The sequence below is a fragment of the Nostoc sp. genome, from assembly GCF_036919575.1.
Classification (GTDB): domain Bacteria; phylum Cyanobacteriota; class Cyanobacteriia; order Cyanobacteriales; family Nostocaceae; genus Nostoc.
The window spans coordinates 1-56,776 of record NZ_JBALBY010000045.1 but is presented as its reverse complement, the minus strand read 5'-3'; the positions used below and the strand labels follow the sequence as shown (position 1 = coordinate 56,776).

57 protein-coding genes, 1 tRNA gene and 4 pseudogenes (1 of these 62 cut by a window edge) are annotated in these 56,776 nt (G+C 43.3%); 32 read left to right on the top strand and 30 right to left on the bottom strand.

Translation table 11 applies throughout. From position 1 onward, the window contains the following. On the bottom strand, positions 1-691 hold the 5' portion of the coding sequence (locus V7K27_RS13335) for a Uma2 family endonuclease (RefSeq protein WP_334947956.1). It extends 8 nt beyond the left edge of the window; only the first 691 of its 699 coding nucleotides appear in the window; the start codon lies at positions 689-691; the stop codon falls past the left edge of the window. A gap of 134 nt (positions 692-825) precedes the next feature. On the opposite strand from V7K27_RS13335, the gene V7K27_RS13330 reads away from it, so the two are divergent. After that, complete coding sequence (locus V7K27_RS13330) at positions 826-2,403, top strand: CPBP family intramembrane glutamic endopeptidase (protein ID WP_334947852.1); 1,578 nt, start codon at positions 826-828, stop codon at positions 2,401-2,403. A gap of 260 nt (positions 2,404-2,663) precedes the next feature. On the opposite strand, the gene V7K27_RS13325 is transcribed toward V7K27_RS13330, so the two are convergent. Next, positions 2,664-2,795, bottom strand: a complete 132-nt coding sequence (locus tag V7K27_RS13325) for a hypothetical protein (RefSeq protein ID WP_334947850.1) — start codon at positions 2,793-2,795, stop codon at positions 2,664-2,666. Positions 2,796-3,082: 287 nt separating this feature from the next. Here V7K27_RS13325 and V7K27_RS13320 point away from each other — a divergent pair, with 287 nt between their 5' ends. Continuing rightward, a complete protein-coding gene (locus V7K27_RS13320) occupies positions 3,083-3,358 on the top strand; it encodes a TM2 domain-containing protein (RefSeq protein WP_334947848.1) in 276 nt (91 codons plus the stop codon). Between the two features lie 20 nt (positions 3,359-3,378). Here V7K27_RS13320 and V7K27_RS13315 read toward each other — a convergent pair whose 3' ends face one another. Next, a complete protein-coding gene (locus V7K27_RS13315; protein ID WP_334947846.1) occupies positions 3,379-3,507 on the bottom strand; it encodes a hypothetical protein in 129 nt (42 codons plus the stop codon). 172 nt (positions 3,508-3,679) lie between these two features. On the opposite strand from V7K27_RS13315, the gene V7K27_RS13310 reads away from it, so the two are divergent. Together V7K27_RS13310 and V7K27_RS13305 are read left to right on the top strand one after the other, a co-directional pair. Further along, positions 3,680-3,865 (top strand): hypothetical protein, encoded by a 186-nt coding sequence (locus tag V7K27_RS13310; protein WP_334947844.1) that lies wholly within the window; start codon positions 3,680-3,682, stop codon positions 3,863-3,865. Between the two features lie 135 nt (positions 3,866-4,000). After that, positions 4,001-6,547 (top strand): heavy metal translocating P-type ATPase, encoded by a 2,547-nt coding sequence (locus V7K27_RS13305; RefSeq protein WP_334947842.1) that lies wholly within the window; start codon positions 4,001-4,003, stop codon positions 6,545-6,547. 75 nt (positions 6,548-6,622) lie between these two features. On the opposite strand, the gene V7K27_RS13300 is transcribed toward V7K27_RS13305, so the two are convergent. After that, the gene (locus tag V7K27_RS13300) at positions 6,623-6,841 is read right to left on the bottom strand and encodes a hypothetical protein (RefSeq protein ID WP_334947840.1); all 219 of its coding nucleotides are present in this window, start codon (positions 6,839-6,841) and stop codon (positions 6,623-6,625) included. A 639-nt stretch (positions 6,842-7,480) separates the two neighbouring features. Here V7K27_RS13300 and V7K27_RS13295 point away from each other — a divergent pair. Beyond that, positions 7,481-7,978 carry an FHA domain-containing protein gene (locus tag V7K27_RS13295; protein ID WP_334947838.1) on the top strand — a complete coding sequence of 166 codons (498 nt, stop codon included), beginning with the start codon at positions 7,481-7,483 and terminating at the stop codon, positions 7,976-7,978. Between the two features lie 75 nt (positions 7,979-8,053). Here the strand turns inward: V7K27_RS13295 and V7K27_RS13290 are convergent, their stop codons facing one another. After that, complete coding sequence (locus V7K27_RS13290; protein ID WP_334947836.1) at positions 8,054-8,401, bottom strand: hypothetical protein; 348 nt, start codon at positions 8,399-8,401, stop codon at positions 8,054-8,056. A gap of 684 nt (positions 8,402-9,085) precedes the next feature. On the opposite strand from V7K27_RS13290, the gene thyD reads away from it, so the two are divergent. Further along, complete coding sequence (gene thyD / locus V7K27_RS13285; RefSeq protein WP_334947834.1) at positions 9,086-10,006, top strand: thylakoid membrane protein ThyD; 921 nt, start codon at positions 9,086-9,088, stop codon at positions 10,004-10,006. Between the two features lie 87 nt (positions 10,007-10,093). Here thyD and V7K27_RS13280 read toward each other — a convergent pair whose 3' ends face one another. The 3 genes from V7K27_RS13280 to V7K27_RS13270 form a co-directional block, all read right to left on the bottom strand. After that, entirely contained in the window at positions 10,094-10,339 is a 246-nt protein-coding gene (locus tag V7K27_RS13280) for a hypothetical protein (RefSeq protein ID WP_334947832.1), read from the bottom strand. A gap of 159 nt (positions 10,340-10,498) precedes the next feature. Beyond that, entirely contained in the window at positions 10,499-10,921 is a 423-nt protein-coding gene (locus V7K27_RS13275) for a tetratricopeptide repeat protein (protein WP_334947830.1), read from the bottom strand. A gap of 78 nt (positions 10,922-10,999) precedes the next feature. Beyond that, complete coding sequence (locus tag V7K27_RS13270) at positions 11,000-11,356, bottom strand: iron-sulfur cluster assembly accessory protein (protein ID WP_292823481.1); 357 nt, start codon at positions 11,354-11,356, stop codon at positions 11,000-11,002. 328 nt (positions 11,357-11,684) lie between these two features. Between V7K27_RS13270 and V7K27_RS13265 the strand changes: the two genes are divergently transcribed. From V7K27_RS13265 to V7K27_RS13235, 7 genes are all read left to right on the top strand, one after another. Continuing rightward, the gene (locus V7K27_RS13265; RefSeq protein WP_334947828.1) at positions 11,685-13,331 is read left to right on the top strand and encodes a DUF6930 domain-containing protein; all 1,647 of its coding nucleotides are present in this window, start codon (positions 11,685-11,687) and stop codon (positions 13,329-13,331) included. A gap of 1,487 nt (positions 13,332-14,818) precedes the next feature. Next, on the top strand, positions 14,819-14,980 hold the full coding sequence (locus V7K27_RS13260) for a CopG family transcriptional regulator (protein ID WP_334947826.1): 162 nt from the start codon (positions 14,819-14,821) through the stop codon (positions 14,978-14,980). 426 nt (positions 14,981-15,406) lie between these two features. Further along, entirely contained in the window at positions 15,407-16,846 is a 1,440-nt protein-coding gene (gene zds / locus V7K27_RS13255) for a 9,9'-di-cis-zeta-carotene desaturase (protein WP_334947824.1), read from the top strand. 64 nt (positions 16,847-16,910) lie between these two features. Beyond that, on the top strand, positions 16,911-17,354 hold the full coding sequence (locus V7K27_RS13250) for an SRPBCC family protein (protein ID WP_334947822.1): 444 nt from the start codon (positions 16,911-16,913) through the stop codon (positions 17,352-17,354). Then, positions 17,338-17,520 carry a hypothetical protein gene (locus V7K27_RS13245; protein WP_334947821.1) on the top strand — a complete coding sequence of 61 codons (183 nt, stop codon included), beginning with the start codon at positions 17,338-17,340 and terminating at the stop codon, positions 17,518-17,520. Before V7K27_RS13250 ends, V7K27_RS13245 begins: the two co-directional genes overlap by 17 nt. After that, entirely contained in the window at positions 17,517-18,746 is a 1,230-nt protein-coding gene (cbiE, locus tag V7K27_RS13240; protein WP_334947819.1) for a precorrin-6y C5,15-methyltransferase (decarboxylating) subunit CbiE, read from the top strand. The genes V7K27_RS13245 and cbiE overlap by 4 nt, the downstream gene beginning before the upstream one ends. A 208-nt stretch (positions 18,747-18,954) precedes the next feature. After that, the gene (locus V7K27_RS13235) at positions 18,955-19,767 is read left to right on the top strand and encodes an SDR family NAD(P)-dependent oxidoreductase (RefSeq protein WP_334947817.1); all 813 of its coding nucleotides are present in this window, start codon (positions 18,955-18,957) and stop codon (positions 19,765-19,767) included. A 177-nt stretch (positions 19,768-19,944) separates the two neighbouring features. Here the strand turns inward: V7K27_RS13235 and V7K27_RS13230 are convergent, their stop codons facing one another. The 4 genes and pseudogenes from V7K27_RS13230 to cysH form a co-directional block, all read right to left on the bottom strand. Continuing rightward, positions 19,945-21,147, bottom strand: coding sequence for an AAA family ATPase (locus V7K27_RS13230; RefSeq protein ID WP_334947815.1), 1,203 nt, complete (start codon positions 21,145-21,147; stop codon positions 19,945-19,947). 479 nt (positions 21,148-21,626) lie between these two features. Further along, positions 21,627-21,794 (bottom strand): annotated as a pseudogene (locus tag V7K27_RS13225) (bifunctional ornithine acetyltransferase/N-acetylglutamate synthase); the annotation flags it as partial. A gap of 105 nt (positions 21,795-21,899) precedes the next feature. Continuing rightward, positions 21,900-22,064 (bottom strand): annotated as a pseudogene (locus V7K27_RS36480) (ABC transporter); the annotation flags it as partial. Positions 22,065-22,189: 125 nt separating this feature from the next. Next, positions 22,190-22,915 carry a phosphoadenosine phosphosulfate reductase gene (cysH, locus tag V7K27_RS13220; RefSeq protein WP_334947813.1) on the bottom strand — a complete coding sequence of 242 codons (726 nt, stop codon included), beginning with the start codon at positions 22,913-22,915 and terminating at the stop codon, positions 22,190-22,192. 1,114 nt (positions 22,916-24,029) lie between these two features. Between cysH and V7K27_RS13215 the strand changes: the two genes are divergently transcribed. Together V7K27_RS13215 and V7K27_RS13210 are read left to right on the top strand one after the other, a co-directional pair. Further along, positions 24,030-24,566 carry a methanogen output domain 1-containing protein gene (locus V7K27_RS13215; protein WP_334947954.1) on the top strand — a complete coding sequence of 179 codons (537 nt, stop codon included), beginning with the start codon at positions 24,030-24,032 and terminating at the stop codon, positions 24,564-24,566. Between the two features lie 157 nt (positions 24,567-24,723). After that, complete coding sequence (locus tag V7K27_RS13210; protein WP_334947811.1) at positions 24,724-26,058, top strand: ATP-binding protein; 1,335 nt, start codon at positions 24,724-24,726, stop codon at positions 26,056-26,058. Between the two features lie 92 nt (positions 26,059-26,150). Here the strand turns inward: V7K27_RS13210 and V7K27_RS13205 are convergent, their stop codons facing one another. Then, positions 26,151-27,740, bottom strand: a complete 1,590-nt coding sequence (locus V7K27_RS13205; protein WP_334947809.1) for a DHA2 family efflux MFS transporter permease subunit — start codon at positions 27,738-27,740, stop codon at positions 26,151-26,153. A 495-nt stretch (positions 27,741-28,235) separates the two neighbouring features. Between V7K27_RS13205 and V7K27_RS13200 the strand changes: the two genes are divergently transcribed. Then, a complete protein-coding gene (locus V7K27_RS13200; protein ID WP_334947808.1) occupies positions 28,236-28,847 on the top strand; it encodes a TetR/AcrR family transcriptional regulator in 612 nt (203 codons plus the stop codon). Here V7K27_RS13200 and V7K27_RS13195 read toward each other — a convergent pair. Beyond that, positions 28,807-29,118, bottom strand: coding sequence for a hypothetical protein (locus V7K27_RS13195; RefSeq protein WP_334947806.1), 312 nt, complete (start codon positions 29,116-29,118; stop codon positions 28,807-28,809). The two genes, V7K27_RS13200 and V7K27_RS13195, sit on opposite strands and share 41 nt — an antisense overlap. Positions 29,119-29,167: 49 nt before the next feature. After that, positions 29,168-29,521, bottom strand: coding sequence for a heterocyst frequency control protein PatD (gene patD / locus V7K27_RS13190; protein ID WP_334947804.1), 354 nt, complete (start codon positions 29,519-29,521; stop codon positions 29,168-29,170). Between the two features lie 284 nt (positions 29,522-29,805). On the opposite strand from patD, the gene V7K27_RS13185 reads away from it, so the two are divergent. After that, positions 29,806-32,076 carry a RelA/SpoT family protein gene (locus tag V7K27_RS13185; RefSeq protein ID WP_334947802.1) on the top strand — a complete coding sequence of 757 codons (2,271 nt, stop codon included), beginning with the start codon at positions 29,806-29,808 and terminating at the stop codon, positions 32,074-32,076. A gap of 87 nt (positions 32,077-32,163) precedes the next feature. Here V7K27_RS13185 and V7K27_RS13180 read toward each other — a convergent pair whose 3' ends face one another. Together V7K27_RS13180 and V7K27_RS13175 are read right to left on the bottom strand one after the other, a co-directional pair. Continuing rightward, entirely contained in the window at positions 32,164-32,394 is a 231-nt protein-coding gene (locus tag V7K27_RS13180; protein WP_334947800.1) for a hypothetical protein, read from the bottom strand. Between the two features lie 308 nt (positions 32,395-32,702). Beyond that, positions 32,703-32,924: a hypothetical protein gene (locus tag V7K27_RS13175; protein ID WP_334947798.1), complete on the bottom strand. Its 222-nt coding sequence runs from the start codon at positions 32,922-32,924 to the stop codon at positions 32,703-32,705. 74 nt (positions 32,925-32,998) lie between these two features. Here V7K27_RS13175 and V7K27_RS13170 point away from each other — a divergent pair, with 74 nt between their 5' ends. The 3 genes from V7K27_RS13170 (at position 32,999) to V7K27_RS13160 (ending at position 36,870) form a co-directional block, all read left to right on the top strand. Next, positions 32,999-33,328 carry a hypothetical protein gene (locus V7K27_RS13170; RefSeq protein ID WP_334741371.1) on the top strand — a complete coding sequence of 110 codons (330 nt, stop codon included), beginning with the start codon at positions 32,999-33,001 and terminating at the stop codon, positions 33,326-33,328. Between the two features lie 283 nt (positions 33,329-33,611). Further along, on the top strand, positions 33,612-34,160 hold the full coding sequence (locus V7K27_RS13165) for a GIY-YIG nuclease family protein (protein ID WP_334947796.1): 549 nt from the start codon (positions 33,612-33,614) through the stop codon (positions 34,158-34,160). Between the two features lie 1,081 nt (positions 34,161-35,241). Next, entirely contained in the window at positions 35,242-36,870 is a 1,629-nt protein-coding gene (locus V7K27_RS13160; protein WP_334947793.1) for an outer membrane protein assembly factor BamB family protein, read from the top strand. Positions 36,871-37,050: 180 nt separating this feature from the next. Here the strand turns inward: V7K27_RS13160 and V7K27_RS13155 are convergent, their stop codons facing one another. From V7K27_RS13155 to V7K27_RS13140, 4 genes are all read right to left on the bottom strand, one after another. After that, positions 37,051-37,347, bottom strand: coding sequence for a hypothetical protein (locus V7K27_RS13155; protein WP_334947791.1), 297 nt, complete (start codon positions 37,345-37,347; stop codon positions 37,051-37,053). A gap of 673 nt (positions 37,348-38,020) precedes the next feature. Continuing rightward, positions 38,021-39,811 (bottom strand): ABC transporter ATP-binding protein, encoded by a 1,791-nt coding sequence (locus V7K27_RS13150; RefSeq protein WP_334947789.1) that lies wholly within the window; start codon positions 39,809-39,811, stop codon positions 38,021-38,023. 14 nt (positions 39,812-39,825) lie between these two features. Next, the gene (locus tag V7K27_RS13145; protein ID WP_334947787.1) at positions 39,826-39,948 is read right to left on the bottom strand and encodes a hypothetical protein; all 123 of its coding nucleotides are present in this window, start codon (positions 39,946-39,948) and stop codon (positions 39,826-39,828) included. 146 nt (positions 39,949-40,094) lie between these two features. After that, on the bottom strand, positions 40,095-40,241 hold the full coding sequence (locus V7K27_RS13140; RefSeq protein ID WP_334947785.1) for a hypothetical protein: 147 nt from the start codon (positions 40,239-40,241) through the stop codon (positions 40,095-40,097). Positions 40,242-40,601: 360 nt separating this feature from the next. Between V7K27_RS13140 and V7K27_RS13135 the strand changes: the two genes are divergently transcribed. From V7K27_RS13135 to V7K27_RS13115, 5 genes are all read left to right on the top strand, one after another. Then, the gene (locus V7K27_RS13135) at positions 40,602-41,198 is read left to right on the top strand and encodes a sigma-70 family RNA polymerase sigma factor (protein ID WP_334947783.1); all 597 of its coding nucleotides are present in this window, start codon (positions 40,602-40,604) and stop codon (positions 41,196-41,198) included. After that, positions 41,195-41,542 carry a hypothetical protein gene (locus tag V7K27_RS13130; protein WP_334947781.1) on the top strand — a complete coding sequence of 116 codons (348 nt, stop codon included), beginning with the start codon at positions 41,195-41,197 and terminating at the stop codon, positions 41,540-41,542. Before V7K27_RS13135 ends, V7K27_RS13130 begins: the two co-directional genes overlap by 4 nt. Positions 41,543-41,554: 12 nt before the next feature. Beyond that, positions 41,555-42,037, top strand: coding sequence for a Spy/CpxP family protein refolding chaperone (locus V7K27_RS13125; RefSeq protein ID WP_334947779.1), 483 nt, complete (start codon positions 41,555-41,557; stop codon positions 42,035-42,037). Positions 42,038-42,041: 4 nt separating this feature from the next. Beyond that, positions 42,042-43,595 carry a DUF1800 domain-containing protein gene (locus V7K27_RS13120; protein WP_334947777.1) on the top strand — a complete coding sequence of 518 codons (1,554 nt, stop codon included), beginning with the start codon at positions 42,042-42,044 and terminating at the stop codon, positions 43,593-43,595. Between the two features lie 215 nt (positions 43,596-43,810). Next, entirely contained in the window at positions 43,811-45,043 is a 1,233-nt protein-coding gene (locus tag V7K27_RS13115; protein ID WP_334947776.1) for a DUF1501 domain-containing protein, read from the top strand. A 23-nt stretch (positions 45,044-45,066) separates the two neighbouring features. Here V7K27_RS13115 and V7K27_RS13110 read toward each other — a convergent pair whose 3' ends face one another. Both V7K27_RS13110 and V7K27_RS13105 read right to left on the bottom strand, forming a co-directional pair. Continuing rightward, positions 45,067-45,309 (bottom strand): zinc ribbon domain-containing protein, encoded by a 243-nt coding sequence (locus tag V7K27_RS13110; protein WP_442947615.1) that lies wholly within the window; start codon positions 45,307-45,309, stop codon positions 45,067-45,069. Between the two features lie 99 nt (positions 45,310-45,408). Beyond that, a complete protein-coding gene (locus V7K27_RS13105) occupies positions 45,409-47,202 on the bottom strand; it encodes an ABC transporter ATP-binding protein (RefSeq protein ID WP_334947774.1) in 1,794 nt (597 codons plus the stop codon). Positions 47,203-47,670: 468 nt separating this feature from the next. On the opposite strand from V7K27_RS13105, the pseudogene V7K27_RS36475 reads away from it, so the two are divergent. Together V7K27_RS36475 and V7K27_RS13100 are read left to right on the top strand one after the other, a co-directional pair. Beyond that, positions 47,671-47,805: pseudogene (locus V7K27_RS36475) on the top strand (pentapeptide repeat-containing protein); the annotation flags it as partial. Beyond that, the gene (locus tag V7K27_RS13100; protein WP_442947614.1) at positions 47,782-48,030 is read left to right on the top strand and encodes a pentapeptide repeat-containing protein; all 249 of its coding nucleotides are present in this window, start codon (positions 47,782-47,784) and stop codon (positions 48,028-48,030) included. The pseudogene V7K27_RS36475 and the gene V7K27_RS13100, both read left to right, overlap by 24 nt. An 88-nt stretch (positions 48,031-48,118) precedes the next feature. On the opposite strand, the gene V7K27_RS13095 is transcribed toward V7K27_RS13100, so the two are convergent. Next, a complete protein-coding gene (locus V7K27_RS13095; protein WP_334947772.1) occupies positions 48,119-48,331 on the bottom strand; it encodes a type II toxin-antitoxin system HicB family antitoxin in 213 nt (70 codons plus the stop codon). Beyond that, positions 48,315-48,581 carry a type II toxin-antitoxin system HicA family toxin gene (locus tag V7K27_RS13090; protein ID WP_334947770.1) on the bottom strand — a complete coding sequence of 89 codons (267 nt, stop codon included), beginning with the start codon at positions 48,579-48,581 and terminating at the stop codon, positions 48,315-48,317. Before V7K27_RS13090 ends, V7K27_RS13095 begins: the two co-directional genes overlap by 17 nt. A 188-nt stretch (positions 48,582-48,769) precedes the next feature. On the opposite strand from V7K27_RS13090, the gene V7K27_RS13085 reads away from it, so the two are divergent. The 4 genes from V7K27_RS13085 (at position 48,770) to V7K27_RS13070 (ending at position 51,200) form a co-directional block, all read left to right on the top strand. Continuing rightward, positions 48,770-49,030 (top strand): hypothetical protein, encoded by a 261-nt coding sequence (locus V7K27_RS13085; RefSeq protein ID WP_334947768.1) that lies wholly within the window; start codon positions 48,770-48,772, stop codon positions 49,028-49,030. Between the two features lie 102 nt (positions 49,031-49,132). Beyond that, complete coding sequence (locus V7K27_RS13080) at positions 49,133-49,903, top strand: pentapeptide repeat-containing protein (RefSeq protein ID WP_334947766.1); 771 nt, start codon at positions 49,133-49,135, stop codon at positions 49,901-49,903. A 57-nt stretch (positions 49,904-49,960) separates the two neighbouring features. After that, a complete protein-coding gene (locus V7K27_RS13075) occupies positions 49,961-50,584 on the top strand; it encodes a TenA family protein (RefSeq protein WP_334947764.1) in 624 nt (207 codons plus the stop codon). A 214-nt stretch (positions 50,585-50,798) separates the two neighbouring features. Continuing rightward, positions 50,799-51,200 carry a hypothetical protein gene (locus V7K27_RS13070; protein ID WP_334947762.1) on the top strand — a complete coding sequence of 134 codons (402 nt, stop codon included), beginning with the start codon at positions 50,799-50,801 and terminating at the stop codon, positions 51,198-51,200. Between the two features lie 180 nt (positions 51,201-51,380). Here V7K27_RS13070 and V7K27_RS13065 read toward each other — a convergent pair whose 3' ends face one another. From V7K27_RS13065 to V7K27_RS13045, 5 genes and pseudogenes are all read right to left on the bottom strand, one after another. Continuing rightward, positions 51,381-51,812 carry a DUF2358 domain-containing protein gene (locus V7K27_RS13065; protein ID WP_334947760.1) on the bottom strand — a complete coding sequence of 144 codons (432 nt, stop codon included), beginning with the start codon at positions 51,810-51,812 and terminating at the stop codon, positions 51,381-51,383. Between the two features lie 67 nt (positions 51,813-51,879). After that, positions 51,880-52,081 (bottom strand): annotated as a pseudogene (locus tag V7K27_RS13060) (family 10 glycosylhydrolase); the annotation flags it as partial. Positions 52,082-52,273: 192 nt separating this feature from the next. Beyond that, positions 52,274-52,347, bottom strand: a tRNA-Pro gene (locus V7K27_RS13055). Positions 52,348-52,397: 50 nt separating this feature from the next. Then, positions 52,398-52,763, bottom strand: a complete 366-nt coding sequence (locus tag V7K27_RS13050) for a DUF1818 family protein (protein ID WP_334947756.1) — start codon at positions 52,761-52,763, stop codon at positions 52,398-52,400. Positions 52,764-52,878: 115 nt separating this feature from the next. After that, the gene (locus tag V7K27_RS13045; protein WP_334947754.1) at positions 52,879-53,049 is read right to left on the bottom strand and encodes a hypothetical protein; all 171 of its coding nucleotides are present in this window, start codon (positions 53,047-53,049) and stop codon (positions 52,879-52,881) included. A gap of 144 nt (positions 53,050-53,193) precedes the next feature. Between V7K27_RS13045 and V7K27_RS13040 the strand changes: the two genes are divergently transcribed. Next, a complete protein-coding gene (locus V7K27_RS13040; protein WP_334947752.1) occupies positions 53,194-56,484 on the top strand; it encodes a COR domain-containing protein in 3,291 nt (1,096 codons plus the stop codon). Positions 56,485-56,776: the final 292 nt, after the last annotated feature.

Here is a 56,776-nt window from a genome sequence, read left to right as displayed (position 1 = left end):
AAGAATCTGGATCTATCCCCAACCTTCGCAATTCTTGTGCCAGCCTGTCGGCGCGTTGTTCCGCAGTGGTAGCGCGTTCTTCAGCAGCGATCGCCCGTTCTTCTGGTGTTAAATATCTGACTCCTTCTTTGTCATACCAATACAACCAATCCCGCGTAATTCCCTGATAGGTTCCCCGCTCATAACCAATTGCTAAACCTATCTCTGATAACCAAACTAGATTTCCTGGTTGCAATACATATTCACCATTTACAAACCGATAAACTTCTAAAGGTGGTTTTCTCCGGCGTTGGGGATTGTAGACAACATAATACAAAATCTCCATCTCAGCATACATTTTCTTTTTGGTGCTGTATTCACCACGCCGTTTATGAGAAACTACCTCCAGTGCCATAATTGGCATCACCTTTTCTTCCCACAACACATAACTTAAACGCAAGTTCTCATCAAAAACTCGCTCGACTCCTAAACTTAAAAATCCATCGGGGACAATCGGGGGTAGTTCAGGATCGTAATAAATACCCATATCAACCCCAAAAAACCAATCCATCCGGCTTGTCCATAACCAAGCAAGGATGGCTTTGAGCAAGCTGGGAATTAAATCTTGTAGTTCATTGTCCACGGGTGTATAGTCCGAATCGGGCAGATCCTCGGCGGAGGGTAAGCAGTGTAATGGGTTGTAATTTAACATGGTGGGTGCCGCAGCTACGTCCGTCGTAGACATCGCAAACTTATAATATTAATGATATCTATCCACCTCTGACTTTTTCTTGCGATAATTCCCAAGGGGGACGCGCTCTCCACTGGTTAGCAAAAGAGGGATAGATGACACTCAAGCGGTTGATTTTAATTTTTATACTGACACCTATAGCAGTTCTGTTGGCAGTTTCGGCTTTATTCAATAGTTGGCAAGAACCTCAGTTTCAAAGTCGCCTAGAACTCTACCAAACCAATATTGCTCTACAAGCCCAAGCTTGGCAATCAGAAGATAGCAACGATAACAATTTCCAGGCGATTCGAGAAGCTATACTTGGTGAACAACCCCTGGAGGGCGCCACAAAGCAATATCAGGAGGCGCGTGAATCAGTTGAAGCTAATTTGGATAAAGTTAACAACAAACTTGCACAATTACGCTCTCAACCTGAAATAACTCTCACGCCTCCAAAACCTCTACCGGACGTTCCTCAGACGACTAAAACCTCTCAACGGGGACAGCAGCAACAGTTACAGCAGTCTCTTAAGCAACTCCAAAAATTACTGGCGGAATTAAACCTGCGGCTGGGAATTTTACAAGCACAGCAAGGACAGACGGATACAGCCCTCAAGACTTGGAGGGAATTACAACAACGCTCAGATATTAATCCAGAATTTGGGGAAACTGCTGCTGTATTGAGTGGACTGTGGAGCAATCCTCCCCGTCTCCTCCCAAATCCTCAAGAGTTGATTCAAAAGAATTTGGAAGGTTGGTTTCGCTCTACTGCTTTGGTTAAGCTATACCAACTCCAGCAACGACAAGACGCTTTATCAGCAGTTAAAGCTGCACAACAAGAAGCTGCTACTCAAGCTGTAATCAAATTAGCAGTTATTGGCACTATTCCCACCTTAGCAGCGTTAATTGGTCTAATAGTGCTGATTTTGTTATTTGCTCAACGCTTGTTGAAAGGAAAAGCCTCGTTACTAGCTCAAAATGCTGATCTCCCTTGGTCAACACCTTGGGATGGTGAAACGATTTTGCAGGTTTTTGTCGTCGGCTTTTTCTTCATGGGACAAATTTTTGTACCCTTGGTGATATCGGCGCTACCCATCCCGCGTCCCGTTGCTGATGTGCGACTTCAGGCGTTTTCTGTCTTGGTTAGTTACTTACTGGTAGCATCCGGTGCGCTGTTAGTGCTGTATTTCTCTCTCAAGCGCTTTTTTCCCCTACCAGAATTTTGGTTTCGCTTCCGTTTTCAAGATAACTGGTTTTTGTGGGGACTGGGAGGTTATTGCACGGCTTTACCAATAGTTGTGGTGGTATCTTTGATTAATCAACAGCTATGGCAGGGACAGGGTGGTAGTAATCCCCTGTTACAATTAGCGCTGGAAAGTCGAGATGGTGTAGCACTTGGCATATTTTTCTTCACAGCAGCGATCGCAGCACCATTTTTTGAAGAAATTCTGTTTCGCGGTTTTTTGCTACCATCTCTAACTCGTTACTTACCCGTGTGGGGAGCAATTTTTGTTAGTAGTTTGTTGTTTGCGATCGCTCACCTCAGCTTGTCGGAAATTCTGCCACTGACCGCATTGGGGATTGTCTTAGGCGTCGTTTACACGCGATCGCGCAACCTCCTCGCTCCGATGCTTCTCCACAGCCTCTGGAATAGTGGTACATTATTAAGTTTGTTTACTTTAGGTAGTAATTAATACTAAAGTATTACTGTTGCCTAAAATAGAAATATCTGCTTTCATCTCCATAAGTAGGAACAATTTACTAGTTCTAATTGGTTGTAAGCATAAATACTCGCTGAAAACCAAATTAAGAAAATAGCAAAAGCAAATCAAAGAATGCTGTTAACATAGGCAACAAACTATCTAGTTAAGCATTTATTCTCATTCGGATGATTTTAGCTATTTTCGAGATGTTAGAAGATGCCTCTTGAGTTTCTACATTCCCACCAACCACACTACTGATCTCGTAATTGCTGCGATGGCGTTTCACGCCCGGTGGAAGCGATCGTAAAAAAATCCGGAAATAATACTGATGGACTTGTAAAAAGTGGTGTAGATAGCAGTTTTTGCTGATTATTGAGGTTCATTTTTCTCAAGATAAATGTCTTGCCTAAAAATCTGCAAAACTGCTGCACCAGGGTTTGCAATCATCAAATCACCAAAAGTCATTAAGGAACGCCAGATTTTCAGGCTATGCCGCAAGACATCTTAGCGTCCCCTCCCGAAGAGAAGCACGCTAATTTTGATTATTCGTCTTGGGGCTGACTTATACTGAAAAAATTGAAAATCCAGGGATTAAGTAAATACATTTGCTTAGGTTAATTCCAATAAAGAGTTTATTTTTATACCTTACTTATCAAGGAGCAGCATTTATATGGCAAATTTCAACCCCACTCACCCAACCAAACAACTTCTAGCTGGTTACTGTGGCATTATCCTGGGAGGATTTGGGGTTCATAAGTTTGTTTTAGGATACGCTTCAGAAGGCTTTATCATGTTGGTGATTTCTCTAGTCGGAGGTTCTTTCACCTACGGGATCGCCTTGTTAATAATGCTACTTGTAGGTTTAGTTGAAGGCATGATCTACTTGAATAAGTCCCCTGAAGAATTCGTAAATACCTACTTTGTGAATAAGCAGGGCTGGTTCTAGTACTTTGTCAACTTGACAGACTATAGCAGTCTGCTTTGATTTTTGAAATTATTTGCGTAGACAGGGAGTGGGGAGTGGGGAGTGGGGAGTGGGGAGTGGGTAAGAAGCATTTTCGGGGTGTACTGATTTTTTTTATAGGACTTACGCATAAGAGATCCCCCAACCCCCTTAAAAAGGGGGCTTTTGAGATCCCCCCTTTTTAAGGGGGGTTAGGGGGGAGTGCGCTTCGCGCACGCTACGCGAACGAGATTTCAGGTTTTGAGTGCGTAAGTCCTGTTTTAAATCAAATGCGAGTCGTATATTATATTTATTTCTATTGATATGCTCATTCTCAAACCTAAACAGCAACAGCTTACCTGGGTGATGTTCCTCTTATTGGGCTTCGGATATTTCAGTGTGATGTCTCATTTGGAAATCAACTATTTCTTAAAAAGCCTGATTGTGATCATGCCAATGCAAGTGGTAGCTATTATCTATGTGACTTATCTACGCTGGAGCCGTCATTGACCCACAGCAAAATACGATAAATTAATAATTTAAATATGGTTGACACTCAGTCGTAGTTCCATATTTCGTCTACGCTCGAATTAGAGACGCTTTTAGTCAGGCGTTGAATTTCTGTAGCGAATCCAAACACTTGCCATGCAACTTGTCCCGAAAACTAAGCTAGCCCCAGAACTTGACCCAATTCTAGAGAAAATTATTCTAGACGTTGGCGGCATGAAGTGTGCTGGGTGTGTGAACGCAGTAGAACGACAGCTAACCCAACATCCAGGAGTCAAGAGTGCCTGTGTGAACCTGGCCACAGAGGTAGCAGTCGTAGAGTCAGAAACTGGTGCGGTAGATGCAGATGCACTGGCACAGCGATTAACAGATGTTGGATTCCCGACTCAACAGAGAAAAGCTAGTGGCACTATAGCAGGCAAGATATCTACCTTACCAGATCCAGCAGAACGACAACGCCGAGAAATGCACTCTTCACTCAGGCAGTTAGCGATCGCTGCGGTATTACTACTATTATCTGGAAGTGGACATTTTGGTAATCTTGGTAGCTCAGTGTTGCCAGTACTAAATAACATTTGGTTTCACTGTGGACTAGCGACAGTGGCGCTATTAATTCCCGGTCGCCAGATTTTAGTAGATGGCTGGCTAGGCTGGCGGCGAAATGCGCCGAACATGAACACCCTAATCGGATTAGGAACGCTGACAGCCTACATTGCCAGTTTAGTCGCGCTGCTTTTTCCCAAAATGGGTTGGGAGTGCTTCTTTGACGAACCAGTAATGATGCTGGGGTTTATTCTTTTGGGAAGGACATTAGAGCAACAAGCTAGAGGTCGCGCCGCGTCCGCATTTAGGAAATTGCTAGCACTTCAGCCACTCAAAGCGCGATTGATTGCCAACCCAGAAAAAGCAGGAGTGGGATCTTCTAGTGTAGAGATTCCTGCGGAACAGGTGCGTGTTGGTGAATGGTTACAAGTGCTGCCAGGTGATAAAATCCCTGTCGATGGTGAATTGATGGTTGGTCAAACAACTGTCGATGAGTCAATGCTGACTGGGGAAGCAGTACCAGTAATCAAGCAACCGGGAGATATGGTGACAGGGGGGACGCTAAATCAGTCAGGAGCGATCGCTATTCAGGCAACCCGTATTGGAAGTGATACAACTCTAGCTCAAATTGTCGCTTTAGTAGAAGCCGCCCAAACTCGAAAAGCCCCGGTACAGAAATTAGCAGATACAGTAGCTGGTTACTTTACCTACGGTGTGCTGACAGCATCAGTCTTAACATTTGTCTTTTGGTACTTTTTCGGCACTCACATCTGGACTGATATCACCATGTCTGGTGGCATGGCAATGAGCAGCCACACTCCCCACTCCGTAGAGACGCGATTAATCGCGTCTCTACCCACTCCCCACTCCCCACTATTAATCAGCTTAAAACTAGCGATCGCAGTTATGGTAGTCGCCTGTCCCTGTGCTTTGGGACTTGCTACACCAACAGCCATTCTTGTCGGGACTGCTATGGGCGCAGAACGGGGTCTGTTAATCAAAGGCGGCGACGTTTTAGAAAAAGTACACCAGTTAGACACCGTAGTATTTGATAAAACTGGTACTCTGACCACAGGTAATCCCATTGTCACAGATTGCCTGTTAATTGAGGGAATGGGGAGTGGGGAGTGGGGAGTAGGGAGTAGGGAACCCCACTCTCTAATACAACTAGCAGCAGCTGTAGAAAGCGGTACTCACCACCCCCTAGCAAAAGCGATTCAGCAAGAAGCACAACGGCAACAGTTAGCTATTCCAGAGGCTGTGGACTTTCACACGGAACCAGGATTAGGGGTGTCTGCTGTGGTAGAAGGGACAGTTGTACTGTTGGGTAACTGGGACTGGTTGAATTGGCACGGCATTGCCATTAGTGAAACTGCACAACAAATAGCACAGGATTTAGCAACAGATGGTAAAACAGTTGTTTGCGTAGCAGTTGGGAGAACTTTAGCCGGATTAATTGCTGTTAGTGATACCCTCAGACCAGATGCTCGATCCACTGTAGACAAGTTGCGTCAGATGGGCTTACGGGTAATGTTGCTCAGTGGCGATCGCCCAGAAGCAGCTAGCGCGATCGCCAAACAACTAGGATTAGATAGCGCTGATGTAATAGCAGGTGTCCCCCCAGCCAAAAAAGCGGCTGCAATACAGTCTCTCCAGCTACGAGGGACAAAAGTAACTCCTGACTCCTCACTCCCCACTCCCCACTCCCCACTCCCCACTCCCCATTCTGTTGTAGCAATGGTAGGAGATGGAATCAACGATGCTCCAGCTTTATCCCAAGCAGATGTCGGAATTGCTTTACACTCCGGGACAGATGTGGCGATGGAAACTGCTGAAATTATTCTAATGCGCGATCGCTTAAACGATGTTGTCGAATCTATTCAGCTTAGTCGCGCCACCTTCAACAAAATCCGCCAAAATTTATTCTGGGCTTTTGCATATAATACAGTTGGCATTCCTTTAGCAGCCGGTGTTTTATTCCCTAGTCTGGGTTTTGTCCTTAACCCATCTGGTGCTGCTGCATTAATGGCTTTTAGCTCTGTTAGCGTCGTCACAAACTCAATATTATTACGAGTTGTGATGCCTAAAGCCCCCGTCATACCCCGCTTCCATTCCTCTCCCCCACAGGGAGAAAAGCTTTGATTCTTACTCCCCAACGCTAGTAGGGAAAGGGTTGGGGGTTAGGTTTGAGAGAAAGTTGCACACGGCGTAAACTAACTACAGCATTTCATTAATTCGTAGCAAATTAAATTTGGCAATACCCTGCAATGCCAATGCGTCAGCTAGTAATGCCAATGCGTTGGCTGACAATGCCAATGCGTCAGCTAGTAATGCCAATGCGTCGGCTGACAATGTTAATGCGTCAGCTGGCAATGCCAGTGCGTCAGCCGACAATGCCAATGCCTCAGCTGGTAATGCCAATGCGTCGGCTGACATTAAAAACGCTACGCTTTTATGCAAAACTTTACTAAGTCGCCCCGTCAAGTTTTACCAGTTCACAAAGCCTCTTGAGACACCTAGCAAAGCTATCATAGGAATACACGGGATCGGGAAACTCAGCTTTTTAAAGCTGGGAGGGAAGCGGCACGAGCGATTTTAATCGCCGTGGGTATTTTGAAACCATTATCGCCTTGGGGTTACTTAATTCGGTGTACTATTGTGTTGCACTTTCAACGGGACAATTACCGCTTCAAACTTTTCGCCCTGTACGCATAATGTTTTGCTCTTTTGAGCCTCCCTTACGGGGTTATGTTAGCTTCGACCTGTTATAAGAGCTTGAAAGGAAGAGCAACACTATTCCAGTGACCTTAGAACTGTTTAATCACAAGCGACAGAGCGGGGAACTAGCTACGCATTCCAGGGTGTCGTGACTCAAATAACGCTTACCCTTGACTACGCTCAGGGTGCAAAAGAGTCAGTATGGCTTGCTTGATTTCTCTTACAAGCCCAGTCCCTTTAGGGCTGGGTTACTGACAGCTACTGGAGTATAACGGCCATGTTCTACTCTTTCAAGGTATTATGCAATTTTAAAGCTTATTTAGATCAGCACCACAGCTTTCTTTATGGTGCGCGAAAATGGCAGGATACGATACTAAACAAATCTTGATAAATCACAGTTCCACCAATTTGTCAATGGCAGCAGAAACCAATGAAAACCATCTACTGATTATTGAAGACGATCAAGGTCGCAAAGAATTTTCTCTGGAGTACCCCGTCTACTCTATCGGTAGAGATCGCGAGTGTAATATCCGTTTGATGTCGCAGTTTGTCTCCCGCCGCCATGCCACATTAGTGAGATTGCCACGAGAGCATAATAGTCATAGCTACTATTACCGGATTGTAGATGGCGATGCTAAAGGTAAGCCTAGTTCCAACGGTTTGATGATTAATGGACGTAAGATACCAGCTCACGATCTAAAAAATGAAGACGAGATCGTTTTTGGACCTCAAGTACGTGCTATTTATTACCTTTTAAGAAACAATCAGCGTTTGGGACAAACGGATTCAAGTGAGTACGACATTACACTAATAAACCCAGGTATGGCCGAGGAATTAGAGGATGTGGGAGAGTGAATTATAACCACCAATAACAGTCTGATAATCCCACGGCTTCAAGTCGTGGGAGTGTGAACATAATCACTAAAGCTATTATCCTGCAAGACTTTCAATCAAATGCCAATGGCGACTATTTTCAATAGCCTGCTTGATGAATTCAAACATTTGTCGGCAATAATTATCTAGTTGGAGTGGTAGTTCTTCATTTTTAATCACAATACTCATTCGGGTTTCTATTTCAGTAGATTTTGATTTATCAATCAGTACTTCTACTGTGACTAATTTAGGAAAAGGAACATTGCCGGGAACCTCACGAGCGATAATGTACTCGCCCGTGTGGTATTGAATATCCAACTGAGATTCCTGTAGAAGTTCTACAAGTAACGGCAACAGATGGTCACTAGGAACAGAAACAATAAATGAACAGGTATAGCGAGCCATAATAGCCCCACGCCTTGCAACACTCCGTCCATCCTATAATACCGAAGCATCTAAACGTAAAGTGATTAGAAAAGCAAAGTTTTTGAGTTTTGAGATCAGGGATTACAGGATATACAGTCACATCTGTTCTATCGACAAGGAAAGTGCCGTAAGGTGACATACCTACACTGACTGAGTACAGTACAGTGTAGGCTTCTCAGGGACTCTTCATTGAAGACATTAACTGAGCTTTGTTTTGAATCCACGTCATGCCCTGCCGCAGATTTGAACAAGTACAAAAAAGTATGTTCTACCTTAGTACCGCTAGAATTTTACCCATTCACGGAGACGATACAAAAATATCTATTCTTGAATGGAACCCCATATTCTAGATTGTCTAGGTTCATTGTACAGCAAGCATTTTCGGCTTTGTCTGTACTTACCTATAATACCATATTTCTCTCAGGAAATATAATGAATATGGGTCATGGTTCGACATAGTAATTAATGTATTTTGGCATAGCCAAAATACATTAATTACTATATCTCTCCACTCCCGCGCATTCATGAGCCAGCGCTGTAGACGGGTTTCCCGTCGCTCTCGTCTGGCATCCCACACTCTCATTCGAGTGAGTGTGGGCTTCTGCTGATCTAGCTAAAAGTTTGATCAAAAACTTTACAATAAAAGTTTGGCTGAGATAGAAAATGAAAGTCGCAATTACTGGAGCAACAGGATTAGTTGGTAGTCGTTTGGTACAACGACTCCACGGGGAAGGTCATAAAATAGTAGTATTAACTCGGAACACCGCCTTTGCTCAAAAGGTTTTTCCATCTGAGGCTTACGCCAATCTAGAAATTGTTGGTTATACACCAAATGCATCTGGTTCTTGGCAAAATGCGATCGCTAGTTGTGATGGCGTAGTTAATTTGGCAGGAGAACCCATTGGTGAAGGACGCTGGACACCAGAACGCAAACAAGAAATCCTCAATAGCCGGAAGTTAGGTACACAAAAAATAGTTGAAGCAATAGCCAACGCTAATCCGAAACCAACTGTGTTAATTAACGCTTCGGCTATTGGCTACTACGGCACCAGTGAAACGGCTAGCTTTGATGAAACAAGTGTATCTGGTAACGATTTTCTCGCCCAAGTTTCCCAAGCCTGGGAAGCAGAAGCGACAAAGGTAAAAGATGCTGGTGTCCGGTTGGTAATTCTGCGTTTTGGGATTGTTCTGGGCAATGGTGGTGCTTTAGGTAAAATGATTTCACCTTTCAAACTCTTCGCTGGTGGCCCTATTGGCAGTGGCCGCCAGTGGTTCTCATGGATTCACGTAGACGATTTAGTTAACCTGATTCTGCAAGCTTTAACTAAACCGGAAATTGAAGGCGTATATAATGCCACTGCCCCTAACCCAGTCCGCATGGCAGATTTAAGCCAAACTTTGGGACGAGTGATGAATCGCCCTTCTTGGTTGCCCGTTCCTGGTTTTGCGATCGAAGCTCTTTTAGGAGACGGGGCTATAGTAGTTTTAGAAGGTCAGCAAGTCATCCCAAAACGCACCGTGGAAACAGGCTTTGAGTACAAATATCCTAATTTGCAATCAGCGTTAACGCAAATTCTTAGTTAAAAGGGAGTGGGGAGTGGGGGGATGAGGGGGATGAGGGGGATGAGGGAGAAATAAGCAATGCCCCATGCCCCTTGCCCAATTCTTTGACTATTGATTAGAGAGAAATTTTCTGGAAACCCAACTGATAATACCGCTAAGAATGGCACCGCCCATGAGGATGCCGATCGCTGGGTTAAACAAGGGTTGCCACAGTTTATGCCACAAATCCAAACCCAAGTTTACTCCCGCCGCATCTCCGATCGCAGCGATCGCTAACCAGCCAAAGCCAAACAAAACCAAAAAAACATCTGCCACTAAAGCCATGTTTAGCCAATTTAACAATTTCTCTTTCATGATTGGAGTGGGGAGTGGGGAGTGGGGAATGAGAAATGAGGAATAAGAAATGGGAAGTTGGTATAGGAAGAAACAAGGTAGACAACAGAGACTTATTCAATAATTTTTCCTTGTCCCTCTTGTCCCCACTCCCTACTCCCTACTCCCCACTCCCCATTCTCATCCTTCAAACAGCCAATTTTTGACTTTTGTCAAACTCTGCCAATCTGGTTTTCTAGTTAAACCGTCTTCAATACTATTTTTTATTTCATCACTCCATTCTTCATTGACAAACATTAACTGCTGTGCTACGTCAATGTGTTCCCGCAAACCTTTTTGACCTGTTTCCAGCATTGCTAAGGCGAGATTGACTCTCGCCTGGGGGTCTTGTGGATTTAACTTGACTGCCTTCTGTGCGGCTTTGTAAGCCAAGTTGGGTTTGTTATCGAGTAGATATAACCACGCCAAACAAATCCAAGCAGCACTAGTTTTCGGAGCGCGATCGCACACTTCTTTAAACACAGGGATTAAAGATTCTACTGATTCTCCAGCTTTATAGCGTTCTAAACCTGTATCAAACAGGGATTCAACTGTATTAGTCATTGGTCATTAGTCATTGGTCATTGGTCATTAGTCATTGGTCATTTGCAAAGGACAAAGGACAAATGACAAATGACAATATTACACCCCAAATGACTTGCCGCAACCACAAGTTTGGTTGGCATTGGGGTTTGTGAATTGAAAGCCACCGCCAATCATGGCATCGCTATAATCGAGCATTAAGCCGTAGAGATATAATAGACTCTTGCGATCGCTAACAATTTTGAAGCCATCATAGTCAAAAACTTCATCTTCAGGGGTGATCTTACTGGTGTCTTCAAAATCCATCATGTAAGACATCCCAGAACAGCCACCCTGACGGACTCCTACCCGTAAGCAGAAGTCTGTGCCTTGCCTGTCCCGGAGGGATTTTACCTGGTGCAATGCGGCTTCGCTCAACAGAATTCCGCGTTGTTGAGCCTGAATTGCTTGTGTCATCTGCTTTTTAAACTCCTTAATTAGTTTAAGCGTTACCCTAATCAGCTTGTTAATGCCTGTGGGTTGCTCGTTGAGTGTTTTTGTATTCATTCTAGCGGCTTAGATGTCGCTAGATGCCAAATTGTAAACACTCCGTCAAAAGCGGCCAAAAATTTTTATTCTAGAATTGAGAGACTTAGTGTGTTTATAGATTCGGTATTTTTGAAGTTCAAGTCTTGCGGCAGCCACAGAAGCAACCACCCTTCAGGTGCAGCCATCAAAACTTAATCCGAGGCTAGCTATCCCCCAAAGTTTACTTCCAAATTGCTTCTTTTGATTAACTTATTCTATGACAAGTTTTAATCGCTCTACCAGTCGTCGGTTGAAGAAATTAGCTCAGATTCCTTCTGTATGGGAGGGCGATCGCCGTCCGTTGTCATCACCAAACCAGCACTCAGCAGACTCAGAGGCAAAAGGAGAATGCATTCTTTGGGTAGATTACTCCCAAGGCATTGTCCGAGGAATGGACGTGGTAGCTTCAGATATCGGCCCAGAAGCAATAGTTCGCACCTTAATGCAAGCAATGGAGCATCCCCAAAGTCCGGCAAGACCTGCCAGACCCCAAAGAATTATAGTCAGAGATCGGGAGATCCAATTTTATCTGCGGGGGGTGCTGCAAGATTTGGATATTGCCATTGACTACGCACCAGAACTGCCTTTAATTGACGAACTGTTTCGCGGGTTCACCGACATCCTCGATAGTCAAACCCCCGACTTACCCCCACAGTATGCACAAATCTTGCCAGAGAAGGCATTTGCAATTTGGCAAGCAGCACCTTGGGAATTTTTGCAAGAACAGCAAATTTTGTCAATCGAGATTAATAACTGGGATGTTGGGACACTCTACGCCTCAATTATGGGAATGCTGGGAATGGAGTATGGGATTTTGTTTTATCGCTCAGAAGAGTCTTTAAAACAGTTTCGCGCCGCAGTTTTAACAGATGAAGAATCAACGGAGCATCTAGAAGAAGCGTTCCTCAAGCAAGATTGCCTGTTTCTGACTTTTGACAGTGCTGATGAAGATGAAGATGAAGACGAGGATGAAGAAAGTGATTTGGCGGATCTGCCATTATCGGAAATTGACCCCACTTTCGGTAATATCCACCCCTTAGAAGGACTGCGGTCTGTTTTGTATGAGGAGGAAGCAGTGGTAATGTTCGTTGCGATCGAAAGCCTGAGCCGCTTTATTCGCGATCACCGTCGCCAGCTTCATGAAGATATCTTCCCTAGCCTCAGCCGTCGCTATCGCATTTCTCTGCCGCAGTCGGAAGAATCAACTAAATCTTTGAGTGTGACAGTCTCTACCGTGCCGCAGTTAGCAGCAGAATTAGAGGAAATGGCAGGCTTTGATGTTGATGATCAGGAGATTGAGAACCCTGACTCACCATCTTTCCAACCATTGCAAGATGACTTGATACCAGAAGATTCCTTCCTCAGCTTAGGTGTGGTGTCGTGGGAAATGTTGGAGTCCCTCAAAAAGGGGATCAGCTACCATAATGCTGGTGAAATCAAACAAGTGGGTGACGGTTTGCCAGTGATTTTAATTCAAACTTCCCGACCCAAGGCTAAGATTGTAATTGAAAGAATTGAAGCAGCAGGCGCACTGAGAGCAATTTGCTTTAATCCAGGTGCCGATCCCTTCGATGGCGATCGCTACGATTTAGGTTTATTACAAACTCAAAATGGCGAATTATTCCTATTTGGTGAATTTTTAGATGAAGATCCGATTCATGTAGAAGCCCGAAAAAAATGGAATCAGCGCTGTAAAAATACTCAGGGCTACTGTGGCTTAATCATTGCTAAAGGACTAACGGGAGCTTCCCGTGGTAATCCTCAGTTACGAGATATGATGGCTTTGTTTGAAGCGCGATCGCTCTCACCTAAAGATTTAGGTATTGGCACTCTTCAACTAATGCCCCAACTGGAATTTGAGTAGTTGCACGAATTCGCGTAATTCTCAATCTCAAATTGTGGCTATGAGAAATTAAGTTGATGTGTATTTGATTCGCATATTGACTGCATTTATTGCTGAGTCCTGAGTTCTGTTAGCGGATAGCTAGGGTTTAGCCCGTCCTGAGTGAAGTAAAAAATACTCAGAATTTTTGTGTTCTTTTAATTCAGCACTCTTCATCCGCGAACCTCTCAGGGCGCGGCACTTTGTAATCCATATTCATGTATATGTAAATACTGGTAGGCGACCAATAATTAGAAGTTAACTTTACCTCAATTTCATGAAGTCCCTGTATTATCATAGTTTTTCATTCATTTTATTTGGATATTTATCAGTATAAATAACTACAGCTAAATAAAAATTTATCTACAGAGTTCGGTTTAATCAAATTTAGCTGATGTATTTAGATATCAGAAGCTTTTTTTCAGGCGTTTTTGAGTTGAGCATCTTGTTATGTATCAATATCGTTAAGCAAAAGTTCAGATGTATATCTTTTTCTTTGTAATTCTTTTATAAAGAAGGAAAATTAGCTTATTTAGTGTCTAAATGAAGATTATTTAAAGCGCATAAATAATAGCTATAATGGACAGACTACCGAAAAACATTAAAATATACAATTACTTTTATGATCATACTTAAGAAATAATAAATAGTTGTAACTCAAAACTTTCTTGGCAGTAATTTATCTCTTACTTCAAATCTGAGCAGAAGGTTTGCTGTCAAATTTTTAGCGACCTAATTGGCTAAAAATGATTGGTATAACGTCCAAATAGATGAATACGAACAATAAAAAAATCGCTGAGTTGAAAGCAAAGTACATCGCTAAAGAGAGGATAAAAAAAATGCCAATTTTCATTATATCTTTACAGGTAGTTGGTGGAAAAGCATGAAACAAAACTAAAATATTATGATCGACAACAGCAACTAACATCATATCTGCAATGGATATAGATGGATGTTTATTCTAGAGCGATCGCTTGTTTACCTACTTTCTAAGTGCTGATTCACGAGCTATACACATGACTCTAACCCGCCTGTAAGTCAGCATTTCAGCATCATAATGATTCTGAAGCTTTATTCTCTGGTTTTGTACCAGATGTCGTCTCCAAGCAGATTTGGCGAGCTTGGTGAAGAGAGAAGGTCAAATGCTTTCAATGGAGAATAATTTTGGAAATCTTAATTGAGTCAACAGTAGGTGTCTCAAATTTATTTATCAAACTTCATTGTCAGGGTTTACTCATGCTGTTAGTAGGGTTATCATCTTCAAAAGTAAGTCTGTACTATTTTACCGTCAAAGTAGTAACAAATAAAGTCTAGTTTTTTGATTTCTTTAGAAAATGATCAATCGTGGGACAAAATCAACATTTTTAATATTAATGGTATTACTTGTTTCGTGACACAAACTCTGATATTGTTATCGTCCTCCTCTTTAGTTAGATTCTTTCAATGAGTTAAAACATACAGCAAATAGCATGATAATGACAAATAAAAAATGGGCGGTTAAACGCATAACAGTAAATCTCGCAACACAGGAAGCAGAAAAACTAGAAAAATATTGTCAACAAACAGGTAGACCCGCAACCGACGTGATTCGTGAACTGATTAGAAGTTTGCCTGTCTCCGACGACAGCTAAAGATGTAAACAAATAAGATTACTTTCATGACTTATAAGGAAAATGCTGAAAACCCTTGATACTCAGGTACGACATCTCTGTATCTCGTACTTCTGCCAAGGGGAGGCGCTGCGCGAACAGGCAGGGGATGAAAGCTTTTTAAAGCCTTTAGGCTTAAGTCAAATTTAACGACAAACATGGTAGAACAACTCCAAAAAAATAGCTATGATACTTTTTTGAGTCCGCCGCAATGGACAAGAGTTTGTCTAGCTGATACAGACGCGTTTTTCTCGCGTCTGGTCATTTTTGGGGACTAAAAGCAGCGATCAAAGATGTTTTAGTATCGACATTGCCTAGCCTTAATATGCTGGTGGAGTCGATATCAAGTAGCAAATTCCGACACCAACCCAGTTACAATCTGTAAAGAAACTGAAAAGGAACAACGGAATGCGCGTTGCAATCGTAGGTGCGGGACTGGCTGGACTAGCAACCGCAGTAGATTTAGCTGATGCTGGTTGTGAAGTAGAGATTTTTGAGTCTCGTCCGTTTATCGGTGGTAAAGTTGGGAGCTGGGTTGATGGAGATGGCAACCATCTAGAAATGGGGTTGCATGTATTTTTCGGCTGCTACTACCAACTATTTGACTTGATGAAGAAAGTGGGGGTGTTAGAAAACTTACGCCTCAAGGAACATACCCACACTTTCATTAATAAAGGGGGGCGCACTGGTGGTTTAGATTTTCGCTTTTTTACGGGTGCGCCTTTCAATGGCTTAAAGGCATTTTTCACTACTTCTCAACTATCGTTGCAAGATAAATTGCAAAATGCGATCGCTTTGGGTACTAGTCCGATAGTTCGCGGATTGGTAGACTTTAACGGGGCGATGAAAACCATCCGCAAATTAGATAAAGTTAGCTTTGCCGACTGGTTCCGCAGTCACGGTGGGAGTAATGGCAGCATCAAGCGCTTATGGAACCCCATCGCCTACGCATTGGGATTTATTGATTGCGAAAATATGTCTGCCCGTTGTATGTTAACCATATTCCAGTTATTTGCAGTCAGAACTGAAGCTTCAGTTTTGCGAATGCTGAAAGGTTCTCCCGATGAGTATTTACACAAGCCCATTCTGGAATATCTGGAAGTTAGAGGCACCAAAGTTTACACGCGTCGGCAAGTGCGGGAAATTCAGTTTACTGAGTCAGACGCACAAACCCGCGTCACTGGTATAGTAGTTGCCCAAGGTGATAGCGTAGAAACTATCAGTGCTGATGCTTACGTTTTTGCCTGCGATGTTCCAGGAATTCAACGCATTATACCGCAGGAATGGCGTAAGTGGTCAGAATTTGACAATATTTACAAACTAGATGCTGTGCCAGTGGCTACAGTGCAGTTACGCTTCGATGGTTGGGTAACGGAATTGGATGATACTGAGGAACGTAAACAGCTAAATCATGCGGCTGGAATCGATAATTTACTTTACACAGCCGATGCTGACTTTTCTTGTTTTGCGGATTTGGCGTTGACTAGCCCTGCTGATTATTATCGCCCAGGACAGGGATCTTTGTTGCAGCTAGTGCTGACACCGGGAGATCCGTTTATTGCCCAAAGTAATGAAGCGATCGCGCAACATGTTCTTAAGCAAGTTCATGAACTGTTTCCCTCGTCGCGGGAGCTAAATATGACTTGGTACAGTGTAGTAAAACTTGCTCAGTCTCTCTACCGAGAAGCGCCAGGGATGGATGCGTACCGTCCCAACCAAAAAACACCAGTAGATAATTTCTTCCTTGCTGGGAGTTATACTCAGCAAGACTATATCGACAGCATGGAAGGAGCAACTATTTCTGGACGGCGGGCGGCTAAAGTGATTTTAGAGAGTTTGAAGAGATAACGAACCGCGAAGGCGCGTTCACGAAGTGTCTCGAAGAGAAGAACGCGAAGGAAGAAGAAGAGAGATGTCAGACTGGTTAGAGCATACTGTACAGGTAGAAGTAGAGGCTCCCATAGATTTAGTATGGAGCCTCTGGGCTGATTTGGAGCAAATGCCCCGGTGGATGAAGTGGATTGATTCGGTGAAAATTCCGCCAGATAATCCAGATATATCTCTTTGGAAATTAAGGACGGGTAGTTTAGAATTTACTTGGAAATCTCGAATTCTCAAAGTTATTCCCAACCAAATTATCCAATGGGAATCTGTTGATGGTTTGCCGAATCAGGGAGCGATTCGCTTTTACGATCGCAACGGTAGTAGCATTGTCAAAATGACCATTTCCTACGCCATCCCCGGCATTCTTGGAAAAATTATGGATAACTTATTTTTGGGACGAATAGTTGAATCGACGATTCAAGCTGATTTGGAAAGGTTTAAAGAATACGCGCTGAATGTTAAAGCTAATTGATTTTCTGGAAACAGAATTCAGGAGTCAGGAGTCAGGAGTCAGAATTCAGGAGTCAGAATTCAGGAGTCAGGAGTCAGGAGTCAGGAGTCAGAATTCAGAATTCAGGAGTCAGAATTCAGGAGTCAGGAGTCAGAATTCAGAATTCAGGAGTCAGAATTCAGGATGACAGAGAAATGGCTTTCGATCGTTGGTATTGGGGAAGATGGATTACAGGGGTTAAGTGCGATCGCTCGTTCTCTAGTCGATCAAGCTAGAGTAATTGTGGGAGGCGATCGCCATTTGGCAATGCTCCCTACAAATGACCAACGTGAAAAACTAGTCTGGACATCCCCCATTAGTGCCTCAGTTGAGGAAATCATTCAGCGTCGCGGTCAGTGGATTTGCGTACTTGCAAGCGGCGATCCGATGTGTTACGGCATTGGTGTTACCTTGATGCGGCGAATTCCTGTCTCGGAAATGACGATTATTCCCGCACCTTCAACCTTCAGCCTCGCTTGCGCCAGACTTGGATGGTCTTTAACTGAGGTGGAAACCTTGAGTTTGAATGGTCGTTCATCCTCCCTACTCCAGTCTTACATCTATCCGGGAGCGCGACTCCTGATTTTGAGCGAAGGGAAGGACACACCCGCCATTGTTGCCGAGATTTTGACAAATCGCAGCTATGGTGGCAGTACAATTACCGTACTGGAGCGCATGGGCGGTGCTGATGAAAGAATTGTGGAAGGTACGGCTGCATTGTGGGGTCAAACTGAAATTGCTGCTTTGAATGCGATCGCAGTTTATTGTATTGCTGATGTTGGGGTTGTGCCTTTACCAAAGTTACCAGGGCTACCAGATAACGCCTACCACCACGATGGACAATTAACTAAGCGGGAAGTTAGGGCAATCACTCTAGCAGCTTTAGCTCCCACACCGGGAGAATTATTGTGGGATGTTGGCGCGGGTTGCGGCTCAATTTCTATCGAATGGATGAGGAGTAATGCTCGGTGTCGGGCGATCGCGATCGAACAAAACTCATCTAGACTACTTTATATTGCCGATAATGCCGCCACTCTCGGTACTCCAAATCTGCAAATCATTCAAGGTAAAGCGCCCCATGTCCTGAAAGACTTGCCTACACCAGATGCTATTTTTATTGGTGGTGGAGTCACAGCAACAGGACTTTTTGATGTTTGCTGGGAGGCACTGCAACCGGGTGGGCGTTTGGTAGCAAATGTTGTGACGGTAGAAGGTGAGCAAACTTTATTTCAATGGCATGAAAAAGTCGGTGGTGATTTAATTCGTATTGCCATCCAACGGGCGGAACCTATTGGTAAATTTTTGGGCTGGCGAGCAATGGCACCTGTAACGCAATGGATAGTTGTAAAATCGGAAAAATTGAACCCACATTAGATTCCTCTGAGTCCTGATTTTTGCTCTTGTTTATATAGATACAGATTTTTATATTTGCGCCTAATATGCTGGATTGAAACATACTCATTTCAGGTGGATAGCATCATTTATTGTCCGCATAAAAATAGCTATAGCAAATATGAGAATATTGCTGTAGCTATTTTTATAAAAGTTAAATTAATTAACTCAAGTTCGCCATTTTTGTAACATGAATAAAACATCCGAAAGTCGGCAAAAAAGAACTGCTTTAATTACAGGAGCGGCTAGTGGGATAGGCTATCAATTAACCCAGATTTTTGCCCGTCATAATTATAATCTGGTGTTAGTGGATAAGAATGAACAAAAACTTACTGAAATCATCGATGAATTTCCGCAAAAGTTTGGCATTTTTGTGAAAATTTTTGCTAAGGATTTATCTATCCCAACATCCCCACAAGAAATTTTCACAGAACTACAGCAAGCATCCATCAAGATTGATGTGCTGGTTAACAATGCTGGCTTTGGTACTTATGGAGCATTTAGCGAAACAGACCTTACCCTTGAACTGAAAATGCTACAGGTAAATATGGTCAGCCTGACTCATTTAACTAAGTTATTTCTCAAGGATATGGTTGAGCAAAACTATGGAAAAATATTAAATGTGGCCTCAGCTGCGGCTTTTCAACCTGGGCCTCTAATGGCAGTTTATTTCGCTACTAAAGCCTATGTCTTATCATTTTCAGAAGCGATCGCTAATGAATTAGAAGGCACAGGTGTCAGCGTAACAGTTCTTTGTCCAGGGCCAACAGCATCGGAATTTCAACAAACTGCTGCAATGCAAGATTCAAAGATTGCTAACGTTAAGAGAATGATGGATACGAAAACTGTTGCTAGGATTGGTTATCAGGGCTTAATGACAAATAAAACCGTTGTCGTTCCTGGGATGAGAAATAAAATATTGACTGAAAGCGTCAGATTTACACCCAGAAATTTAGTCACAAAGGTCGTGAGAAGTATGCACGAACTCAAAAAAAATAGGTAGCCCGATATCTGAGTTTTCACTCTGATCTAGAAACCTCACTTTCATTCTGGTAGAATCTAGTAGGGTGCATTATAGACATTAGTCCTAACGCACCGAAAATCTGGGATTGTGCGTTAGCCTATGAAATAACACACCCTACAAAACTATCAGGGTTTGTGTGAAATGCTATTACCCAATTCAAATAAATAGTTGCGTAAACTCATACATTAAATCCACCCTGCCTTTACGTAACATGGCTGGATCTAATCTTTCGGTGGTGTTGCAAGTCATCAAAACAACTAACCGTTGCTGCATCTGAATACCAGAGTCATCAATTACACTCTGATACAAAGTACCATCCAGCAAACTGAGAATGTGTTCGGTTTTGTTATTGTATTGCGCTACCTCAGAAGCACGATTTTGCGCTAGATTATCAGCTTCGTTAATCACGATACAAATACGCTCTATGTAAGTCGGTGGGACAAAATTAGCGATCGCATCATGATCTAAAATAAAAATTACATACCCTAAAGGTACAAGAATTTCTTTTGCTACTGCCTGTGTCCAGACTGTTTTACCAGTACCCGGTTCCCCATGCACAACAACCGCTAACTGGTTTTGATTCAGAATCGCTTGCTGTACAGAATCAGTAAAATTTTGGATATCTGCGGGAAATGTGCGGATGGAAAATTGACTGTGAACTTTGCCTACACGACTTTGATATCCACTCAGCATCACAGCTAAGTCGTAAGTCGCTTTGTTAATTAGTGGCGCGAGATTTTTCGCCATTAAACTATATTGTCGTCGCCCGCGATCGTAGGGGTCAATTTGCAACCAAACGTCAGACTTTGACCAGTAAGCATAAACTGTATTGAGAACATCTAAGCGTTCCCAACTAACAAATTTATCTATAGGAAAATAAAAATCTCTTTCTGAGTAATACTGGGTAATAATGTCGGGACTACCCAACACATTTAAAACTCGAAGTACAGTAATTTCTTGCAGTCGGTTAAGAACATAATCAATAGGAATGCTACTACGACTGACAAATTGGACGATGGGTGTTTCCGTACTCAAAACATCTTTGTAGCGATGATCTGGTGATTGAGGATCTGGCGTGATGTAATTCCAAAACTTTTCAACTTCGTAGCGGGTATTATCAGATACAACATTTAATAAGTTAGCCCACCAAGCATAATTATTTCGTCCCAAAATATCAGCAACATTACTTGCTAAATTCAAACTTTTTTGACTTAATTCGCGGGAGTCATTATACAATAGTTGCCACAAAAACTCCCAGTCTAATTCTCGGTTAAACGGTCGCCAACCGCTAGCAAGCAAGCTTTGCCGACTATTATTTGTAGGAGTGCCTTCATTGCTTCTAAAATAGTCAAAATCCATATTTGTTAGTTATGCAGCGTTAGTCGAGTTATTTTGTGTGAAATAGGAGATTTTGAAAAAGTTTTCTCGTAATACAAACTAACTGCGTACAAATGGTAATTTTATTTCCACCGTGCTGTACTGGCTAGGAAGTCTTTTTAATCTAACTCATTCCCTGTGTAACATAGTATATTACATAGTTACTATCTGGGTCAACTTTTTTGACAAAGCAATTGCTAAGTGGGGGTTCAAACCTCGTTTCCAGCAAGAGGCTGGAAATGCTCTTCAATTGCGGCTCTGCCGCAAGTCTTGAGGCGGAGCCTCTAATAGGCATTCCCAGTCGGAGACTCTTAACGAGACAATAATGATACAAATAGGTTGGTAGGGGCACAGCATTGCTGTGCCCCTACGAGAAATCCCTATGTATCAGGGTTTGTCTGAAATGGTGTGAAGCACTGACTACGCGTAATTATCAATTACAAATTACGTTAATCAAGTGTAGCTAGTTTCGGAACTGTATCGGTGGTCATAATACCACGGGCTGCGGCATGAAAATCAGCAGCAGTCAATTTTTTCCCCAATCCTAATAAACCTGCCCGGATTTTTTCAATTGGGTAACGTCTGCCAATTACACCTGTAGAAGCGATCGCAATATTATGTGCACATATCTAAATTTAATTAAAATCTTGTGGGGTGGGCAACATGAGCGCCCTAATTATGCAAGTTAAATGTGAAATAGCTTATAATACTTTTTCTGTATTGGGAACACTAACGATAATAAAGCTGGTACGACCCTTTAAGTAAATTAGCGATCGCCTCTTGAACTAAATTCTCTGTTTGGCTGTCAATGTTACTGGTTGCTGCGTGCAAATCAAGATTCGCAGGTTTACCAAAACCGCACGGGCTATGCTGATTAACTGTTGTTGTCCTTTGCTTAGGAATGTAGCGTGTAACAGTCTTATCTAACCGCAGAGTAGGGGGAGATTCGGGGACAATTCTTCTTTTTTCTATTCCCCACTCCCCTACTTGCTACAGACGCGATTAATCGCGTCTCTACTCCCCCTTAAATATGAATTCCACATTCTGTTTTATCACTTCCCCGCCAACGTCCGGCGCGTTCGTCTTCGCCTTGGCCGACTTTGGTGGTGATGGGTTCGTCGCCAATGCTGGGATAACCTTTATCGTGTAGAGGGTTGTAGATGACTCCATGTTCAGCCACGTAAACCCAGCTATGTTGGCGTGTCCAAGTAGCTATGGGATTTACTTTCAGCCGACCTTTACCATCTAATTCAAATATGGGCATATTCCCACGGGTTACTGCTTGGTCACGGCGGCGTCCAGTTATCCAAGCGACGCTGTTGAGTTCGTCTAGACCTCGTAGCAGTGGTTCAATTTTTGTAATGTGGTGAAATTGGGCAATATCCTTGTCCCAGAGTTTTTCGCCGTACTTGGCTTCAAAGGCTTCGCGGGTGTCTAGGTCTGGAGTTTTGTAAGTTTGCAGATCCAGATTGTAGATTTGTTTGGCTTTGGCAACTAACTCTAGGCTTTCAGGGAAGTGGTGCAAGGTGTCGAGGAAGATCACAGGAACTGGATGCTTCAGTTCACTGTAAAGAATATGGGTAATTATCATGTCATCCACGTTAAAGGCGCTGGTTTGCACCAGTCCCGTTGGGATATTTTCTATAGACCATGCCAGTATCTCTTTGGGAGTGGCAGTTTCAAATTGCTCATTTAATTTCTCTAAGTCAAAAGCGATCGTTTGGTTTCTAGATGCCGTGGATACTGTCATGATAATCTTCTATTCAAATATTTTTACCTTGATTAATTTTGATCTTATCCCATAAAGGCGCGTATTCCGCTCGGATATAAGGTAATAATTTTGTTCGGAAATTACTACATTAGTGGGGAGAAAATAAGCAATACTCAGTAAAAAGAATTACATAAGTATAAAAGTCAGTGTTTACTAAGAAAGTTTACGGTAATTTAAGTTTTACAGGAATTTTATAGATATTTATACTGATCCTGATATGGTTAAGGAATTATTAACAAAAAGGATTTTACTTAAATGAAGAATTCAAAATTGCCCAATGCTTTAGGTGAATCTATCATTATGGGCGCTTTAATGATGTTGACCAGCGTTAGTATTATTACAATAATGAACTTTTTCTAAGATATATATTTCTAATTTTAGCAATAAGACTTTACAAAGTCCCGCTCAAAACTGAGTGGGACTTTTACTTTTCTGCTCCACATATATCGGTGTATATTAAACCTCTTCTGTGACTTTCGGCAGAGAATAATTCAAGACTTACGTATTGACAGGAATTTGACTATAGGACTAGTATTTGATTTTTGAAATGCACGTAGTGGACTGTCTAGGCTAAAATAGTGCATTACACGTAGACGTAGGTTGGGTGGAGCGGAGCGCAACCCAACATATATCAGGATGTTGGATATCAGGATGTTGGGTTACGCAAAGCCTCCACCCAACCTACAATTTTTTTTGCAACATTTTCCTAGACAGTCCACTACAAGACTACCGAGATTTTTTCAGAAATCAAATATGATTCCTATATTAGACATAGGAGTGAAAAAGAATGTAGACAGACGTAGGAATGCTAAGTCTCTACAAGGGTTCTAGATAACGCATATTTTTTACCAGATGTCTATTGTCCGATTTTGCAGGTATCCCGGCTGAATCCGCTCAAAGAGCTTGCCTCAACAAATAACTAAACTTAGTACCATTCCATTCTGGCGTTGTTGTTAGTTTTGTAGCCAGTTAGGGAAAACTATTATAGCTATACATGGTACTTAATTAAGAGATTTTGGGGTGTCCCTGACTTTCGCTTAACTAAGCGCCATTGATGCTTGTCCTATCTAAACATCCAGTAAATAACACCATCATGGTTCACATATCTTTGATCGACAACCAAATACAATCCTTAGAATTACCGATTGAGCGCGATCACTTTTTGCGTACAATGATTCGAGAATTGGCTGGAACCTTACAAGATGTCGTTGGGATTGAAGAGGCAGCTGGCTTTTTAAATGTGGTTGGCTATCGAACAGGTCAACATGTCAATCAGCAATACCAGAACGCTTTGCAACTGTCAAATCTTTCTCGGGAGCAGGTAACTGCCGTCCTCGTAGATTGGAAACGCCGGATTCAAGGCGACTTTTACGTGATTGAAGAAACTGATGAGAAGATCGTTTTAGGAAATCGCAAATGCCCCTTTGCAGAACAGGTAGAAGGGCGCGAAGCCATGTGTGTTATGACATCTAATATTTTTGGCGCGATCGCAGCCGACAATCTCGGCTACGCTAGAGTCGAGTTACAAGACACGATTGCTAAAGGCGCGCAGGAATGCAAAATCGTCATTTATCTCAAACCTAGCGAAGTATTAGACGAGTTTCCAGCACAGGAATACTTTAAAGCATAGTAACACCGTTAAGGGGGACATTTGCAGACTATAACCTTCTGACTGTAATATGTCCCGGCTGAAGTTAATTCCCCAAAGCATAGTTTAGCCTCTTTATTTTTACCCCGTCAGTGCTACGAGCAATGGTAAAGATCCCTGCTTCAATACCTGAAGATCGATGACACCTGATCAATTTTTAACGTTTGCCCAGACTTTACCAGAACCTCTGCTTCTTGTGACTAGCGGAGGTGAAATTTTGGCAGTCAATCAACCTGCTGCTAGACTCTTTAGCAAGACAAGTAAAGCACTCATGGGTCAACGTCTTACCGAGTTTGTCACTGATTCTTCAGAGAAGATCATCGACTATCTTCGAGTTTGCTCCCAAAGTCGCCAAATGATTTTGGGAACTTTAACCATCCACCAAGCTCAGGGAGAGGGAATTGCTTGTCGTAGTGAAGGAGCTGTGATCCAACCGCGATCGCCAGAAAGTCCAGCCATCAATTTACTGCGCTTAGAAAAGCGAACGAGTAATCAATTCGTTGTCCTTAACCAAAAAATTCAGGCGCTGAGTAAAGAAATTCAACAGCGCCAACACCTTCAGCTAGAACTCGCACAATCGAATGAAACCTTAAAACAAACTCTGATTAAACTGCAAAATGCCGTTGAAGCCGTTCAAACAGAAAAGATGTCTGGGCTAGGACAGTTAGTTGCAGGGATTGCCCATGAAATTAATAATCCGGTTAGCTTTATTCATGGAAATCTGACCTATGCGAGTGAATACTATGATTCATTACTGAAACTGATTCACCTCTATCAGCAAGAATACCCCAATCCGAGCCTAGTGATTCAGCAGGAAATTGAAGCCCTGGATCTTGATTTTATTCAAAAGGATATTAAAAAATTACTCCAGTCAATGCAGACAGGTTCCGAGCGGATTAGGGAGATTGTTAAATCTTTCCGAAACTTCTCTCGATTAGACGAAGCAACATTCAAAGCAGTTAATATTCATGAGGGTTTAGAGGCTGCATTGATGATTTTACAAAGTCGCCTCAACCCTAGCGGGCGGCATTCTGGTATTGAAGTGATTAAGGACTATGGAGAATTGCCTTGGGTTTCTTGTTCTCCTGGACAACTCAATCAAGTGTTTATGAATCTCCTGAATAATGCGATCGATGCTTTAGAAGAAGCTGAACAAGTGCGATGGTCTCCGACCGACCGTAGGTCATCGCCAGAATCAATGCAAAATTATCCTAGTCGGATCTGGATTTGCACGGAGAAACTAAATGATCACTACATTAGAATTCGCATCAAGGATAATGGTAGCGGAATCCCTACCCAGATTCATCATCAGATATTTAATCCCTTCTTTACTACTAAGCCAGTCGGCAAAGGGACAGGATTAGGATTATCGATTTGTTACCAAATCATCGAGAGCCATCATGGTCGAATTAATGTGATATCTGAGCAAGCTTGGGGAACTGAATTTAGTATTGAGTTACCCATTGTTTACTGATCAAAACTGTACCCTTGCTAAAACGTAATTACGAATTACGAATTACGAATTACGAATTACGCGTTCGCGTAGCGTCTCCAAGAGTTGCGGTACTAGTGACCGACTGGCGCTTTCACTCCTGCACCGCCTTTGCCCAGGAATAGTAACAAAGGTAATGAGCAAAGGAATCCTACCCCTACGACTCTAAAACAATCTGCGTAAGATAAAACGGCAGCTTGGGTATTTACTGTTTGACTAATTAAAGCTAGTGCTTGTTGTTGCGCTGTTGCCGCATCTATGCCTTGACCTTGGAGTGCCCCATTGAGCAAGTCGAGGCGCTGATTGGTTTCTGGGTCATAAGGGCTAAGTTTTGCTAATAGGATGGCTCGATGAAAAGCTTCTCGTCGATCAAGCAGAGTCGTAAGTAGGGCAATGCCGATACTCCCACCGAGTTGTCGGGTGAGATTGTAGAAACCAGATCCGGCAGAAATATCTTGCTTGGGTAGCGGGCCTAAAACTGCCAAACTCAAAGGGAGAAACATCAACACAGTAAAAGCCCCACGCCATACCAATGGCCAAAATAAATCATCTATGCCGGTTTGTGGGGTAATTGTTGCTAGTTGAAACATGACTCCAGATGAGCCGACAGCGCCCATTGCAATTAAAAATCGGGCATCAATTTTACTAGAGAGTTTGCCTAATAAAATCATCACGATCGCAGACGCTAAAGCCCCAGGCGCTAACAATAGTCCTGTCTGCGTTGCCGTAAAGTGCAGCACACTCTGAGCAAATATCGGCACAGCAAAGAGTGTACCATAAAGCCCCATACCCACCACTGCTGAGAGAACGCTTCCCGCAGCTAAAGAACGGTGACGCAAAACTCTTAAATCCACAGCCGGGTGATCTGTTTTCAGTTCTCGCCAAATAAACAACCCCAAACCGATAATACTAGCGATCGCCAACGTGGTGATGAAATTGGAGTCAAACCAGTCGTCTGTCTCTCCTTCCTCTAATAAAGTTTGCATACAGCCAACAGCAATCACCAAAAACCCAATCCCGAACCAATCGACGGCTTGGCTTTGTGTCTCTTTCTTATCTCTATCTTTGGGCAAAAATGCCAAGGACATCGCCACTGCAATGATCCCGAAGGGAATATTCACAAAGAAAATCCACCGCCAGCCCAAACCATCTACCAGGAATCCCCCTAATGTTGGGCCGATGGCTGGGCCAGCAATTACACCTACCCCAAAAACTGCCTGTGCGAAACCTTGTTCAGCCGGTGGAAAAGTCTCGAACAAAATCGCTTGTGCTTTAGCTAGCAACCCGCCACCACATAAACCTTGAAGAATTCGAGAAATAACTAGCATCGGTAGATTAAATGCCAACCCGCATAAAACCGAGGCCAGGGTAAAGCCAATTAACGAGAAGATGAAGTAGGTTTTGCGTCCAAAGTAATCTCCCAGCCATGCAGATAAGGGAATTAAGACGACATTTGCGATCGCATATCCAGTCACTACCCAACCTACTTCACTGACAGTTGCACCCAGGCTGGCTTGGATATCAGTCACGGCAACGTTAACAATACTGGTATCAATTACTTCTAATATTGCACCAAGGGAAGCCGTAAAAGCGATCGCCCACTTCAATGGCCCCTGCACATAACCAAATTGGTCAAAAGTCGAACGTTTAATGTTGGTAGCCATTGTTAGCACAAGTAATATTTGAGAGATATCAAGCGATCTGACTTTTCACGGTACTTGGAAAACCTCACTTCTATTTCTCTCTCCTACAAGGAGGAGCCACTGCGTTGGGCGGCTTTGCCGACTTGAAGCACGTGGCGTCAGAGACTTTGAATTTTCCCCCTTCCCGTGTCAGGGGGCTAGGGGGTTAGGTCAATCGTTAGCTTTTCCATACAACGTGAAAAGTTAGGTCAAGTAACACCTTGGTTGGCTACGCCTACGCCAAAGCTAAAGTTAAGTATTGTATATATACGCTACCGTAGCGTATCATATAAAAACGGTCAAGAGAGTCTTGAATAAAAAGTGGCAGAAATACTTATGCTAAAGATGGATGGTCACTGTTGCTGTTTTCGTGCATGGGAAATGAGTTCTCGACTGATTTATTCTCCATAGGCTGTGTTCTATGCCCAAAGATAGAAGCAAATTGTCAAAAAGATATTGCTTGGGGATGATATTTTTATGAATAAGCAAATCAACAGCCCCTCTGGACGGCCACGTAGCATCCACGCCGACCAAGCTATTCTGCAAGCGACTTTGGATTTGCTTGCAGAGGTAGGATATGAAAGTATGAGTATAGAAGCGATCGCTTCCCGTGCTGGAGTTGGTAAAACGACCATCTATCGGCGTTACACTTCCAAAGAAGAACTAGTTGCCGATGCTATAGAAAGTCTGAGAGATGATTTAGCGATCCCCGATACTGGCAGTTTTTGGGGAGACATGGATATCTTAATCAATAATGCCGCCAAAAAAATAGATAGTCCCCTTGGTCGTCAGACACTCGCCCTGATCATTAGTACAGCGTCTAGCAATCCTCAGTTTGCCGAGGTCTATTGGACAAAATATACCAAACTCCGACGTGAAGCCTTTGCTAAAATACTTCAGCGTGCCAAGTCTAGAAGTGAAATTCACAAGGATGCAGACGTAGACCTAATTATCGATCTTGTGAGCGGATCACTATATTATGCACTTATTTTTAAACCCACAACCGAGCCAGTAGAAGCGTACATGCGCCGCACAATGAATCTTCTCCTCAAAGGTATTGGGAGTGGGGAGTGGGGAGTGGGGAGTTAGGAGAGACGCGATTAATCGCGTCTGTACAGGAGTTAGGAGTTTGGAGAGACGCGATTAATCGCGTCTGTACAGGAGTTAGGAGTGGGGAGTTTGGAGAGACGCGATTAATCGCGTCTGTACAGGAGTTAGGAGTTAGGAGAGACGCGATTAATCGCGTCTGTACAGGAGTTAGGAGTTTGGAGTTATAAGAATTCTTCCCCCATTCCCTACTCCCTACTCCCCACTCCCCTTTACCGATTTGAAACTTGTTGCCAAAATAACTTTTCAGCATAGGTCATAAATGAGATGATGGAGTAATTAGAGAAAAAGGTAAATAATTGTTATTTTTCTCCTTCCGCTTCTGGTTGCAGAATAGCATCACAGTATTGAATGAGGATTGTCAAGCGATCGCTAATCGTCTGAAGTCTCGTTTGTGCAGTAGATGCTTGCCGCGCTCCTTGCAAAAACATCACATCTATTTCCAACAGGCGCAATTGCTTGCTCATCTCCGTTTGATAAGACTGCACTCGCAAGTCTTCATCAGCCAAAGGCACAATCTGTTGTCCGAAAAATTGCTGCAACGAGGCTACACGCTGTCGCAGTTCGGGTGCAACAATTTGCGTAGTTGTGGCATCAGAGCGTAATTGCTCTAGTAAAGTTACGAGTGTCAGATATTTCTCACGGTTTAAAGACATCCAGTGCTAGTTAAGATAGTATTAATGTCAAGTAATTTTTCTTCTACAATAAACTTTACTTCAGCGTTTATCAGCACTAAAAGCCTCAAGTCGTGATTTGAGGCTTTGTTTGCCATCAATGGATTTTGAAATTTATGATCCTTGAAACTAAAACTGGATGACTACATCGGCAATTGCAGAATCATCCTAACACTGTTTTTTCGAGCAACAGCATCTTTTCACGGCGATGCTGCTAGTTTTATTTATCTTTCACTTATCTACCGATCCTCTCTAAACCCAATTGTATGAGCAGCATAACAATAAATTCATCAGTTGATCTTGCCATTCCCGAATGGTTAAAAAAATGTTTGAAGGAGTCATCGACAAGTAGCGGCAAAGCGGAAGATGACCGAAGGCATAATGATGCAGTCTTAATTGGTCGCGCATTTGAATTTGCTTACCAACTGCATCAAGGTCAATACCGCAAATCTGGAGAACCATATATTGCTCATCCCATTGCTGTGGCTGACTTGCTGCGTGACTTGGGAGGTAGTGCTGCTATGATAGCAGCTGGATTTCTCCATGATGTCGTTGAAGATACAGAAGTTACAAGTGAAGAGATAGAACAGCGCTTTGGCCCAGAAGTACGGCAATTGGTCGAAGGTGTCACCAAGCTTTCTAAAATTAATTTCACCAGCAAAACCGAAAGCCAAGCCGAAAACTTCCGGCGGATGTTTTTGGCAATGGCGCAAGATATTCGAGTCATTGTGGTGAAATTGGCAGATCGTTTGCATAATATGCGAACTTTACAATATATGTCAGAGGCCAGCCGCCGCCGCAGTGCCCAAGAAACGCGAGATATCTTTGCACCTTTAGCCAATCGCTTGGGCATTTGGCGGATTAAATGGGAACTGGAAGATTTGGCTTTTAAATATTTGGAACCGGAAGCTTTCCGCCAAATGCAGGAGCATGTTTCCGAAAAACGGACGGCGCGAGAAGAGAAGTTGGCCAAAGCTACAGACATTTTGCGGGAACGTTTGCAGCAAGCCGGAATCCACTGCCAGGATCTTAGTGGTCGTCCCAAGCACCTTTATAGCATTTACCAAAAAATGCACCGACAGCAAAAGGAATTTCATGAAATTTACGATTTGGCAGCGCTACGGATTATTGTTCAAACTAATGAGGAATGTTATCGGGCGTTGGCGGTGGTTCATGATGCTTTTCGCCCAATTCCGGGGAGATTTAAGGACTATATTGGACTGCCAAAGCCTAACCGTTACCAGTCGTTGCATACTGGGGTAATTGGCCTAACTGGTCGTCCTTTAGAGGTGCAAATTCGGACAATCGAAATGCATCATATCGCCGAGTATGGGATTGCAGCTCATTGGAAGTACAAAGAAACAGGAGGTTCTAGTATTAGCCATTTGACAGCCACAGATGACAAGTTTACTTGGCTGCGGCAGCTGCTGGAATGGCAAACTGATCTTAAGGATGCCCAAGAATATCTTGATAGCGTCAAAGATAATTTATTTGAAGATGATGTCTATGTCTTCACCCCTAAGGGGGATGTTGTTCCTTTAAGTCCCGGTTCTACCACTATAGATTTTGCTTATCGCATTCATACGGAAGTGGGGAACCACTGTGCAGGGGCGCGGGTGAATGGGCGAATGGTGCCACTGTCAACGCGGCTGCAAAATGGCGATATTGTAGAGGTTTTGACCCAAAAGAACTGCCATCCGAGTTTGGATTGGTTGAACTTTGTCAGGACTTCGGCGGCGAAATATCGGATAAAACAATGGTACAAGCGATCGCGCCGGGAAGAAAATGTCGCCCGTGGACGGGAATTGTTAGAAAAGGAACTTGGTAAAACTGGTTTTGATAGTTTACTAAAGTCGGATGCGATGGAGACTGTCGCCGAAAAATGTAACTACCATAGCGTGGAAGATTTACTCGCTGGTTTGGGTTACGGTGAAGTTACCTTGAACCTAGTGTTAAATCGGTGGCGAGAAGTGGCGAAAGGACAACAACCAGTTTCCACTATGCCGCCATTTATCCCCAAAGAACCAAGTACATCAAAAGCTTTGCGAGATGCACCAGCAACTACTTCTCGCTCCACAGATTCGCCAATTGTTGGGGTGGAAGGTTTGGTGTATTATTTAGCTGGGTGTTGTACCCCGATTCCTGGCGAACCGATTATTGGTGTGGTGACGCGAGGTAGGGGGATTTCAATTCATCGCCAAGGCTGCCATAATCTGGAGAGTGTAGAGTATGAGCGCTTAGTACCAGTTAGGTGGAATCCAACCGCCGAAAATAGTGGTCGTCCGCACACTTATCCAGTTGATGTTCAAATTGAAGCCCTTGACCGCGTAGGGGTGCTAAAGGATATTTTGTCACGGTTGAGTGACCAAGGGATCAATGTCCGCCATGCCCAGGTGAAAACCTCTATTGGTCAACCGGCATTGATGGACTTAGGAATAGATATACGCGATCGCTCTCAACTAGAGCAAGTCTTCGTCCAAATTAAGAAAATGAGCGACATCTTGAATATCCGCCGCGTTGGTCAAATTGACGAGTAAGCGTCCTAATTGGTAGGGTGCGTTACACTGCGTTAACGCACCAATTTCGGATTGGTTGAACTCACATTCGGCACCCTCAGCTGTCAACTATTCAAGTTGTTGCCTAAGCGATGGTGTTAGAATCATTAGTCCTCTAACAACTTCTTCAGGAGTAGCCGTACCATTGATTACCTTTGGTACAATCGCCATAACTTCTAGAGCCAGGTTTGTGGGAATTCCCTTTGCTTCTAACCGCTTCAATTCTAAAATATCAATACCTGCTGCCAATCCATCCAAATACTCTTCTACACTTACTCCCAAGTTTTCAATCTCCAACATGAGTATAATCTCCTATTGTTTGTTCAACCTCTTAGCTATCAAAGCCTATCAGGAACATTTATCAATTCGCTGCACAGGTGATCAGAATAAAAGTTGACAACCATTTTATCCTCAAAAATCCCCACAAGAAAGCAAATCGAGAATATCGCTTAGGCACTGACAAGAGATAAATTATCCATCTTGTGGGGTGGGCAGGAAAGCCCGCCCTGAATATCGGACGGGTGTTCGCGTAGCGGCACGTAGTGCGGACACCCATCCCACAAGAGAATTTGGGATGTTTTTTTATTTGTCAGTCCCTTAATCAGCATTCATCCCCCACTTATTCGAGTCAGTGGGGGATGAATGCTGATTAAAAAAGCAAGCACAAGGCTAGAACCATTACCCACGCTCATATCCTTCTGAATGAGAAATAGATCAAATAGATCAAGCGATCGCGTGACAGAAGTCACACAATCCAATAGGCTGGTCTTAAAGTGGTGATTTTTAACAATGCTCATCTGCACAAAAAGGTAGGCTTCGTTGGCTAGCATTTTTTGCTCACCATGTGCAACATGCTACCTATCCTCTATCATCACTTAGTCGTTAATAACTACCTATACAGAAAATGCCCCTTAAAATCGTTCAGAACTTTGATGGCAGTTTTACTCTGGAAGCACAAGCTCAAGAAACTCTATTCAATTTATTGACAAGCGTTGCTTTCTTAAACCAAATTTGTCAACAGTTGCGGTGTGAGCAAGTGAAATTTACAGAATTACTTTTCCAACCAGTTCCTTACAGCTTAACTACCACTAAAGGAATGCCAGCAGAATTTGAAAAGTATCATGAATCTGATGAATATGCCATCGTTAACGTCCCACCAAATTTCATGTTTAGTGCTAAGATTTTTAAACCCAGTCGTCTTTGTGCAATTTACCAAAAATTGGGGAATGGATGAGAAAGAGTCAGAAGACATAATTGGTGAATTCAGAATACCCCAGCAGTCAAGTCAGGGCGAATAGTCGCGGAAATAATTTAATATCACGCGCGTTTAAAATCGTTTGTTCTAAACCTTGAATCTCCATCCAGTACTTCGGCAGAGCTACGTAACCATCGCACACAATTAATTCTGGATTCTGGCTCCTGAATTCTGAATTCTTCTTCGCTAATTTCCAAAATAATTTTTTCCTAATTAGCAATTCTCAATTCTGAAGGCAAATAGTAAGTTTAATATTTGATGTATGGCTTTTGAAACAAATCTTTCTTCTTTGGCATCCCTGGAATACATTCCTTACATTGACGATCGCGGTCAATTACCCGAACAATTTCAGGGTAAAATCGGGGTATATGCTATCTTTGACCAAGAAAAAGTACTTCAATTTGTCGGATACTCCCGTGATGTTTATCTCAGCCTCAAGCAGCATTTAGTTCGTCAACCGCAGCAATGCTATTGGGTCAAAATTCAAACTATTGAACGTCCTAGTCGCACAATTTTAGAAAATACTGAAAATGCTTGGATTGCTGAAAATGGCAGTGTGCCTTGGGGAAATGGGGATAACAAAGAAAAATGGACTCATCCCATTGATGTCAAAGCGATCATGACACCTGAAGAACAGGCAAAATATCAAAATCCAGCTAATGATGAATTAGCACAAATAAAAATTATTAAAAATGTGGCACGGAGAGTAGAAGCAGAAATTTCAACACAATTGCTAGAAGGGCGTGGTTTGCAAATGCAAATTCGCTTCAATCCTAAATTGAAAGAAGAAGGTTTACTAGATTTGAAATGAAGCTAGTTATGGGGAAATTTGTTCAGAGTCTGCTTAAGCGATACCGTAATTCATAGACTTACAAATTTAGCAAACGCCGATCGTTTCGCTGGCGCGACTAATGCTCACACAGGGGCGTGAGTTCAATTGCCCTTAAAACATATTCATGAGGTCATGAGCGGATTTACCACAGGTAACAGGATTATATAAAGCTTGTATAAACTTGATTATTGCTTGACAATAAATCTCTTCAGCTTAAATATAAAATTAACTTATGTACTTTTCAGCACAATCATATATCACAAATTTATTTTTGGTAGAAGAAGAAATTGCATTTTTGCCAATAACAAAACGAAATTTCATCAAGATATCGAATTTTAATAAGCGAACGAAATACATTTGTACAAAGGATAAAATTTAGCTTATCAAAGTTTAAAATGTATAAGATTTTACAGAAGTTTACATCTTAAAGATTGGGTAAAGAAGTTTACTTGACCTGGGAATAGTGATAAATATACAGGTGTGTTGACATATAGGTATGTTGACTAAGCAAAATAAAGTACTCAAAAAAACCATTTAAATAAGCTATTTTGCTCGAATTTTGGAAATTACAGCAGATTTCAAGAAAAGTGAAGTACACAACGATTCGTCCCAAAGTCATGTATAAACCCTGTTTTACTTCTGAAGTCTGCTGTATTACTGAATAAAATTCATCGGTAGCTTTTGAAAAACTAATGAAACAGTTGCGTAAGTTTTTCAGGGTGACTGTAAGTGAACGCGTGCTTTTGGTTAATAATAGCTTCCCTTTCTTTAGGAGTATTGCCTATTGCGTGTCATTGATAGCCCCTATTTACATAAAATATAGCGCAGACACTTGATTATTTTTGATGTTTTGCCGTTTATCGGAATGATAGTAGCGATCGCCTTATTACCATTTCACCCTCTAGTCATTAAATTTGTAAAAAGTGGATTAAAGCTCATAAGAGATGTTAATTGAAAGCCTAATTACTTACTTTTTCAAAACCTTCAGTAAGCTGAGATTTTTCACCAAAAGTGCGGTGAAGTTATAGCAAATTATTTTTAGTAGTAGCGGAGGACATTAGTGACTGTGATTAAAACTTATTCATCCTGTAAACAAGCGCTTGGAATTGTGACGGTGGCATTAGTCTTTATCATGCCAACAATTAGCAGTAGTGCTAAAGAAAGTCCGTGTAGATCCGATAATCAGTGGAGGTTGGGTGGTCAGAACCTAAACAATACTCGCTATCAAGCAGATGAGAAATACCTCAATCCAAAGAACGTAACACACTTGTCTCCCAAATGGGTTTTTAGTGCAAGTGGTGAACTCTCTGCTACACCAGCAGTTGTAGATAAAACTGTATATATACCAGACTGGGGCGGTAATTTTTTTAAGATTGATGCACAGACCGGTACACAGATTTGGGCAACTAGCATTGCCAGCTATATTAATGATCCAAGTATCCCAAAAGCTGTCTCGCGCACAAGTCCAGCAGTTAAGGGGAATAAAGTAATTATTGGTAGCCAGGAAGGTGCTTTCCTGATCGCAGTTAACAAAGATACTGGGAAGCTAATCTGGAAAACAAAACTTGACGAACACCCGTATGCTGTTATTACTCAATCACCGACCATTTATAGCAATCGTGTGTATGTTGGAGTTTCCTCTTTGGAGGAAACAGCGGCTAACGATCCGAAGTACCCATGCTGCACATTCCGTGGAAGCATGACGGCGGTAGATTTGAATACTGGAAAGCTTCTGTGGAAAACTTACACTGTACCGAAAAATTATGGTCAACCGGATGGCTATTCAGGTGGAGCAGTATGGGGTAGCACACCAGCAATCGATCCAAAGCGAAATTTGGTATATATAGGAACAGGTAATAATTACAATGTGCCTAAAACGGTAAAAAATTGTATTGCAAAACTCTCCTCACAGACAGTTCCTGATCAGTCGCAATGCCTCGATCGCAATAATTATATTGACGCGCTCATGGCACTTGATCTCGATACTGGCGCGATTAAGTGGGCAAATAAACTAGAGGGATACGATACCTGGACTGTTGCCTGCTACTTTGGCGGTGCCTCCAATTGCCCTGACCCCAAAGGACCAGATTATGATTTCGCTCAGGCACCAATGCTTTTCACTGTGAAAGATGCGGGAAAATCGCGTGATTTACTTGGTGCTGGTCAGAAGAGTGGTGTTTTTTGGGCGCTTGACCGAGATACTGGAAAAGTTGTCTGGAGCCGAATTGTTGGCCCTGGTGGTGCTGCTGGTGGAATACAGTGGGGTTCGGCTACGGATGGTCAACAAATTTATGTCGCGATTTCAAACTACGGATTTGAGAAGTACACATTAGAGCCTTCAGGTAAGACTATTAACGGTGGGTCATGGAGTGCGCTTGATGCAGCGACGGGCAAAATTATCTGGCAGACAGCAGATCCAGCAGGTGAAAGGGATATGGCTCCAATGACAGCAGCGAATGGAGTGGTGTATGCTGGCTCGATGGCATCAGCAGCCGATAAGAATAACATGTATGCATTAGATGCAAAGACTGGTAGGATTCTGTGGAATTTTAACAGTGGAGGATCAGTAGTTGCAGGTGCAGCAGTGGTTGATGGTACAGTTTACTGGGGTTCTGGGTACACCCGCCTCCCAGGCGGGTTTAAGTCTAATAATAAGTTTTACGCATTCACAGTCTCGAAGCATCGGTAATAGGTAATATCATGTGCGGTTAAACACTTGTCATTGCGAGCGTTGGCACAGCCTCTCGTAGAGAAGCGATCGCGGAGCGTCTGGTAGAGTTGCAATCCCAACACCCTTGCGAGATCCGCTTCACTGCACTTTGTTCCGTACCCTACGGGAAGGCTAAGTCCAACGCCAAGCTATGCATTTTTACTCCCAAGTAGACACATCTCGTAGCAAATTAGGAATTTCCCCTTGAGATAAAGGAAACTCCAGCAAGGTTTCTCTATGACCCAAATACCCAGATTCAGCAAACGACAAAAGCATTCGTGAAAGTGCTAACCAAACCTCCAATTCATATTCCCAATCACGATAACGCGAAGCTTTACCAGCAATTGAACGTAGCGCCCAAAAATATGAATTTCTCACCACAGAGCCACCTTTCTTAAACTCTGGCAAATCTTCGTGGTGGATAAAAAGCACTTTATTTTCTATTTTGGCTCTCATTCCCAAGCATTATCAATGGCGTTAACGCAGTATAGCGTACCTTACGATCTGGAGATTTACTTTAACGTGAGTTCGACAAATCTTATTTGACCTCTCAAGAGCAGCCCCTCGACCTTGGCGTCAGCCTGCCGTTAGGCAAGCCCAGAGGGGAGTAAAAAGCTTAATTTTTCGTTGCTCCTCCCTTTCCGTTTCGGAGAGGGAGGCTGTCCGGGAGAGGTTCATCGAACTCACGTTACTTTAGCACTTACGCATGAGTTAGGGAATAAAGCTACTGTGTACACACAAGTCGAATGTAGAGAGTAACTTTCGTCATTTATCTCGTATCTCATGTATCTCGTTCCCATGCAGAGCATGGGAATGCTTGATTAGAGGCTCTGCCTCCAGTCAGAAATTGAGTCGGAGACTCAATGAATGCATTCCCAGTCGGAGACTGGGAACGAGTAACGAGTAAACGAGTAAAGCCTCATCAAGGTAGGTTTTTAGGACTTGTGTGTACACCGTAGTGCTAAGGGATAAGTTCGACACTAGGAGAAGTGTAGGCGGAACCAGTGTTGTTACCTTGGGTGTTCATTGCTTATGTCGTTTTACTCAGGTGAACTTGTGCTGTGTTACTATCATCAACTAACGCTGTTGGCTACCGTCTGGCTACTCACACCAGCTAACTTTACCCCAGTCATCCTGGAACCATTGTGTCTGCTGCACCCAGTTGCAGGGCATAGAGGTTGGCATAAACGCCCTGCTGATTGACGAGTTCGGCGTGAGTACCCTGCTCTACAATTTGTCCCTGCTGAATTACTAATACTTGATCTGCCTGAGTAACTGTACTGAGGCGGTGAGCAATTACGAAACTGGTACGACCTTGCAGCAAGCGAGCGATCGCAGTTTGTACAAGCGCTTCTGTGCGGGTATCGATGCTGCTAGTAGCTTCATCCAGAATCAGAATTCGGGGGTTGATCAACACTGCACGAGCAATACTGATTAGTTGTCGCTGTCCCTGGCTCAGAGGTGCGCCCCGTTCACCCAATTGAGTTGTATAGCCCTGTGGCAATGAGGTAATGAACTCATGCACATTTGCCATCTGTGCAGCCGTTTCAATATCAGCTTGAGTAGTATAAGGAGAGCCAAAGGCAATGTTTTCGGCGACGGTGCCGCTAAACAAAATATTGTCTTGCAGGACGATGCCAATTTGACGCCGCAGACTTGCTTGAGTAACGCTACGCACATCAATACGATCAATTTTCACTGCACCGCTAGATACATCGTAGAAGCGCAAAATCAAGTTAATAATTGTACTTTTTCCCGAACCAGTCTGCCCGACTAACGCAACCATCTGCCCTGGATAGGCGTGCAAATTCACGCCTTTGAGAACTAGTTGATCTGGGTTGTAGCCAAACTTGACATTTTCAAATGTCACTTCACCCTGAATCGGCGGCATTTCTATTGCATCGGGTGCGTCTTTGAGTTCTGACGGTTCATCTAGTAATAGAAAGATTCGCTCTAATCCGGCAAATGCAGATTGAGCTTGGGTGTAAAACTGGCTGAGAATTTGGATCGGGCGGAAGAACTGCTGGACGTAAAGTAAAAAGGATGTCACCACACCCACTGTTGCAGATCCCGTGACTGCGAGATAGCCACCATAGGCTAGCACACCTGCGGTTGCTAGTGTGTTGAGAAAATCGATGGAGGGCAGAAAAGCTGAAGTAATTAGCACAGCCTCAACGTTGGCATCTCTATTGGCGGCGTTAAGAATGTCGAATTCTGCGATGTTCATTTGTACACGATTAAATGCTTGTGCTTCTCGCACGCTGCCAATATCTTCTTCTAACTTGGCGGAAAGCTGCCCAATGGTTAGTCGGGTGACGCGGAATCTGGCTCTTGCCCAACGTGCAAATAAGCTTGTGGTAAAAATCATCAGTGGCACAACCAGATTACTCAACAAACCGAGTTGCAGGTTGATTGAGAGCATCGCAATGATTATGCCGACTAAACTGAAAGTGTTGCCCAGCATTTGGGCGATCGTCAGTCCAAATGCTTGATTCACGGTATTGACATCATTCAGCAAGCGGCTCATTAAATCGCCTGCTTCGCTGCGATCGAAAAAGCTGAGTGGCAGACTTTGGATTTTAATAAAAATGTCTTGCCTCAGTTGAGCCAACAATCGCTGCATAATCCAGCCGACTCGAACAATTTGACCCCGGATTGCCAAAACACCAAGTCCATAGTTCAGCCCAAGTACCCCTAATAACAGCAGCAGTCCTTGCAAATTCCCTTGTGCAATTAGGTGATCAATCGACCAGCCGAGAAAGAATGGCCCAATTGCCTGGGTTATAGCACCAATTAATACCAATGTCAGGGCGATAGGAATTTCTTTGCGATAGAGTAGCAGGTATTGCAAAAAGCGCCGCAGGGTGGAAAGCTGCTGACTCCCCTGCTCAGATGCAACAACGGGAATAATGCCTCTCATAAAAATTTGGGATTTTAGATTTGGGATTTTGGTGAAGCAGCGCGGTCTTGGGGAGCCAGTGCGTTGGGGAGGCAGTGGGCCCTTGCGGTTTCCCACTCTTGTTGCAACTGCCGTCGGCGAGCCAAAGATTGTTGCATCTGGCGTAGTTTCCCCCATGAGCGACTGCTGAACTCGAAGAGATTAAAAGTCTTTATTACAATTTCCAGCTAGAGTAGTTTGCAGTTGAGTCCAATACAGACCTAACCCCAACCTGACTTTTTCCGTTAAGTCTCAAAAAGCTTGCTCATAAAGGATTCTGGATAAAGCACAGCATATACGGTAAGGAATTGAAATTCAGTGCTAAAGGTGATAAACAATGTTGGACTGGTGGGAGAAAAATTTGTGATTGGACTGCGATCGCAAATGCATTAGAAATATCTGGTTTTGCCATTTGTCATTCTGTTCAGTATGACAGAAGTTCAGTTTTTACCCGTGAGCAGTATATCAACTATTTTAGAGTTGTTGACTTGTTGACTTCCTTTCTATTCTCCCCCGAAGAGCGTAGCTGTCCTAGTCTGAGTATGCGGTCATTTAAGGCGATTCTTCCTAATTCAGAAATAACCTCAACGAAAATCGGCGGGAATCCCATCCCAACATTCTTGGGTGGGAGGAATAGCCACCCGCCGATTTAGTCATTGGTACTAATGACAAATGACAAATGACTAATGACAAATGACTAATATGAACCTTTTTCCCATTCATCCGGTCTAATAAATACAAGCAACGAAATGGATAGAGGAGAACGCCTCAGGTGTTAGTTGTGCCAGCCAAGGTTAATAAAGTAAATCAATCCATTGGCGAATCAGAAAGCGAATCTGATAGTTATCTAGTACAGCAGTGCCTGCGGGGTGATACCCAAAGTTACGGTCAGCTTTACCGACGCCATCAGCAAAGAGTCAGGTCAATCCTCTACAAACTATGCACTCCAGCCTGTCTCGACGATGTAGTGCAGGAAGTCTTCCTGCAAGCCTGGAAAGGATTGCCCAAGTTTCGCCAAACAGCAAAATTCTCCACCTGGCTGTACCGAATCGCTTGGAACGTGGCTTATGACCAGCGACAGGCAGATGTTCAAAGGCGAACTCAATTACAGATTTTGAGTGAAAAAACTCCTACCCAACAAGAAGCCCCTGAGTTAATGAATATGCATTATCAAGACCTTGTGCAACGGGGACTAGCAAACCTCAGTTTTGAGCATCGGACGATCTTGGTTTTGCATGATTTGGAAGAAGTACCTCAAAAAGAGGTAGCAAAAATCCTGGACATTCCCCTGGGAACAGTCAAGTCACGCCTATTCCATGCTCGTGCTGCCATGCGTCAATTTCTCCAAAACCAAGGAGTACAGCTATGACTCAGTTGCCCAATGATGATGCTGACCTAATTAATTTTCTCTGCCAACATTGTCCAGAAGTTCCGCCAGCCTCGCCGGATTTAGAACCACAAATTTTACAACAGGTAAAAACTTGGCCTCAGCCACCCTTACGTCACTATTCAAGGCTGAGGTTAGTTCTGCCTGCTCTTGCTGCTGGATTAGTAGCTGCGATAGTTGGCTACCGTGCCTTGATACCTGCTCAACCGAGTCCGGCTGAACTTGCCAGATTGGAAACTTTTATTGAAAGCAATTGGCAAGCTACAGCCACTAACGAACATCTGGAAAGTGATGTATGGCATTTTACAGACTTAGATACTGAATAGGAGATCGCTTTGATGTTAATACGTCGTGTTTCCATTTTGGGGGTGACGATGCTTGCCCTTAGTAGCACTATTGCTCTGGCCAAGCCAACTTTAGTTTCACGCCAAGTCATTGCCCAAAGCCCCACAAGTGTACCTCGGACAAATGGTGGTAAATCAGGGGGATGGCTCAAGGATTTGAATTTGACATCCCAGCAACTGCAACAGATTAAGCAAATTCATAATCAATCTAAACCGCAGATAACCCAAAAATCACAGGTGATACGTCAAGGGCAACAGGAATTACATGAACTGATAGCAGGGACAGCTACTAAAGAGCAAGTGCGTGATAAATATAACCAAATCAAGCTTGTACAGCAGCAACTTGCTGATGTTCAGTTTGAAAATACGCTTGCGATTCGGGAAATCTTGAACCCAGACCAACGGCAGAAATTTGCCGATCGCATGTATAAGAAAAATCTTCGCCCCAATCCTCCACCCGCAGCACAACACAATTAACTCTATGACTGTGAAGCCTAAATATTGGGTGTTGTTGCTGTTTATCTTACTGGGGGGAATTGACCCTAGTCATGCAGCCTCCATACCTGTTGAACCAAAAGTATTACATATAATTAATCGCCTCAGCTTTGGCCCTCGCCCTGGAGATGTGCAAAGAGTGGAATCTATGGGTGTAGAGCGATACATTCAAGAGCAACTCTCACCCGATTCCATTCCCGAACCGCAAAGTCTCACCAGCCAACTAAAGCAGCTAGATACTCTCCACTTGAATCCAGTAGAACTCTTAGAATATGGCAGAACTAATCTCCCAGGACAAAAACCCAGCCTTGAAGAAATAAAAACTGCCAACAAGCGGGCTAAACAGGTGCTAGATCAGGCAGTCCAGGCGCGGTTATTAGAGGCAACTAGCAGTCCTCGACAACTCCAGGAAGTGATGGTGGACTTTTGGTATAACCATTTTAATGTGGATGCTGCTAAAGGACGCGATCGCCTCTGGGTGGGAGCTTATGAACAAGAGGCGATTCGGCCTTACGCTTTGGGTCGCTTTCGTGATCTGTTGGGGGCAACAGCTCATCATCCAGCTATGCAGTATTATCTAGACAACTTCCAAAATCGGGCTGACAGCCGCCCCGATGCTCAGGGTAATGTCCGAGGTTTGAATGAAAACTATGCTCGTGAACTGATGGAGTTACACACTCTCGGCGTAGATGGAGGTTATACTCAGCAAGATGTAATTGCTCTGGCGCGGATTTTGAGTGGTTGGGGTTTCAGTCGTCCCGGTCAGCAGACAGATAATAATTTCGGGTTTTATTTTAACCCGAAGCGTCATGATTTTAGCGATAAAGTTTTCCTGGGACACACAATTAAAGGCGGTGGTAAAACCGAAGGGGAGGAAGCTCTAGATATTTTGGCTCGGAGTCCGGCGACTGCACGTCACATCAGCTATCAGATAGCTCAATATTTTGTCAGCGATCGCCCCCCCAATTCTCTGGTAAACCATCTCACACAACGTTATCTTGCCACTGATGGTAATATTCGTGAGGTTCTCAACACCCTATTGCACAGCCGGGAATTCTGGGATGCAAAAAACTTTAATGCCAAGTTTAAAACACCACTTCAATACGCGATCTCGGCGGTGCGAGCCACAGGTATCGAAGTGAATAACACAAGACCAATTTCCAATCTGCTGCAACAGTTGGCAATGCCTCTATACCGTTGCCAAACTCCAGACGGTTACAAAAATACCGCAGATGTGTGGTTAAATCCTGATGCGATGAACCGCCGTCTCAGCTTTGCGACAGCGATCGCCAATGGAAATTTACCCTTATCAACCATGCCAACAAATATGGAAGCGGGGGAGAGTCCACTGGGACAAGGCAAAATCGGCACTGAGCAAATACCTTTACAAAAGTCTCCCAGAATTCCTGTAGATGCTTGGCAACTAACCAATACATTGGGCAATTCTTTTTCAGTGAAAACGCAGAAGGCGATCGCTTCTAGTGACTCTCAAATCCGTAGTGCTTTAATCTTGGGCAGTCCAGAATTTATGCGTCGTTAGTTGTCAGTTACAAAACTCAACTCATAACTCAATATATAGCGTTTTCTTTTCCTAATCAATACTTAGGTACATCATAGCCCCCTCTCGAAGAGCGGGGAGGGGGTTGGGGGTGGGGTTCTTGTCAGCTATAGCAACTGAGATACAATATGCCCTCTTAGCGCAGATAACTTGTATTCTACCCAATTGAAAACAGTCATAATTAAGTACTTTTAAAGATGAAAAGACGTAATTTTCTCATCCAAAGTGGAATTTTTTCAGCTGCCGCAATCACAGCCATAGGTAGCAATGCTATTGTAGCAAGATCCGCTATCCCTAACAGCGATCGCCAGCGCTTGATTGTAATCTTCCTCCGGGGAGCGGTAGACGGTTTAAACGTTGTAGTTCCTTACTCAGAAACAGCTTACTATCAAGCCCGACCGCAAATTGCTATTCCCCAACCAGGGAAGGAAGGGGGAGTCTTAGATTTAGATGGGCGCTTTGGGTTGCATCCAGCATTAGCTCCTCTGATGCCCTTCTGGCAGCAGAGTAGTCTGGCATTTGTTCATGCTTGTGGTTCCCCCGATCCCACTCGTTCTCACTTTGATGCTCAACAATATATGGAAAACGCTACTCCTGGTGACAAACATACTCAGGATGGTTGGATGAATCGTTTACTAGGGGTAATTTCTCAAAAAACACCTATCCAAGCAGTCAGTGTCGGAGAAACAACACCCTGGATTTTTTCTGGTCGGATGCCTATAGCTAACATCGCATCAGGGAGAAATGCCAGCAGACCTCTGCCAATAGATCGTCCTCAATTAGCAGCAGCATTTGACCAACTTTATAGCGGTAATGATGCCCTAAGTCAGACCTATCACCAAGGACGGATGGCGCATCAGGCGATCCTGAATGACCTGGATAGTGAAATGAATTTGGCAAATAATGGTGCGCCTTTACCTGATGGCTTCGCCAGCGATGCCCAACGATTGGCGCAACTAATGGTCAAAGATCCCAGAATTGAGTTAGGGTTTATGGCTTTGGGGGGTTGGGATACCCATGTCAATCAAGGTAGCACTCAAGGACAATTAGCTAGGAACTTAAAAAAATTGGGTTCAGGTTTGGCAACTTTGGTCAACGGTTTGGGGAGCGTTTACCAGAATACGACAATTGTAGTGATGTCCGAGTTTGGTCGTACAGTCAAACAAAATGATAACGGTGGTACTGACCACGGTCATGGGAATGTTATGTGGGTTTTGGGCGGTAAAATTCGCGGTGGTAAAGTTTACGGTGAATGGCCTGGTCTATCTACAGCCCAACTCTACCAAGGTAGGGACTTGGCTATTACCACTGATTTTCGGGATGTTATCTCTGCCGTGTTGTTAGATCATCTGCATCTCAACGAAGCAAAATTGAATCAAGTGTTGCCAAATTACGCCTCTACTCAGAAAGTAGCATTAATTGTCAAGTGAACTAGCTACACTGTACCGTCAGGTCAGTGTAGGCTTCCCAATTCATTGGAGACTGCCTCAGACTTCATGGATTTTTTACGTCCTGAAGACTTTGGTCTTACATCCCCTCCAAGGGCAGAAGCGCTAGTTCCTAACGCCCATAATCGCAATCCTTCATTTCTAATATTTATTGCAGCATTGATATCTCTATCATGCTGTTTGTTGCAGTGAGGACAATCTATAAGCCTTACACCCAATGAATCATAACCGTGTTGCAGCATTGGGATTGGTAGTAGAGTATCACTACAAAGTTGAGAAGATGGGAAGAAGCGACCAATTTCTTGATAGGTGTGGTAAGATGTGAGCCTTCTTGCTGTTACAGGTAATTATCCTAATTTGAGATCATTTTTTTGCTTCGGCTTTACCTGAGATTCCAAAATCACGCCGTAGAGTGGGCTGGTTTGCATTAATTCCTCGTGAGTGCCTTGTGCCACCAATCGTCCTTTATCCATGAGAAAAATGCGATCGGCATTCCTGACGGTGCTAATGCGTTGAGCGACTACAAAGGTTGTACAAGCTTTTTGGCGCATTAAGTCATCTAGTTTGGCTTGAATTTGGGCAGCAGTTTTGGCATCCACAGCCGAGGTACTATCGTCCAAAATCAGAATGCTGTAATCAGTTAATAAGGTACGAGCGATCGCAATTCGTTGTTTTTGTCCACCAGACAAGCCCACGCCCCGTTCACCCACAATTGTCTCGTAGCCATCGGGTAGACTGCTAATAAAATCATGCATTTGTGCGGTTTTTGCAACCTCAATCACCTGCTTTAGGGTTGCATCGGGTTTTGCATAGGCAATATTTTCGCGGATTGTGCCGGAGAAAAGGGTGGTTTCTTGAAATACAATGCCAATATGCGATCGCAGGCTTTTTAGTGTGAAACTTGTTACATCTCGCCCGTCAATGCGAACCGCTCCCCCTGTAACATCGTAAAAGCGGGGAATTAAGTTCATAATTGTGCTTTTTCCCGAACCAGTCATCCCTAAAACGGCGATTAGTTCGTTGGGTTTCGTTTCAAAGGAAACTTCTTTGAGAGTTTCGGTTGTCGCTCCTGGATAACGAAAGGAAACATTTTCAAAGGTAATTCTACCACCGCAAGTGTCAAATGGGACAGCACCGGGGCGATCGCGAATTTCTACCTCCGCATCTACAACTTCGTAGACTCGTTCGGCGGAAGCAGCTGATTGAGCGATCGCGGGTGCTGCAAATCCAATCAACAAAATCGGTTGGAGAATCAACGCTAGGTAGGAGTTAAACGCCACCAGTTCGCCAATGGAGAATCTCCGCCCAATCACCTGCGCTCCCCCGTATGCGAAAACTGCCAGTGTTACCAAATTACTCAGCAAAAAGATCAACGGGAAGGTATTACGGATGGCGCTAATGGTCTTCATGTTTGCCTTGATTAGGGCATCATTCATGGTCGTGTAACGCGACCTTTCGGTTGACTCTCGCACAAAGGCTTTAACTACCCGGATTCCTAGCAAGTTCTCTTGTAATACAGCATTCAGGTCGCTCAGTTGCTCTTGTACTTGCCGAAAAAGTTTATCATTTTTGGTGATGAATCGCGCCATCACCCATCCGGCCAGGGGTATTACTGTTAGTGTAATCAGCGCTAATTCCCAGTTCATCACCAGCAAAATCACCGAAACACTCACCAATGTCACAATTCCACCAATTACCTGAATTAAGCTGGTACCAACAAAGGTACGAATCTGCTCAATGTCGCTGGTGACACGGGTTAGTAGTTGGGAAGTCTGCGACTGGTCATGATAACTGAAACTGAGATTTTGAATCTGGCTGAAAATTTTGTTACGCAGATCATAGGCTACACCCTGAGATACTGCTTCTGCTAAATAGCTTTGTCCAAAGTTGAATATACCACGAGCGATCGCGGCGACTACCATCCAACCGGCGCTATATAGCACAACTTGGAGGTTTTGTTTGATGATGCCCTGATCAATTCCCCAGCGAAATAGTTGCGGGGTAATTGCGTTGGCGATCGTCAACAGCAACAGGCTGGCTAAGGCTCCCAGCGAAGTCCATCGGTAAGTACCCAAACTTTTAAGCACGCGCCCGGTTGACTGTATCGACGAAGTTTCCTGGAGTTCTGGTTGCTGAACCAATGGTATTTACCCCTGTATCTTTGAAAAATTATCTCGTATTTTGATTGTAATAATTGTAAAAAACCAATTGGCCAAGCAGGGGAAGTGAATCAGATCGGGATTTTTCTGCAATGGTATAAGCGATCGCATTTGATAATAGTCTAACTCAGGTCGCCAAATTGACTAAAGTCGTTAAAATCGCCATTCCAAGTAGTAATTGATTCGGGAGTTAGGGTATGGATGCTGAGGAGTTGTTGAGAAGGTATGCTGCTGGGGAGAGAAATTTTGCTGGAATTGAATTGCGTAATACTGTAAATTCGACCGATCTCTTCCCCAATCTGGAAGGTGCTGACTTGAGAAAGATCAATTTGAGAGGAGCTAGTGTTCTGTCAAATTCATTTTGACGGGTTGGTAGTCTCGCTCACGACGCGAGCAAGATGCTCGCACTACCCATCAATTTAAGCTTGACAGACTACTAGCCTCCATCGTGTCAATTTTAGTGGAGCTAATCTCAGTGGTGCTGACTTCAGTGGTGCTGACTTGTTGTTTGCTAAATTGATTGGTACCAACTTGAGTAAGGCTATTCTGGCTTGTGCTAATTTGAGAAATGCCCAATTGGGAGTTGCTGATCTGACTACAGCTTGTCTGGAGAGTGCTAACCTGACTCGGGCTTCTCTGAGGGGTGCTAATTTGTTCCAAGCCGACTTGAGTATGGCTCTGTTGATCGAGACGAACTTTGCTAGCGCTATTAATTTCAATATTTCCTATGAAAATACGGATGGGGCTTTCTTCTGGAAAACTATACTGCCCGACGGAACTGTAGAGGTTGGTCCCAGGTACAATAGCTGAAACATCAATAGGTTCAGAAGCCGCGACAACCGAAGCGGTTTTATGAGCTAAAATACCAAGGTTTGTTTAGACTTGACTTGTGTATCAATTAAATATACATCAAACGCGGTCTAGGTTCAGGAATTGGACGCCCTAAATCCTTAGCCGTTTCTATCCATTCCTGCATAACTAATTCTACATTATGCAGGGCTTCTTGATAAGTATCGCCATCAGCAGCACAGCCTAATAACTCTGGCACTTCAGCAATAAAGGCTTGATCTAATTCACTCCAGTAAAGAATAATTTCATAGCGAAACATCATTTTTAGTTCCTAACTTATACTTGAGAATCACTGCGCGAACTTGTTTAATTTGATAGCTTTTGGCTTTTCCTTTTTTTTGTTGCAGGTTCAATATTTCCTCAACATCGGCTTTGATAAAAATACGATGATCGCCACGAATCCGTTCATCAAAGCCTAGTCTATATAAAAGTTGCCACAGTTGGGCAAAAGGGATGTCTGTATCAGAAGTCCCAGAGAGAATTTTTTTTAAGATTTTGTCTTGCTGAGTCACGTTTTTTTGACTATCTTAATGTTTGTTTTGACTATTGTGGAGGCGTAAAATCGTGGCGAATTGAGGGTTGCAATTTAAACGTATATGCACGCAGAGAATTCGCTACGAATTAATGAGATTTTGTACCTAGGCTCTAAAGGCAACACTATGCCTATCAAGGGTTAACCTCAGTATAAATAATTAGCAGTTTGACAGCAGTTATTCTAACATTCACCCTGAGCTTATTTGCAAAATTGAGTTTATCTTCTCCAAACCAGAAGACTGGAGAAGTGAACTTGCACAACCAGCAAGTGTTTATCAAAAAATTGGGTTTAAAACCCCGTGCTTCACGCAATGCTTTAAGTTTTGTGGCAATGAGTCTTTATCCCCGTTACAAAAGTACAGACGCGATTAATCGCGTCTCTACGACTTCCGACTTCCGACTTCCGACTTCTTTAAAAGTGATATAGGCAACTACAGAGGGTAAATTGTTAAGATTGCTCATATCATAGGCTGAAGTATAAATCCGTCTCAGTCAATGTTTAATATTGAGTAAGAAATATTACACGAATATGAAAAATCAAATTCTCGGCGCAGCCGCATTTTTAACCACAATTATTTTGACAACAACCGTACAAGCCGCAAATTCTGAACATATTAAACAGTTATTGGCAACCAAACAATGTCAAAACTGTGATTTGACTAGTGCAGGTTTAGTGATGGCTGACTTATCTGGAGCCAATTTGAGCGGTGCTAATCTCACAAATGCTAACCTCAGCCGTGCAAACTTGAGCGGCGCAGATTTGCGGGGTGCAAACTTGAGTGGCGCGAGTTTATTTGGTGTTAACCTGAGCGAAGCTAAATTTGGTGGAGCAAATTTGACGGGTGCTGATTTGAGAAATACTTATTTAGCAAATGCAGAACTGACTGGTGCTAACCTGAATAGTGCTAACTTCGAGGGTGCAGTTGGTATACCATCACAAATTGCTTCACCAGAAGAATTTTATGCTTGGGGTGTAGCAGAAGGGCAAAAAGGCAACCAACAACAAGCAATTAGTTATTTTAATCAAGCGATCGCTATTAAACCAGAATATGCGGGTGCTTTTTTAGCTCGTGGTGTCGCCCGTTACCAAATACTAGATAGACAAGGTGCATTCCAAGATGCTCAACTTGCTCAAAAATTGTTTACATCTCAAAACAACAGCCTGGGAACGCAAACAGCCCAAGCTTTTATTAAAGAACTGCAAACACCCGTAAATGAGAAAGTAAGTGCTGGTAGCCCCAGTTTCGTTGAATTTTTGGGAAGTCTTGGCTCAGTTTTGCTCCAGTTCTTCCCTTTTTGAGAGGGAGATTTGAAACAACAGAGGGATAATATATAGATGACAAATGACAAATGACAAATGACTTTATCTAACAAATTATGGGCAGCAAATCAAGACTTAGCCCAAGCTTGCCTAGAGCATCCTTTCGTTCAAGGCATTGGTGATGGTACTCTTGAGCAGGTGAAATTTGCTTACTACGTAGGGCAAGATGCTTTTTTCTTAGAAGCTTTTGCCCGTGCGTATAGTATCGCCGCAGCTAAAGCACCAGATTGGTTAGGTTTCACCACATTTCATAACTTAGCTAGTGGAGTTTTAGAAGAACTGCGGCTGCATACTGGCTATGCTTCTCAATGGGGAGTCAATTTGCATTCTGTGGAACCTGGCGATGCCACTCGCCGCTATACTGACTTTTTGTTAGCAACTGCTTGGGGTGGAGATGTGGGTTTAACTGCGGCGGCGATGTCTCCTTGTATGCGTTTGTATTCTTTTTTGGGAGAACAGTTGGCTGATAACGGTATTCCTAATCATCAATATGCAGACTGGATTCGTACTTACAGCAGCGCAGACTTTCAACTACCAACACAACAATTAGAAAGTTTAGTTGACAATTATGCCACTACCAATCCTGTTGTGCATTCAACCTATCGTTATGCGATGTTTTGTGAGCGCGACTTTTTTCAGGCTGCGTGGATTTTGCAGTAGTAAATAGACCACGCAGTAGGGGCACAGCAATGCTCATTGGTGTCAACTTAACGTGAAAGCCAGCCTAGAACCAGTAGACAGGGAGTAGGGAGTGGGGAGTGGGGAGACGTAGGTTGGGTGGAGCGGAGCGCAACCCAACTGATTATCAGGATGTTGGGTTACGCAAAGCCTCCACCCAACCTACAATTTTTTTGCAACTGATATAATAAATGCGTTGGCAAAGCCCGCCGTAGGCATCGCCGATATAACAAATGCGATCGCCGATATAACAAATGCGATCGCCGATATAACAAATGCGATCGCTGATCTAACAAATGCGATCGCTGATCTAACAAATGCGATCGCTGATGTAGCAAATGCGATCGCTGATCTAACAAATGCGATCGCTGATCTAACAAATGCGATCGCTGATCTAACAAATGCGATCGCCGATCTAACAAATGCGATCGCTGATCTAACAAATGCGATCGCCGATCTAACAAATGCGATCGCCGATCTAACAAATGCGATCGCTGATCTAACAAATGCGATCGCTGATGTAGCAAATGCATTGGCGAAGCCCGCCGTAGGCATCGCCGAAATAACAAATGTGAGTGCTGATGTCACAAATGCGTAGGCGTAGCCAGCACTTTGCCATATTCGGCATGAATTAAGACATATTTTATTATCTAATTAAGTGAGTTGGCGCGAAAAAACCAAGTATATTACGAAATGTAAATAGGCTTAAAGCCCTTACTAATGACCAATGACAAAGGACAAATGACAGCCTTCACCAGTTAGCTTTAATTGCGCCGACCTACTTAGCTATCTCTCCCCTTTGCCAAAACTGCTTTAAAATCTCGCCAGGTTTGCGATCCCAGGTGTCGATATGCTCGTATATCAAATTATTTGGGTTGAGTTTATAAGTTGAATAGCCATTAAAAAGCAAACCTGCTTTCCAGGGAACACGCAACACTCCCCGCACCGTCCACTTTGCTAAAATAGTGTCTTCGGCTGACTGATAAACCTCATGGACATCAAAGTAAATTTGGGTAAAAAATAGCCGAGCGTGAAATCGCAAAGTCCAAAATATAATGCGATAATTAAATTTGTATTTGAATGAATTCACTGGGTCTTTAAAATAGATATCCTGTGTATAAATATCATAGGAAATATCTTTTTCAAACAGTGTCGGTAAATCTTGATTGAGAGTTTTAATTATCCGTTCCACTGGCAATTTAAATTCCACGCGCCTTTTCCCTTAAATCTGCGGGTGAATCATCTCAACTATTATCAACTATTCCCTGCCTCAGTCATGTAGGTGACTCTTGCAAATATTCCTGGAATGCCCAATCATAAATATTAGGTGCGATCGCTACTAGCAAGTTAGGATTCACCGGTTTCACCTCCCGGTAGAGATGCGCCAAGAAGTCAGTAAGAATATCTGCACGCCACTGTAACCATTGTCTAGTCCTTGGGGTTATCTGGCGGATTATAATCAAATTGCTGGCAATAACGGATGATATAGGACTCGTATTTGATTTTTGAAAAAAATCAGTACACCCCGAAAAGGCTTCTTCCCCACTCCCCACTCCCCACTCCCCACTCCCTCTCTACGCAAATAATTATGGGTAATGCAGGGAAGCGATAGACCTAATTGAAAAACCTGCCAATCTTTTGAAAAGAATAGCAGGCATGGCTTATCATCAATCGGAGCGGCGGGATTCGAACCCACGACCTCCACTACCCCAAAGTGGCGCGCTACCAAGCTGCGCTACGCCCCGGTCAGAATTATTATCATACATCAAAACTCTAGGATAATCAAGAGCTAAATTTAAAAAACCTTAAGCATCCCAGTAGCTTGCAGTAAATCTAGAACAGCAGAAGCATCCCATTTACCCTCTACACATCGCCCTGTATTCAAGATCAAGCGCAAACTGTAAGCATGAGGATAGCCTTCCACCTCCATCCATAATAAATCGCTTTCGGCTTCACAAGCAATTTTTTCCTCTTCCATTAATTCAGTTGCGAGTTGTTTCATGGTGTCTGCTAACTGTGCTAGTAGACGGCAAAAATCATTCAACTCGGCTTCCGTTAACTCAATTGCCCAATCATCTGTACCCACTAAACCTTTAAACTCAGATGCATCGGGATTCCAGCCAATACGCCAACCAAATCCGGTTTTGACAACGCGTTCCATAAAAAGTTAGGAGTTGGTGTGCATCAAGAATTGGGATAAATAATTCACAAAAAAAACTCAGTGGCGATCGCACTTTATTTCACTTTACCTATAGGCGGTAGCATGGAGCGATCGCCTAACCTCTCAAAACCAATTTACTTTTCCCGATGAAATCCTGCTCTTTCCATTCGAGATTGCTGAGATTAACTTTAACCATCGTTCCACGCATTGAGTTAATGTACAAGCGCGATCGCACCATTTCAAAAATGCGATCGCCCTCATCTGCATATATTTTATTTTTCAGCAAGTCAATTAATTTTTATCGGTAGCGTTGTTCGCCGTTTGTTGGAATGTTAGGCTAAGATTTTCTGGCTAAATTTACTGTATGGGCTGTTAACCAGAAAAATCTAGCTATTATTCCGATTTTGGTAGTGAGAGAAAGGATTTAGTCATGGCAAGAGATCAGGCTTATCAGGAAGCGGAGCAGTGTATTGAAGAGGCACGGCAAGAGGGAGCAATAGAAATTGATCTCAGCGAGATGGAACTCACTGAGGTGCCAGATGCGATCGCCTCCCTGTCTCAGTTGCAATCGCTTGACCTCGGCGAAAACCAACTGACAGAAATACCAGATGCGATCGCCTCCCTGTCTCAGTTGCAAAGGCTTAACCTCTCCAGCAACCAACTGAGAGAAATACCAGATGCGATCGCCTCCCTGACTCAGTTGCAATCGCTTAACCTCTCCAGCAACCAACTGGCAGAAATACCAGATGCGATCGCCTCCCTGACTCAGTTGCAATCGCTTAACCTCTCCTTCAATAAACTAACAGTACTGCCAGAGGCGATCGCATCCCTGACAGAGTTGCAAATGCTTAACCTCTTCGAGAATCAATTAACGGAACTGCCAGAGGCGCTGGGGCAGCTTTCTCAGTTAATTAAGCTTGATCTGAACAACAACAAGCTTAATCAATTGCCTCAATCAATTAGGTACTTAATTAATTTGGAGGAGCTTCGTTTTAACGAAAATGGTATTACCGTGCTTCCACAGTATTTACAACAACTGTCGAAGTTGAATACTTTGGTGATTGGTGGGAACTGCTTTAATGAGTTGCCAAATGTTATTAGACAATTGACTCAATTAAAAGAACTCTTTGCTTGGGGAATTGGTCTTGATGAACTACCTGAGTGGATTGGTAACTTAACACAGTTAGAGCTTTTACATATTCACAAGAATCGAATTAAAAATATTCCAGATTCAATTAGTCTATTGAGTCAACTAAGCTCGTTTACGGCTGATGAAAATCTATTAACCGACTTGCCAGTGTCTTTAGGGCAGTCTCTTCACTTAAACACTCTCGAACTCGATGATAACCCCCTCAATCCTGACCTTGCTGCTGCCTACGAACAAGGCACTGAAGCCGTCTTAGAATACCTGCGAGCAAAAGCAGAAAAACAAATAACACTGAATGAAGCCAAACTAATCCTAGTTGGTGAGGGTGAAGTTGGGAAGAGTTGCCTGTTGGGAGCGTTGCGTGGTGATGAATGGGTAGAAGGTAGCCCCACCACTCACGGGATTGAGATTAAAACTGTAATCCTCACCGATCCCGACAGTGGCACAGAAATCACCTTGAATGGTTGGGATTTTGGCGGTCAACGGGTTTATCGACCAACACACCAGTTGTTTTTCAGTGCGCCAGGCGTGTATCTGGTAGTGTGGAAACCACGGGAAGGACCCCAGCAAGGTTTTGTCAAAGAGTGGATCACGCTAATCAAAAATCGAGAACCGGATGCCAAAGTATTAGTAGTTGCCACCCACGGCGGACCCGGACAGCGACAACCAGACATTGACAGACAGGAAATTTTGGATCAATTCGGCAAAGATACGGTGCTTGATTTCTTCCATGTAGACAGTAAACCCCAGGAAAATGCAACACATAACACCAGGCTGACAGAATTAAAAGAAAAAATTGCTCGTGTCGCTGCATCTCTTCCTGAAGTAGGGCGTTCCGTTCCTGCCAAGTGGCAACAGGTACGGGAAATCTTGAAAAACAGCGACAAAGCCTATTTACCTTACGATGATGTTATTGCTATCTGCGCTCAACAGGGAATTGATGAGCAGCAAGCAGAACTATTCCTTCGCATCTCCCATATTTTGGGGCATTTCATCCATTACCATTACGACCCAACACTGCGCGATATAGTCATCCTCAAACCCGACTGGCTGGCAAAAGCGATCAGCTTCGTGCTGGATGATCAAAAAACTCGTGACAAAAATGGATTAATCGAATTTGATTATCTCAGTGAATTATGGAGCAATCCCCCATTTGCAGGGGAAGAAGGCTACCCGAAAGAACTCCATCCCATCTTTTTACGGCTGATGGAACGCTTTGATCTGTCCTACAAAGTGGTATTAGATCAGTTAAAACCTAGCAATACTAGCCTGATTGCCCAACTCGTCCCCGATACACGCCCGGAAAGATTACCCAATTGGGGAGAGCAACCAGAAGCGGGAGACAGACAACAGGTACAAATCTGCCGCATTGTGGACAGTCGGGGACAGTTTGCAGTGGCAGAAGGATTGTTTTACCAGTTGATTGTTCGGTTGCATAAATACTCACTAGGGCGGACAAATTACGAAGATAGTATCCACTGGCAACGGGGTTTGATGCTTGACAATGACTACAACGGTCGGGCATTGCTGGAATATGTGGACACTGATATAAAAATTACAGTGCGGGCAGCTTATCCAGAACGCTTTTTGTCCTATCTCACAGAAGATATTAAATGGCTAGTTGAAAACTTCTGGGAAGGATTACGTTGTAACGTTATGGTTTCTTGTGTTGCACCTTGCGGCCTAAATACACCTGGAAACGGACTATTTGAGGTAGAAAAATTAATTAAGAGTAAAAAGAAGAATGATGAGTTTCTCTGCACAGTTTCAGGATGTGATGAATGGCAAAACATTGATTGTTTGCTAAATAACGCACCCACGACTCCGCCCCCATCCCAAGCAATTGGTACTGAGCAATTCCGAAGCATCGTGAAAGAGGAGTTAAAGGTCATCCGCAGAGATTTCATTATCTTAGATAGTCGAAATCAACAACGCTTTCAGGCATTATCTCAGAAGCAACGTATTATTCTCAGCCAAGTTGATCAACAGTTCGCAGACCTAATGCAGATGTTCACCGATGAAGCGAAAGATGGACCACGTTTGTTTAGCTTTAAGCCCATTGAACCAGGATTTGGCGATCGCCCCAAATGGATGAGCGCTAAGTTTCAACTTACTCTCTGGTGTGAACACGCACGTCAACCTCTTCCAGCCTTAAATCCCGATGACAAGAAAAAGGGAGTTTATGAATTAGACTTGCCCCGTGAGTGGTTCACCAAGGCAGTCCCCTATCTCAAACTTTTGACAGGAACTCTCAGCCTAGTATTACCTGTAGCTGGTTCGGCAACTAAGTTTATGCTGGATGACACCACCTACAAAGCCATTGAAGAACAACTTGATTTGGGACAAAAAACTATTGAATCTACCTTGAAGGGCAGTGATATGGCATTAACTGGGAAGTCCAAGGGCGATGCTTCCTTTTTAGAAGGTGATGCAATTCGCGCCCAAGGCTCGATTTTGCGAGAATTACACGCCCTATTGAAACAAAAAGATCCTAGCTTTGGTGGTTTGGTGCGAGTGCAGAACAAACGCCGCGAATATCTGTGGGTTCATCCTCAGTTTGTAGATGAATATTAATTTCTGGGTTCACCTTACAACCCCAGCGAATTGCTGTATTTATCACGACCAAAATAACTCTATTAGCGTGAGTTCGACGACTTAAAAAATGGCAGGAGTTAAAGCAGACAAGTCTTTTGGATAAATATCTAGTGATGGTTTTTGTGGCAAGTAAGTCGCCGAAATAGCAAATGAGTTCGCCGATATAGCAAATGCGATCGCCGATATAGCAAATGAGTTCGCCGATATAGCAAATGAGTTCGCCGATATAGCAAATGAGTTCGCCGATATAGCAAATGCGATCGCCGATATA

Excerpts from the sequence above, each read along its gene's own strand:
- V7K27_RS13145 (WP_334947787.1), bottom strand. The coding sequence starts at position 39,948 with ATGCAACAATCTTTGGCTCGCCGACGGCAGTTGCAACAAGAGTGGGAA.
- V7K27_RS13180 (WP_334947800.1), bottom strand. The coding sequence starts at position 32,394 with ATGTTGGAGATTGAAAACTTGGGAGTAAGTGTAGAAGAGTATTTGGAT.
- V7K27_RS13205 (WP_334947809.1), bottom strand. The coding sequence starts at position 27,740 with ATGGCTACCAACATTAAACGTTCGACTTTTGACCAATTTGGTTATGTG.
- V7K27_RS13305 (WP_334947842.1), top strand. The coding sequence starts at position 4,001 with ATGCAACTTGTCCCGAAAACTAAGCTAGCCCCAGAACTTGACCCAATT.
- V7K27_RS13300 (WP_334947840.1), bottom strand. The coding sequence starts at position 6,841 with ATGTCAGCCGACGCATTGGCATTACCAGCTGAGGCATTGGCATTGTCG.
- V7K27_RS13080 (WP_334947766.1), top strand. The coding sequence starts at position 49,133 with ATGAAAAATCAAATTCTCGGCGCAGCCGCATTTTTAACCACAATTATT.
- V7K27_RS13200 (WP_334947808.1), top strand. The coding sequence starts at position 28,236 with ATGAATAAGCAAATCAACAGCCCCTCTGGACGGCCACGTAGCATCCAC.
- V7K27_RS13330 (WP_334947852.1), top strand. The coding sequence starts at position 826 with ATGACACTCAAGCGGTTGATTTTAATTTTTATACTGACACCTATAGCA.
- V7K27_RS13120 (WP_334947777.1), top strand. The coding sequence starts at position 42,042 with ATGACTGTGAAGCCTAAATATTGGGTGTTGTTGCTGTTTATCTTACTG.
- V7K27_RS13095 (WP_334947772.1), bottom strand. The coding sequence starts at position 48,331 with ATGATGTTTCGCTATGAAATTATTCTTTACTGGAGTGAATTAGATCAA.
- V7K27_RS13290 (WP_334947836.1), bottom strand. The coding sequence starts at position 8,401 with ATGGCTCGCTATACCTGTTCATTTATTGTTTCTGTTCCTAGTGACCAT.
- V7K27_RS13170 (WP_334741371.1), top strand. The coding sequence starts at position 32,999 with ATGCCCCTTAAAATCGTTCAGAACTTTGATGGCAGTTTTACTCTGGAA.
- cbiE (WP_334947819.1), top strand. The coding sequence starts at position 17,517 with ATGACAGAGAAATGGCTTTCGATCGTTGGTATTGGGGAAGATGGATTA.
- V7K27_RS13165 (WP_334947796.1), top strand. The coding sequence starts at position 33,612 with ATGGCTTTTGAAACAAATCTTTCTTCTTTGGCATCCCTGGAATACATT.
- V7K27_RS13315 (WP_334947846.1), bottom strand. The coding sequence starts at position 3,507 with ATGCGTAAGTCCTATAAAAAAAATCAGTACACCCCGAAAATGCTTCTT.
- V7K27_RS13275 (WP_334947830.1), bottom strand. The coding sequence starts at position 10,921 with ATGACTAATACAGTTGAATCCCTGTTTGATACAGGTTTAGAACGCTAT.
- patD (WP_334947804.1), bottom strand. The coding sequence starts at position 29,521 with ATGTCTTTAAACCGTGAGAAATATCTGACACTCGTAACTTTACTAGAG.
- V7K27_RS13310 (WP_334947844.1), top strand. The coding sequence starts at position 3,680 with ATGCTCATTCTCAAACCTAAACAGCAACAGCTTACCTGGGTGATGTTC.
- V7K27_RS13115 (WP_334947776.1), top strand. The coding sequence starts at position 43,811 with ATGAAAAGACGTAATTTTCTCATCCAAAGTGGAATTTTTTCAGCTGCC.
- V7K27_RS13320 (WP_334947848.1), top strand. The coding sequence starts at position 3,083 with ATGGCAAATTTCAACCCCACTCACCCAACCAAACAACTTCTAGCTGGT.
- V7K27_RS13270 (WP_292823481.1), bottom strand. The coding sequence starts at position 11,356 with ATGACACAAGCAATTCAGGCTCAACAACGCGGAATTCTGTTGAGCGAA.
- V7K27_RS13325 (WP_334947850.1), bottom strand. The coding sequence starts at position 2,795 with ATGAACCTCAATAATCAGCAAAAACTGCTATCTACACCACTTTTTACA.
- V7K27_RS13185 (WP_334947802.1), top strand. The coding sequence starts at position 29,806 with ATGAGCAGCATAACAATAAATTCATCAGTTGATCTTGCCATTCCCGAA.
- V7K27_RS13235 (WP_334947817.1), top strand. The coding sequence starts at position 18,955 with ATGAATAAAACATCCGAAAGTCGGCAAAAAAGAACTGCTTTAATTACA.
- V7K27_RS13155 (WP_334947791.1), bottom strand. The coding sequence starts at position 37,347 with ATGAGAGCCAAAATAGAAAATAAAGTGCTTTTTATCCACCACGAAGAT.
- V7K27_RS13230 (WP_334947815.1), bottom strand. The coding sequence starts at position 21,147 with ATGGATTTTGACTATTTTAGAAGCAATGAAGGCACTCCTACAAATAAT.
- cysH (WP_334947813.1), bottom strand. The coding sequence starts at position 22,915 with ATGACAGTATCCACGGCATCTAGAAACCAAACGATCGCTTTTGACTTA.
- V7K27_RS13125 (WP_334947779.1), top strand. The coding sequence starts at position 41,555 with ATGTTAATACGTCGTGTTTCCATTTTGGGGGTGACGATGCTTGCCCTT.
- V7K27_RS13130 (WP_334947781.1), top strand. The coding sequence starts at position 41,195 with ATGACTCAGTTGCCCAATGATGATGCTGACCTAATTAATTTTCTCTGC.
- V7K27_RS13250 (WP_334947822.1), top strand. The coding sequence starts at position 16,911 with ATGTCAGACTGGTTAGAGCATACTGTACAGGTAGAAGTAGAGGCTCCC.
- V7K27_RS13050 (WP_334947756.1), bottom strand. The coding sequence starts at position 52,763 with ATGGAACGCGTTGTCAAAACCGGATTTGGTTGGCGTATTGGCTGGAAT.
- V7K27_RS13295 (WP_334947838.1), top strand. The coding sequence starts at position 7,481 with ATGGCAGGATACGATACTAAACAAATCTTGATAAATCACAGTTCCACC.
- zds (WP_334947824.1), top strand. The coding sequence starts at position 15,407 with ATGCGCGTTGCAATCGTAGGTGCGGGACTGGCTGGACTAGCAACCGCA.
- V7K27_RS13265 (WP_334947828.1), top strand. The coding sequence starts at position 11,685 with ATGACAAGTTTTAATCGCTCTACCAGTCGTCGGTTGAAGAAATTAGCT.
- V7K27_RS13040 (WP_334947752.1), top strand. The coding sequence starts at position 53,194 with ATGGCAAGAGATCAGGCTTATCAGGAAGCGGAGCAGTGTATTGAAGAG.
- V7K27_RS13075 (WP_334947764.1), top strand. The coding sequence starts at position 49,961 with ATGACTTTATCTAACAAATTATGGGCAGCAAATCAAGACTTAGCCCAA.
- V7K27_RS13175 (WP_334947798.1), bottom strand. The coding sequence starts at position 32,924 with ATGCTAGCCAACGAAGCCTACCTTTTTGTGCAGATGAGCATTGTTAAA.
- V7K27_RS13150 (WP_334947789.1), bottom strand. The coding sequence starts at position 39,811 with ATGAGAGGCATTATTCCCGTTGTTGCATCTGAGCAGGGGAGTCAGCAG.
- V7K27_RS13280 (WP_334947832.1), bottom strand. The coding sequence starts at position 10,339 with ATGAAAGAGAAATTGTTAAATTGGCTAAACATGGCTTTAGTGGCAGAT.
- V7K27_RS13215 (WP_334947954.1), top strand. The coding sequence starts at position 24,030 with ATGGTTCACATATCTTTGATCGACAACCAAATACAATCCTTAGAATTA.
- thyD (WP_334947834.1), top strand. The coding sequence starts at position 9,086 with ATGAAAGTCGCAATTACTGGAGCAACAGGATTAGTTGGTAGTCGTTTG.
- V7K27_RS13245 (WP_334947821.1), top strand. The coding sequence starts at position 17,338 with ATGTTAAAGCTAATTGATTTTCTGGAAACAGAATTCAGGAGTCAGGAG.
- V7K27_RS13260 (WP_334947826.1), top strand. The coding sequence starts at position 14,819 with ATGATAATGACAAATAAAAAATGGGCGGTTAAACGCATAACAGTAAAT.
- V7K27_RS13195 (WP_334947806.1), bottom strand. The coding sequence starts at position 29,118 with ATGCTGAAAAGTTATTTTGGCAACAAGTTTCAAATCGGTAAAGGGGAG.
- V7K27_RS13210 (WP_334947811.1), top strand. The coding sequence starts at position 24,724 with ATGACACCTGATCAATTTTTAACGTTTGCCCAGACTTTACCAGAACCT.
- V7K27_RS13140 (WP_334947785.1), bottom strand. The coding sequence starts at position 40,241 with ATGGCAAAACCAGATATTTCTAATGCATTTGCGATCGCAGTCCAATCA.